53 protein-coding genes, 1 other RNA gene, 1 pseudogene and 2 riboswitches (1 of these 57 running past the window's edge) are annotated in these 57,671 nt (G+C 49.3%); of the genes and pseudogenes, 35 read left to right on the forward strand and 20 right to left on the reverse strand.

Annotated elements, in window-relative coordinates; translation table 11 throughout:
* The first annotated feature begins 272 nt into the window (after positions 1-272).
* Together C8R30_RS15920 and C8R30_RS11040 are read left to right on the forward strand one after the other, a co-directional pair.
* Positions 273-506, forward strand: a complete 234-nt coding sequence (locus C8R30_RS15920; RefSeq protein ID WP_181258734.1) for a hypothetical protein — start codon at positions 273-275, stop codon at positions 504-506.
* Positions 507-673: 167 nt separating this feature from the next.
* Positions 674-760: riboswitch (cyclic di-GMP riboswitch) on the reverse strand.
* 172 nt (positions 761-932) lie between these two features.
* Positions 933-2,750 (forward strand): adenosylcobalamin-dependent ribonucleoside-diphosphate reductase, encoded by a 1,818-nt coding sequence (locus tag C8R30_RS11040; protein WP_107790135.1) that lies wholly within the window; start codon positions 933-935, stop codon positions 2,748-2,750.
* A 47-nt stretch (positions 2,751-2,797) separates the two neighbouring features.
* On the opposite strand, the gene C8R30_RS11045 is transcribed toward C8R30_RS11040, so the two are convergent.
* Positions 2,798-3,703: a LysR family transcriptional regulator gene (locus C8R30_RS11045; RefSeq protein WP_107790136.1), complete on the reverse strand. Its 906-nt coding sequence runs from the start codon at positions 3,701-3,703 to the stop codon at positions 2,798-2,800.
* On the opposite strand from C8R30_RS11045, the gene C8R30_RS15925 reads away from it, so the two are divergent.
* The 9 genes from C8R30_RS15925 (at position 3,702) to C8R30_RS11085 (ending at position 13,741) form a co-directional block, all read left to right on the forward strand.
* Complete coding sequence (locus C8R30_RS15925) at positions 3,702-3,878, forward strand: hypothetical protein (protein ID WP_177182295.1); 177 nt, start codon at positions 3,702-3,704, stop codon at positions 3,876-3,878. The genes C8R30_RS11045 and C8R30_RS15925 overlap by 2 nt on opposite strands.
* A gap of 114 nt (positions 3,879-3,992) precedes the next feature.
* Positions 3,993-4,901: a phosphogluconate dehydrogenase (NAD(+)-dependent, decarboxylating) gene (gene gnd / locus C8R30_RS11050; RefSeq protein WP_090667368.1), complete on the forward strand. Its 909-nt coding sequence runs from the start codon at positions 3,993-3,995 to the stop codon at positions 4,899-4,901.
* 9 nt (positions 4,902-4,910) lie between these two features.
* Positions 4,911-6,401 carry a glucose-6-phosphate dehydrogenase gene (gene zwf / locus C8R30_RS11055; RefSeq protein WP_107790137.1) on the forward strand — a complete coding sequence of 497 codons (1,491 nt, stop codon included), beginning with the start codon at positions 4,911-4,913 and terminating at the stop codon, positions 6,399-6,401.
* A gap of 176 nt (positions 6,402-6,577) precedes the next feature.
* Positions 6,578-8,443, forward strand: coding sequence for an amidohydrolase (locus C8R30_RS11060; RefSeq protein ID WP_219908361.1), 1,866 nt, complete (start codon positions 6,578-6,580; stop codon positions 8,441-8,443).
* Between the two features lie 479 nt (positions 8,444-8,922).
* Positions 8,923-9,789, forward strand: a complete 867-nt coding sequence (locus C8R30_RS11065; protein WP_107783421.1) for a pirin family protein — start codon at positions 8,923-8,925, stop codon at positions 9,787-9,789.
* Positions 9,790-9,858: 69 nt separating this feature from the next.
* Positions 9,859-10,485, forward strand: coding sequence for an isochorismate family cysteine hydrolase YcaC (ycaC, locus tag C8R30_RS11070; RefSeq protein ID WP_090667377.1), 627 nt, complete (start codon positions 9,859-9,861; stop codon positions 10,483-10,485).
* Positions 10,486-10,748: 263 nt separating this feature from the next.
* A complete protein-coding gene (locus C8R30_RS11075) occupies positions 10,749-11,687 on the forward strand; it encodes a diacylglycerol/lipid kinase family protein (protein ID WP_107790138.1) in 939 nt (312 codons plus the stop codon).
* Positions 11,684-12,496, forward strand: coding sequence for a metallophosphoesterase family protein (locus tag C8R30_RS11080; RefSeq protein WP_090667380.1), 813 nt, complete (start codon positions 11,684-11,686; stop codon positions 12,494-12,496). The genes C8R30_RS11075 and C8R30_RS11080 overlap by 4 nt, the downstream gene beginning before the upstream one ends.
* A gap of 138 nt (positions 12,497-12,634) precedes the next feature.
* Positions 12,635-13,741, forward strand: coding sequence for a lytic transglycosylase domain-containing protein (locus tag C8R30_RS11085; protein ID WP_107790139.1), 1,107 nt, complete (start codon positions 12,635-12,637; stop codon positions 13,739-13,741).
* Between the two features lie 187 nt (positions 13,742-13,928).
* Here C8R30_RS11085 and C8R30_RS11090 read toward each other — a convergent pair whose 3' ends face one another.
* Both C8R30_RS11090 and C8R30_RS11095 read right to left on the reverse strand, forming a co-directional pair.
* Positions 13,929-14,807, reverse strand: a complete 879-nt coding sequence (locus C8R30_RS11090; protein ID WP_090667386.1) for a carbon-nitrogen hydrolase family protein — start codon at positions 14,805-14,807, stop codon at positions 13,929-13,931.
* Positions 14,808-14,818: 11 nt separating this feature from the next.
* On the reverse strand, positions 14,819-15,463 hold the full coding sequence (locus tag C8R30_RS11095) for a GNAT family N-acetyltransferase (RefSeq protein ID WP_090667389.1): 645 nt from the start codon (positions 15,461-15,463) through the stop codon (positions 14,819-14,821).
* Positions 15,464-15,500: 37 nt separating this feature from the next.
* On the opposite strand from C8R30_RS11095, the gene C8R30_RS15930 reads away from it, so the two are divergent.
* A complete protein-coding gene (locus C8R30_RS15930; protein WP_181258735.1) occupies positions 15,501-15,671 on the forward strand; it encodes a hypothetical protein in 171 nt (56 codons plus the stop codon).
* A 266-nt stretch (positions 15,672-15,937) separates the two neighbouring features.
* Here the strand turns inward: C8R30_RS15930 and C8R30_RS11100 are convergent, their stop codons facing one another.
* The 3 genes from C8R30_RS11100 to C8R30_RS11110 all read right to left on the reverse strand — a co-directional run bounded on the left by C8R30_RS11100 (position 15,938) and on the right by C8R30_RS11110 (position 20,473).
* The gene (locus tag C8R30_RS11100) at positions 15,938-16,744 is read right to left on the reverse strand and encodes a hypothetical protein (RefSeq protein WP_090667394.1); all 807 of its coding nucleotides are present in this window, start codon (positions 16,742-16,744) and stop codon (positions 15,938-15,940) included.
* An 88-nt stretch (positions 16,745-16,832) separates the two neighbouring features.
* Entirely contained in the window at positions 16,833-18,167 is a 1,335-nt protein-coding gene (locus C8R30_RS11105) for a dockerin type I domain-containing protein (protein WP_107790140.1), read from the reverse strand.
* A gap of 2 nt (positions 18,168-18,169) precedes the next feature.
* A complete protein-coding gene (locus C8R30_RS11110; RefSeq protein WP_107790141.1) occupies positions 18,170-20,473 on the reverse strand; it encodes a TonB-dependent receptor in 2,304 nt (767 codons plus the stop codon).
* Positions 20,474-20,653: 180 nt separating this feature from the next.
* Between C8R30_RS11110 and dksA the strand changes: the two genes are divergently transcribed.
* The 3 genes from dksA (at position 20,654) to C8R30_RS11125 (ending at position 22,972) form a co-directional block, all read left to right on the forward strand.
* Positions 20,654-21,088 carry an RNA polymerase-binding protein DksA gene (gene dksA, locus C8R30_RS11115; protein WP_107783426.1) on the forward strand — a complete coding sequence of 145 codons (435 nt, stop codon included), beginning with the start codon at positions 20,654-20,656 and terminating at the stop codon, positions 21,086-21,088.
* Entirely contained in the window at positions 21,078-22,232 is a 1,155-nt protein-coding gene (locus C8R30_RS11120) for a CobW family GTP-binding protein (RefSeq protein WP_107790142.1), read from the forward strand. Before dksA ends, C8R30_RS11120 begins: the two co-directional genes overlap by 11 nt.
* Positions 22,233-22,396: 164 nt before the next feature.
* On the forward strand, positions 22,397-22,972 hold the full coding sequence (locus C8R30_RS11125; RefSeq protein ID WP_181258736.1) for a DUF2796 domain-containing protein: 576 nt from the start codon (positions 22,397-22,399) through the stop codon (positions 22,970-22,972).
* A gap of 62 nt (positions 22,973-23,034) precedes the next feature.
* Here C8R30_RS11125 and C8R30_RS11130 read toward each other — a convergent pair whose 3' ends face one another.
* Positions 23,035-23,682: a DUF3299 domain-containing protein gene (locus C8R30_RS11130; protein WP_090667412.1), complete on the reverse strand. Its 648-nt coding sequence runs from the start codon at positions 23,680-23,682 to the stop codon at positions 23,035-23,037.
* Positions 23,683-23,773: 91 nt separating this feature from the next.
* Here C8R30_RS11130 and C8R30_RS11135 point away from each other — a divergent pair, with 91 nt between their 5' ends.
* On the forward strand, positions 23,774-24,514 hold the full coding sequence (locus C8R30_RS11135) for an ABC transporter ATP-binding protein (RefSeq protein ID WP_258192017.1): 741 nt from the start codon (positions 23,774-23,776) through the stop codon (positions 24,512-24,514).
* Positions 24,501-25,760 carry an ABC transporter permease gene (locus tag C8R30_RS11140; RefSeq protein WP_219908855.1) on the forward strand — a complete coding sequence of 420 codons (1,260 nt, stop codon included), beginning with the start codon at positions 24,501-24,503 and terminating at the stop codon, positions 25,758-25,760. Before C8R30_RS11135 ends, C8R30_RS11140 begins: the two co-directional genes overlap by 14 nt.
* 111 nt (positions 25,761-25,871) lie before the next feature.
* On the opposite strand, the gene aroG is transcribed toward C8R30_RS11140, so the two are convergent.
* The 4 genes from aroG to C8R30_RS11160 all read right to left on the reverse strand — a co-directional run bounded on the left by aroG (position 25,872) and on the right by C8R30_RS11160 (position 30,932).
* Positions 25,872-26,939, reverse strand: coding sequence for a 3-deoxy-7-phosphoheptulonate synthase AroG (gene aroG, locus C8R30_RS11145; protein ID WP_107790144.1), 1,068 nt, complete (start codon positions 26,937-26,939; stop codon positions 25,872-25,874).
* A gap of 257 nt (positions 26,940-27,196) precedes the next feature.
* Positions 27,197-28,237 carry an NADPH-dependent aldehyde reductase Ahr gene (ahr, locus tag C8R30_RS11150; protein WP_107790145.1) on the reverse strand — a complete coding sequence of 347 codons (1,041 nt, stop codon included), beginning with the start codon at positions 28,235-28,237 and terminating at the stop codon, positions 27,197-27,199.
* A gap of 285 nt (positions 28,238-28,522) precedes the next feature.
* Positions 28,523-30,118, reverse strand: a complete 1,596-nt coding sequence (locus tag C8R30_RS11155) for a hypothetical protein (RefSeq protein WP_107790146.1) — start codon at positions 30,116-30,118, stop codon at positions 28,523-28,525.
* Between the two features lie 130 nt (positions 30,119-30,248).
* Positions 30,249-30,932, reverse strand: coding sequence for a zinc metallopeptidase (locus tag C8R30_RS11160; RefSeq protein WP_107790147.1), 684 nt, complete (start codon positions 30,930-30,932; stop codon positions 30,249-30,251).
* 143 nt (positions 30,933-31,075) lie between these two features.
* Here C8R30_RS11160 and C8R30_RS11165 point away from each other — a divergent pair, with 143 nt between their 5' ends.
* Complete coding sequence (locus tag C8R30_RS11165; protein ID WP_090667430.1) at positions 31,076-31,528, forward strand: rhodanese-like domain-containing protein; 453 nt, start codon at positions 31,076-31,078, stop codon at positions 31,526-31,528.
* Between the two features lie 133 nt (positions 31,529-31,661).
* Here C8R30_RS11165 and C8R30_RS11170 read toward each other — a convergent pair whose 3' ends face one another.
* Together C8R30_RS11170 and thiC are read right to left on the reverse strand one after the other, a co-directional pair.
* Positions 31,662-32,483 carry an undecaprenyl-diphosphate phosphatase gene (locus C8R30_RS11170; protein WP_090667433.1) on the reverse strand — a complete coding sequence of 274 codons (822 nt, stop codon included), beginning with the start codon at positions 32,481-32,483 and terminating at the stop codon, positions 31,662-31,664.
* Positions 32,484-32,541: 58 nt separating this feature from the next.
* A complete protein-coding gene (gene thiC / locus C8R30_RS11175) occupies positions 32,542-34,434 on the reverse strand; it encodes a phosphomethylpyrimidine synthase ThiC (protein WP_107790148.1) in 1,893 nt (630 codons plus the stop codon).
* Positions 34,435-34,466: 32 nt separating this feature from the next.
* Positions 34,467-34,575, reverse strand: a riboswitch (TPP riboswitch).
* A 65-nt stretch (positions 34,576-34,640) separates the two neighbouring features.
* Here thiC and C8R30_RS11180 point away from each other — a divergent pair.
* From C8R30_RS11180 to panC, 12 genes and pseudogenes are all read left to right on the forward strand, one after another.
* On the forward strand, positions 34,641-35,309 hold the full coding sequence (locus C8R30_RS11180; RefSeq protein WP_107790149.1) for a protein-L-isoaspartate O-methyltransferase family protein: 669 nt from the start codon (positions 34,641-34,643) through the stop codon (positions 35,307-35,309).
* 85 nt (positions 35,310-35,394) lie between these two features.
* Positions 35,395-36,687, forward strand: a complete 1,293-nt coding sequence (locus C8R30_RS11185; RefSeq protein WP_090667512.1) for a TolC family outer membrane protein — start codon at positions 35,395-35,397, stop codon at positions 36,685-36,687.
* 247 nt (positions 36,688-36,934) lie between these two features.
* A pseudogene (locus C8R30_RS16180) lies at positions 36,935-37,108 on the forward strand (DUF4172 domain-containing protein); the annotation flags it as partial.
* Between the two features lie 186 nt (positions 37,109-37,294).
* Positions 37,295-37,573 (forward strand): HU family DNA-binding protein, encoded by a 279-nt coding sequence (locus tag C8R30_RS11195; RefSeq protein ID WP_090667441.1) that lies wholly within the window; start codon positions 37,295-37,297, stop codon positions 37,571-37,573.
* A 242-nt stretch (positions 37,574-37,815) separates the two neighbouring features.
* An RNA gene (gene rnpB, locus C8R30_RS11200) (RNase P RNA component class A) lies at positions 37,816-38,106 on the forward strand.
* Between the two features lie 41 nt (positions 38,107-38,147).
* Positions 38,148-39,122 carry a FecCD family ABC transporter permease gene (locus tag C8R30_RS11205; RefSeq protein ID WP_239654254.1) on the forward strand — a complete coding sequence of 325 codons (975 nt, stop codon included), beginning with the start codon at positions 38,148-38,150 and terminating at the stop codon, positions 39,120-39,122.
* Positions 39,122-39,868 carry an ABC transporter ATP-binding protein gene (locus tag C8R30_RS11210; RefSeq protein ID WP_090667444.1) on the forward strand — a complete coding sequence of 249 codons (747 nt, stop codon included), beginning with the start codon at positions 39,122-39,124 and terminating at the stop codon, positions 39,866-39,868. The genes C8R30_RS11205 and C8R30_RS11210 overlap by 1 nt, the downstream gene beginning before the upstream one ends.
* A gap of 55 nt (positions 39,869-39,923) precedes the next feature.
* Complete coding sequence (gene pcnB / locus C8R30_RS11215) at positions 39,924-41,339, forward strand: polynucleotide adenylyltransferase PcnB (RefSeq protein ID WP_107790150.1); 1,416 nt, start codon at positions 39,924-39,926, stop codon at positions 41,337-41,339.
* Between the two features lie 4 nt (positions 41,340-41,343).
* On the forward strand, positions 41,344-41,883 hold the full coding sequence (gene folK, locus C8R30_RS11220; protein WP_107783436.1) for a 2-amino-4-hydroxy-6-hydroxymethyldihydropteridine diphosphokinase: 540 nt from the start codon (positions 41,344-41,346) through the stop codon (positions 41,881-41,883).
* Positions 41,849-42,502 carry a deoxynucleoside kinase gene (locus C8R30_RS11225; RefSeq protein ID WP_090667452.1) on the forward strand — a complete coding sequence of 218 codons (654 nt, stop codon included), beginning with the start codon at positions 41,849-41,851 and terminating at the stop codon, positions 42,500-42,502. The genes folK and C8R30_RS11225 overlap by 35 nt, the downstream gene beginning before the upstream one ends.
* 21 nt (positions 42,503-42,523) lie before the next feature.
* Positions 42,524-43,315 carry a 3-methyl-2-oxobutanoate hydroxymethyltransferase gene (gene panB, locus C8R30_RS11230; RefSeq protein ID WP_090667455.1) on the forward strand — a complete coding sequence of 264 codons (792 nt, stop codon included), beginning with the start codon at positions 42,524-42,526 and terminating at the stop codon, positions 43,313-43,315.
* A gap of 32 nt (positions 43,316-43,347) precedes the next feature.
* The gene (panC, locus tag C8R30_RS11235; RefSeq protein WP_090667458.1) at positions 43,348-44,202 is read left to right on the forward strand and encodes a pantoate--beta-alanine ligase; all 855 of its coding nucleotides are present in this window, start codon (positions 43,348-43,350) and stop codon (positions 44,200-44,202) included.
* Between the two features lie 50 nt (positions 44,203-44,252).
* Here the strand turns inward: panC and glgP are convergent, their stop codons facing one another.
* A complete protein-coding gene (gene glgP / locus C8R30_RS11240) occupies positions 44,253-46,808 on the reverse strand; it encodes an alpha-glucan family phosphorylase (RefSeq protein WP_090667461.1) in 2,556 nt (851 codons plus the stop codon).
* Between the two features lie 37 nt (positions 46,809-46,845).
* A complete protein-coding gene (gene orn, locus C8R30_RS11245; RefSeq protein WP_090667463.1) occupies positions 46,846-47,391 on the reverse strand; it encodes an oligoribonuclease in 546 nt (181 codons plus the stop codon).
* A gap of 111 nt (positions 47,392-47,502) precedes the next feature.
* Between orn and C8R30_RS11250 the strand changes: the two genes are divergently transcribed.
* The 4 genes from C8R30_RS11250 to C8R30_RS11265 all read left to right on the forward strand — a co-directional run bounded on the left by C8R30_RS11250 (position 47,503) and on the right by C8R30_RS11265 (position 50,671).
* The gene (locus C8R30_RS11250) at positions 47,503-48,759 is read left to right on the forward strand and encodes a M48 family metallopeptidase (protein WP_181258737.1); all 1,257 of its coding nucleotides are present in this window, start codon (positions 47,503-47,505) and stop codon (positions 48,757-48,759) included.
* A gap of 8 nt (positions 48,760-48,767) precedes the next feature.
* On the forward strand, positions 48,768-49,106 hold the full coding sequence (locus C8R30_RS11255) for a 4a-hydroxytetrahydrobiopterin dehydratase (protein ID WP_090667469.1): 339 nt from the start codon (positions 48,768-48,770) through the stop codon (positions 49,104-49,106).
* The gene (gene rsgA, locus C8R30_RS11260) at positions 49,103-50,020 is read left to right on the forward strand and encodes a ribosome small subunit-dependent GTPase A (RefSeq protein WP_239654255.1); all 918 of its coding nucleotides are present in this window, start codon (positions 49,103-49,105) and stop codon (positions 50,018-50,020) included. The genes C8R30_RS11255 and rsgA overlap by 4 nt, the downstream gene beginning before the upstream one ends.
* 246 nt (positions 50,021-50,266) lie before the next feature.
* The gene (locus C8R30_RS11265; protein WP_090667471.1) at positions 50,267-50,671 is read left to right on the forward strand and encodes a hypothetical protein; all 405 of its coding nucleotides are present in this window, start codon (positions 50,267-50,269) and stop codon (positions 50,669-50,671) included.
* A 42-nt stretch (positions 50,672-50,713) separates the two neighbouring features.
* Here the strand turns inward: C8R30_RS11265 and glgA are convergent, their stop codons facing one another.
* The 5 genes from glgA to hslV form a co-directional block, all read right to left on the reverse strand.
* Positions 50,714-52,219 carry a glycogen synthase GlgA gene (glgA, locus tag C8R30_RS11270; protein ID WP_090667475.1) on the reverse strand — a complete coding sequence of 502 codons (1,506 nt, stop codon included), beginning with the start codon at positions 52,217-52,219 and terminating at the stop codon, positions 50,714-50,716.
* Positions 52,220-52,256: 37 nt separating this feature from the next.
* On the reverse strand, positions 52,257-53,894 hold the full coding sequence (gene pgi / locus C8R30_RS11275) for a glucose-6-phosphate isomerase (RefSeq protein WP_090667478.1): 1,638 nt from the start codon (positions 53,892-53,894) through the stop codon (positions 52,257-52,259).
* A 68-nt stretch (positions 53,895-53,962) separates the two neighbouring features.
* Positions 53,963-55,147 (reverse strand): acetyl-CoA C-acyltransferase family protein, encoded by a 1,185-nt coding sequence (locus C8R30_RS11280; RefSeq protein WP_107783443.1) that lies wholly within the window; start codon positions 55,145-55,147, stop codon positions 53,963-53,965.
* A gap of 29 nt (positions 55,148-55,176) precedes the next feature.
* Complete coding sequence (gene hslU / locus C8R30_RS11285) at positions 55,177-56,505, reverse strand: ATP-dependent protease ATPase subunit HslU (protein WP_090667484.1); 1,329 nt, start codon at positions 56,503-56,505, stop codon at positions 55,177-55,179.
* A 28-nt stretch (positions 56,506-56,533) separates the two neighbouring features.
* Positions 56,534-57,055, reverse strand: a complete 522-nt coding sequence (gene hslV / locus C8R30_RS11290) for an ATP-dependent protease subunit HslV (RefSeq protein WP_090667486.1) — start codon at positions 57,053-57,055, stop codon at positions 56,534-56,536.
* A 427-nt stretch (positions 57,056-57,482) separates the two neighbouring features.
* On the opposite strand from hslV, the gene C8R30_RS11295 reads away from it, so the two are divergent.
* Positions 57,483-57,671 carry the 5' portion of a hypothetical protein gene (locus C8R30_RS11295; RefSeq protein ID WP_090667518.1) on the forward strand. The gene runs 69 nt beyond the window's last position, so 189 of the gene's 258 nt are visible here — the first part of the coding sequence; the start codon lies at positions 57,483-57,485; the stop codon falls past the right edge of the window.

The following is a 57,671-nucleotide window of genomic DNA, read 5'->3' on the forward strand; positions in this document are numbered from 1 at the left end:
GTGGCATCAGGAATCCCTCGCAAACAATTTCTGTGTAAAGCCCATCTCAAAAAGTCGTATCTTCGCAAAATCCAGACTGTTTGGCTGCTAATTTTTCCACTCCCTCTGCTAACTCATGTAATAGATTGATTTATATCTATTCTTTAGAATCCCTTAATAATAAGGATCGTTTCGGGATCAGGTTGTCTGTACTTTGGCCAATTTTTCTGGCTTTGCCATCATGTTCTTTTAGGATGCTAGCAAAAACCTGGGCAGGTAAACCAGCACGTGGCATGACTAGAATACGTCCTCTTGCCCATTCCTCATTCATCCTTCCTTTTGAGCGAGTATTTGCAGGCATCGAGTTGTTAGGAAATGGGTGCTGGGCTTGCTCACTCGCGTGTACGGGTGGATTTGCGGCAGAGAGAGGAGAAAAATCCGGCAAATCCAGCAAAGACGATCAGAATGATCGTTCCAAAAAGGGGTATTCTGCTAGTTTTATTCGAATCATGATGCGTTGTCGATGATTGAAATGGTACCAGCGCTTCAGCATTCCCTGAAACGTGTTGATTGAATTCCATGAATTTGTCCTCTTAAATTCAGGGGAAACTCTGGAATGTAGCTGCTTGGATAAATCATTTTGAAATGCATTGCACTATCACCCAGGAAGCCTGTTCCCTCGGTGAACGACTTATCTGGCAGTCAGGCTATCCTGGAGCATTTGCCCTGTAGATCAATGACTTTGCGTCCCCCACTTTCGCGAGGTTTGCCTTTTTCAGATAAAAATTGGAAGCTGGCAAAGAATGAGTGTCTCCTTGCGCACTACACTATTTTGTTATCGGTGTGGATAGAGGAAAACTTGAGATACAAAAACGCTACTGAAAGTTAGTAAATTATCGATTATGCTTCCAGTACCGTTCTGAATAGACCTCATCCTGCGATTATCCAAAAATATGGATCAACCCTATCTCCTCACACCCATTGCGCGGCATGTCTGGGATGCCAAATATCGCTATCGTAAGCATGACGTAGTCTATGACGTTCAGATAGCAGATACCTGGCAGCGTATCGCGGCCAGCTTGGCTGCACAGGAAAAAGACAGCCTGCACTGGCAGAGGCACTTTTACGATTGTTTGCAGAATTTCAAATTCTTGCCTGGGGGGCGTATTCAAGCGGGAGCAGGTACCTCGCATCAGGTGACGCTATTCAACTGTTTTGTCATGGGAACGATCGCCGATTCCATGGAAGGCATCTTCAATGCGCTCAAGGAAGGTGCGCTGACGATGCAACAGGGAGGCGGGGTGGGCTATGATTTTTCTACGTTGCGCCCGCGTGGCACGCAGGCCTACAGTGTCGGCTCGATCGCATCGGGCCCGGTCTCTTTTATGCGGCTGTGGGATAGCATGTGCGCCACCATATTGTCTACAGGCGCGCGGCGCGGTGCGATGATGGGTACATTGCGCTGCGATCACCCGGATATCGAGCAATTCATCGCTGCCAAACAGGATCGCAGCCAGTTGCGTCACTTCAATATTTCAGTGCTGGTCACGGATGATTTCATGGCAGCCGTACGCAACGATGAGGACTGGCCGCTGGTTTTTCCCGCTGGCGAGCATGCAGGCGAGGTTGCAGTTTTGTTGCGTGCATGGCCTGGTTATGCGCACCCTGTGCCTTGCAAGTGCTACAAACGTGTCCGTGCGCGTGCATTATGGGAAAGCATCATGCGCGCAACTTATGATTATGCCGAGCCAGGGGTGTTATTCATCGACCGGATCAATCAACGCAATAATCTTTACTATTGCGAGCGGATCAATTCGACCAATCCGTGTGGTGAAGTGCCATTGCCACCCTATGGCGCGTGCAATCTCGGTTCGATCAATCTGACCCAATTCGTTCAAGATCCTTTTACGGAACGGGCGCAACTCGATATGGCAGGCATGGCGGCCATTGCGAAGACGGCGGTGCGCTTAATGGATAATGTCATCGACGCGTCGCATTTTCCGTTGGCCAGCCAAGCTGAACAGGCGCATTTAGCGCGGCGCGTGGGTTTAGGGGTGACCGGGCTGGCCGATGCCCTGATGATGCTGAACATACGGTATGGCAGCAAGCAGTCGTTACAGATCGCCCAAGCGGTCATGCAAACTGTTTGCCATGCTGCCTATCAGGCGTCTATTGATATTGCGCAGGAGAAAGGGCCGTTTCCCTTGTTCGAACGGGATAAGTATCTTGCAGGCGCTTTTATCCGCAACTTACCGCAAACGATCCGTGAGGGTATCGTGCGCTACGGCATACGTAACAGTCATCTGACGGCGATCGCGCCGACAGGCACCATCAGTTTGCTCGCCAACAATGTTTCAAGTGGGCTGGAGCCCGTATTCGATAGCGTGTATACCCGGCGCGTACTGGGGCGGGATGGGGATTACTCGGAATACCAAGTAACCGATTATGCCGTGGCTGCTTGGCGCAAGCGGCAGGGCGACGAATCGTTGCCTCCTGCGTTTGTCAATGCGCATCATGTTTCTCCAACCGATCATCTGCAGATGCAAGCCGCGATTCAGCCTTTGGTCGATCAGGCCATTTCCAAAACAATCAACGTGCCGGAAGCGTATGCATTCGACGCATTCCGCGATCTTTATCAGCAAGCTTACGATCTCGGTCTGAAAGGGTGCACGACCTTCCGACCTAATCCCGTAACCGGCGCTGTCCTGAGCAAGGTAGAAGAGGCCCAATTGACGCCACATTGCTGCAACCTTGAACGAGAAGCGGATTAACGAATAGGTTGGAGTAATCTGATGATTTGATTCTGTTCATCGGCAATCTAATCATCATTCAGTGCAGCAAAGCGCTGTGCCAGATAATCGATCAAGACCCTGACGGACGGTAATACACCTCGTCGCGAGGGAAACACGACATGCACGATTTCTCGGCGGGGGGCCCATTCGGGCAGTATCCTGGCGAGTTGGCCTTGCGCCAGTTGTTCCCGCACCATCATGGTAGGTAATTGCACGATGCCGATGCCTGCAACGGCTGCACTGCGCAAGGCGATCATATCGCTGGTTACCAGCCGGGGAGTATGACGAATCGCTATCTGTTCTCCTTCGGGTCCAGATAGAGTCCAGCTATGCTCTTGCCTAGGTGGTCCCATTCCGAGGCTTGGCCAGTGAATCAAATCTCCGGGGTGTTTTGCAATTCCTTGCTGCTTCAGTAAAACCGGACTGCCCACGATGCATTGGCTGCGCTCGGCTAGTACCCGCATCACGAGTTCACTGTCTTCCAGAGGGGGTGGGCGTACCCGGATTGCCAGATCGATCGCTTCGTCGATGGGGTCGACGCGTCGATTGGTTGCTTCCAAGTGGACAACAACGCGTGGATAGCGCAACATGAAATCGGCCAGCATGGTGTCGACATGGGCATGCAGCAGCGCGACTGGGCAAGTCAGGCGGACGGTGCCGCGGGGCTCGGCGCGCGTGACCTCGATGGCATCCTCGGCAGCTTCAGCTTCGATGAGCATGGCTTTGCAATGCTCGTAATAAGTCTGTCCAATTTCAGTTACCGAGAAATGGCGGGTTGAACGATGAATCAGACGCACGCCGAGCCGCTCTTCCAGTAAGGCGATACGTCGGCTGAGCTTGGATTTCGGCAGATGAAGCGCTCGTCCTGCTGAAGTGAAGCCGCCATGGTCGACGACCTGGACATAATAATAAAGATCGTTGAGATCGTGCATGATGAGTAAGGCATACTTGAATCGTGGCTACGAGTATACGCCGATCTCAATGGGCTATAGCCTCGATTCGTCGTCGATGCAAGCTGCAGGCAGTAAAAAAGATGAACGGCGGGGTCGGCAGGCTCCATCCGATGGCCAAATGATGGCGAGTATATTTTGCAGTTTTGTGCCATGATGTTTGGACGCAGTCCTGCCGCCCGATCGTTTGGCTTTCCTGCTGACGAAGAAGTTAAGCACGCGGTGTGGGTGAGGGGACCCAGTCATATTGCACACACGAGAGGAGGTGAATATGGAATTTGCTATCGTGGGTTTGGGGCGAATGGGGGGTAACATGGCGCGCCGTCTGGCCAGAAAAGGCATGAGAATCGCCGTGATGAACCGTACCTTTGACGTCACCGAGGCGTTAGTCAAGGAAACCGGTCATGTCGCCTGCGTGGATTATGCCGCGCTGATAGCCACACTGGATACACCCCGCATGATATGGCTCATGCTGCCGGCCGGAGACGTTACTGAAGCAGCGCTCACGGCATTACTGCCATTGCTGTCGCCCGGTGATTTAATCGTTGATGGGGCGAATTCGCATTATAAGGAGGATGCGCCGCGTGCTAGCCGCTGTGCGCACTTTGGCGTTGAATTCGTCGATGCCGGTGTGTCAGGCGGTGTGTGGGGGTTGGAAAACGGTTATTGCATTATGTTTGGTGGCTCGAAAGCGGCCGCTGCACGCTTGCAGCCTTATATGGAGGCGCTGGCGCCGACACCCGCCACGGGATGGTTGCATACCGGTCCCGTCGGTTCGGGGCACTACGTCAAGATGGTCCACAATGGGATCGAATATGGCATGATGCAGGCATTTGCCGAAGGTTTTGCGCTGATGAAGGACAAATCGGAGTATGCGCTCGATCTGGCCGCTATCTCAGAATTATGGCGGCATGGCAGTGTGGTGCGCTCGTGGTTGCTCGATTTGTCCGCAGCGTTTTTGGCTGAGGATCAGACGCTCGAGGCTATTGAGCCGTTTGTCGCCGACTCGGGCGAAGGTCGCTGGACGGCGCTGGCTTCGATCGAACAGGGCATTCCGGCACCGGTCATGACGCTCGCACTGGCGATGCGATTCGCAACCCAAGGCAAGCATGATTATGCAGCCAAGCTGCTGGCCAAAATGCGGCAGGGTTTTGGCGGTCATGCGATCAAGCACTCATGAGGAGGGACGATGGAGCATGCAAAGAAAGCACCATTCGGCAATCAGCCCTGTTCGTTCGTGATATTTGGCGCAACCGGCAATCTTGCATCGAATAAGTTGTTGCCCGCGTTGTTTCATCTGGAGGCAGCCGGACGGCTGGCGGAGAATCTTACCCTCATCGCTTTTTCCCGGCGCGATTGGACAGTTGACAGTTGGCGAGAACATATACGCAGCGTGCTGGGAGACAAGATCGGGAAAAAATTGGATAGCCCGGTGTTCGAGCGTTTCCTGGCACGGTTTCGTTACCAAAAAGGTGATCTCAACGAGGTGGAATCCTACCATGCGCTGGCAACGCAGCTATCACCTGAATCGGCTTGCACGCGCACCGTGTTTTACCTTGCCATCAAACCGGCCGATTTTGCCGCAGTGGTTCAGCATCTCGAAGCAGCCGGACTCAACAAGCCGCGTGGCATGAGCCGTGTGGTGATCGAAAAACCATTCGGCGAGGATATCGAATCTGCCCAAACGCTCAATCGCCTGTTGCATCAGCATTTCGACGAAGAACAGATTTATCGCATCGATCATTTCCTCGGTAAGGAAACCGTCCAAAACTTGCTGGTATTCCGTTTTGCCAATACGCTGATCGAGCCTTTATGGAACCGTAATTTCATCGATCACGTGCAGATTACCGTCGCTGAATCGATTGGTATCGAAGGGCGCGCCGACTATTACGATCGCGCAGGTGCGCTGCGTGATATGTTGCAAAACCACCTTATGCAGCTATTGGCCGTCATTGCGATGGATCCGCCGCCCGCGCTGGAAGCCGATGCGCTACGTGATGAGAAAGTCAAGGTATTGCGCTCGATCCGCCCTATTAACAAGCGTGCCGTTCATGCGCATGCCGTGCGTGCGCAGTATGTGGGGGGGCATGTCGATGGGCATGCGGTGGCAGGTTATCAACAAGAGAAAGAGGTAGAAAAGAACTCCATTACCGAGACTTTCGTCGCGGCCAAATTTTATATCGATAACTGGCGTTGGGGCGGCGTCCCGTTTTATTTGCGTACCGGCAAAAGATTGGCGCAGCAATCCTCGCTAATCGCCATTCGTTTCAAGCATCCGCCGCAGCAACTGTTCCGTGAGACACCGCTGGAGCGGGTCGCGCCCAACTGGGTGTTATTGTCGATCCAACCTGAGAAATCGATGCGTATGGAAATACATGTCAAACAGCCCGGGCTCGATATGGATACGCGCGTGATGCAAATGAACGCGAGTTATCTCAAGACCGACGAGCAAGCGCTCGATGCGTACGAAACGCTGTTGCTGGACGTGATCGAAGGCGACCGCTCTTTGTTCATACGTTTCGACGAAGTGGAATGGGCTTGGCAGGTTATCGACCCTATTCTCAAGCATTGGGCGGTCGAACGCGAGTTTATCCCGACCTATCCGGCCGGCAGTTGGGGGCCGGCAGAAGCCAACCGTCTGTTCGACAATGACGATCAGACCTGGCGCAACGAGGTGTGAGGTTTTTTCTTGGTTTTTAGGAGACATGATCCATGAAAAGAAATCCTTTTATCGACAAGCTGAAACGACGGGCTTTCCTGCAACGGAGCATGTTGTTGGGCACAGGTTTGCTGGCGGAGCGTTATTTCAATCTGTTTGCAAACGAGACCCATGCCACAGCGCATCGTGGGCCTGACATGATTTTGTACAACGGCAAGATTAGCACCCTGGATGAGCGCCATCCCGAAGTGACCGCGATTGCGCTGACAGGAGGATGGGTAGCCGCGACGGGTTCGGATAAGGAAATACATGCGCTGGCCAGACCAGACACAAAAAGGATCGACCTGAAGGGTAGGCGCGTTATACCGGGCCTCAACGATTCCCATCTGCACCTCATTCGTGGCGGGCTCAATTACAATATGGAATTACGTTGGGATGGCGTGCGCAGCTTGGCCGATGCACTGGCAATGCTAAAAATGCAAGCCGAACGCACGCCTCCCCCGCAATGGGTGCGTGTGGTCGGCGGCTGGAGCGAATTCCAGTTCAAAGAACGCCGTATGCCGACTCTGGCAGAAATCAATGCAGCTGCGCCGGAGACACCCGTCTTTATTTTGCATTTATACGATCGCGCCTTGCTGAACGCTGCAGCGCTGCGGGTAGTTGGCATCACGAAGGATACGCCTGACTATCCTGGCGGGCGGATCGAGCGCGACGCGCACGGCCATCCGACCGGGATGCTGATAGCCGAACCGAATGCCCTGATTCTGTACGCGACCTTGGCGAGAGGACCCAAGCTGCCGATGTCTGATCAGCTCAATTCCACACGTCATTTCATGCGGGAACTGAACCGCCTGGGAGTGACGAGCTGTATCGATGCCGGGGGTGGCTACCAGAATTACCCCGAGGATTATGAAATCATTGAGAGATTGCATGAAGAGGGGCAGATGACGGTGCGCATTGCCTACAATTTATTCACGCAAAACAAGGGTGGTGAACTGGCCGACTTCAAAAAATGGGCCAACATGGTCAAGCCATACAGCGGTGACGGCTATCTGCGCCATAACGGGGCAGGTGAAATGCTGGTGTTCTCGGCCGCCGACTTTGAAGATTTTCTGCAGCCACGTCCTGACATGCCAGCCCATATGGAAAAAGAATTGAATGAGGTCGTGCGCTTTTTGGTGGAGAATCGCTGGCCGTTCCGCTTGCATGCGACCTACGACGAAACCATTGGGCGCGCTCTGGATGTTTTCGAAACGATCAATCGGGATACGCCGTTCGGCGACGTGCGCTGGTTCTTCGACCATGCCGAAACCGTCAGCGAAAAAAATCTGGAGCGGATTCAACGCTTGAGCGGTGGGGTCGCCATCCAGCACCGCATGGCCTATCAAGGTGAATATTTTGTCGACCGTTACGGCAAACAGGCTGCGGAAAACAGCCCGCCGCTGCGCAAAATGCTCGCGATGGGCGTGCCGGCGGGGGGTGGCACCGACGGCACCCGGGTGGCGAGCTATAATCCTTGGGTATCGCTCTACTGGTTGGTGAGCGGCAGAACGGTCGGTGGTTTACCGCTGTACGGCGATGCCAACCGGCTGGAGCGCCAAGAAGCCTTGCGTCTGTGGACATTGGGCAGTGCCTATAAATCCAATGAGGAAGGGGTAAAGGGCGCTTTGTTGCCAGGCCGGTATGCCGATCTCGCTGTGCTGTCGCATGACTTTATGACGGTACCGGAAGAAGCCATCAAGACGATTACTGCCGTCATGACGGTGGTGGGAGGCAGGATCGTTTATGCCGATGCGGAATTCAAATCGCACGACATGCCCTTGCCACCGATCAGCCCTGACTGGTCGCCAGTGCGCCATTTTGGCGGCTATCAGCAGGCTAATGCCGATTTTGCGCCCGCCATTGCCAGTGCTTGCATAGCGGCGGGTTGCGATCATGATCACACGCATGCACATGACGGCAAGTTGTCTGTTTGGCTAGGTCTTGATGGCCAGTATGGGCGGCAGGGGAAGCCCAGCTTTAACCATCCCTGGGCGATCGGTTGCGGTTGCTTTGCCTATTGACCCTACCAGGCGGGTGGATGGCACAGCGTTTTCGTTATTCAAATATCGCGTTTTTGCAGTTTTGTAGGCGGCAAGTCTGATTCCGAAATCGGAATTCCGATATTCAATGTCACTTTCTGTTTGTTGGACGCTGGCTGATCATTTTGATGGTCGTAAGCTATCGCTATGGATGCAGTTTCTTCTGGCTGTGACGCCGACACATGCTGTCATGCTTTGAACAAGAGTTGGCCGAAACCGTTTGCCAGGTGTCATCATGATTTATGGGTAACTCTTATAGAAAACAATATAAACAAATACTTATATTTTTTCTTGAAAGGCGCCCCTTATGAAAGCGCAAGACGTTATCTGATGGTACTTCGATCACTCATTGTTCTCTATATAGAACGATGAAGACTGATTGTGGCGGCTATTCAGATGATTGTCCTTTTTGTATAGTGATTGCATCCAAATATTGGATAAATACTATAAAGGAGATAACAATGAAAGCGATTCAAGGTGTTTACGATGCACCCCCTCTCCATTGGGTAGGTGATGGTTTTCCGGTACGTTCTCTATTTTCTTATCGCAATCATGGAAAACAACTGAGTCCGTTTTTGCTGCTGGATTATGCCGGCCCGGCCGATTTCGTGCCAGCCGAGCGGCCGCGCGGTGTGGGGCAGCATCCGCATCGTGGCTTTGAAACGGTCACCATTGTTTATCATGGCGAAGTGGCGCATCGGGATTCAACCGGGCAGGGCGGCGTGATCGGCCCGGGCGATGTGCAGTGGATGACGGCAGGATCAGGCATACTGCACGAAGAATTTCATTCCGAATCATTTACTCGTTCGGGTGGCCGGTTGGAAATGGTGCAGTTATGGGTCAACCTGCCCGCCAAGGACAAAATGACCGTGCCGCATTACCAGGCTATCCTCAAAACAGGCATTCCTGTGGTCACGCTGCCCGACGAAGCGGGTAGCGTGCGCGTGATTGCTGGCAATTACCAAGGCCATGCTGGCCCTGCGAGAACCTTCACTCCACTGAATGTTTGGGATTTGCGTCTGCAGCAAGGAAAGTCAGCCGAATTTTCGTTACCCGCCGGTTGGAGTGCCGCACTCATCGTTTTGCAGGGTACGGTAAAGGTCAATCAAGCATCACAAGTGAAAGCGGCACAGATGGCATTGTTCGAGCGTAGCGGTGAAATCCTCTCGTTTTCAGCGCAGGAGGATGCGATGGCGCTTGTGCTCAGTGGCGAGCCGATCGATGAACCGGTCGTTGGACAAGGTCCTTTCGTCATGAATAATCAAGCTGAGATCGATCAGGCAATTGCCGATTTTAACAGTGGGCATTTCGGACAGCTCTCTCATTAGGCTTCCCCAGGTAATAATGGATTTTCTACGTTGATGTCGTCTTTTTTACATAACCCACAGGAGTCATAAATGAGCAAAACTTACCCTCGTCTCGATAAAAACAACGCACTCGTCGCATTGGTCGATCATCAAGCAGGTTTGCTGTCGCTGGTGCGCGATTTCGAGCCAGACAGATTCAAGAATAACGTCCTGGCTTTGGCCGATCTTGCCCAGTATTTCAAGTTACCGACCATCCTTACCACCAGTTTTGAAGATGGTCCGAATGGCCCGTTGGTGCCTGAATTAAAGCAAATATTCCCGGATTCCCCCTACATCGCGCGTCCAGGGCAAATCAACGCATGGGACAACGAGGATTTCGTCAAAGCGGTCAAGCAAACAGGGAGAAAGCAGTTGATTATCGCCGGTGTCGTGACTGAGGTGTGCGTCGCTTTTCCCGTGCTATCTGCCTTGGAGGAAGGGTTCGAAGTATTTGTAGTGACCGATGCTTCAGGCACTTTCAATGAGGTGACGCGTGAGGCGGCCTGGAGTCGTATGGCAGAGGCCGGTGCGCAGCTGATGAGTTGGTTTGCGGTCGCCTGTGAGCTGCACCGTGACTGGCGAAATGACATAGAGGGTCTGGGTACGCTGTTTTCCAATCATATCCCCGACTACCGTAATCTTTTCACTGCCTATACTGCGATTAAAGCGAGTAAGTGAAGCGTGCTGGGTTAGTTTGGGTAATGTGGCCAAGTGTAGGCTTGGCCATGGAAGCGCACTGGCACAATTCAAATTTAACTTTATCCATCAAGATGCTTTCCAGCGAAATTCTCGAGTGCTATTGATTTTCTTTAAACTTGCGGGTGTAATCGAAACGAGGGAGTAACAGGGCTCCTATTTTTATTACAAAATTGAATTAACTGCGTGGGGCGGGGCTGAATGGGATAGCCACGTTTCCTGCAGCGACACAAAAAAATTTCGCCATGTCCAATCAACAACCTTTCTTTTTTGTCATGAATCCTGGTTCAGGGAACCAGAATGCCCAGCAGACTCAGGATACGATATCAGCCATCCTGAGTGCTGCCGGTTGCCGTTATCAATTTATGGTTGTGGAAGAAGGCTCACAACTGATTACCGCAGCGCAACAAGCGGTGAAGTTAGCTCAGGAACAGGCCGGAGCCGTGGTTGCCGTCGGTGGCGATGGTACACTCAACACTGTGAGCCAAGCCGTACTGGGGACGGGCGTGCCCTTTGGTGTGTTGCCCCAAGGTACGTTCAACTATTTTGCTCGCTGTTATGGGATCCCTCAGGATACGGATGCGGCCACTCAGTGTTTGATAGATGCGGTGATAAAGCCTGTCAATGTGGGTAAGTTGAATGGCAAGATTTTTCTGGTCAATGCCAGTTTGGGGCTTTATCCGCAACTGCTGGAAGACCGCGAAGCTTTCAAACAACGCTTCGGGCGCAACCGGCTCGTAGCTTTAGGAGCTGCTCTCATGACATTGCTCAAGGCACATCGGCAACTTGCCGTGCAAATCGAGTATGCAGGTGAGATACGCACATTGCGCACACCTACCATCGTAGTCAATAACAACGCCTTGCAGCTTGAGCACATTGGTATCGATAAAGGCGATGAGCTCGCGCGCAATCACCTTGTGGCCATCACATCGACGCCAGTGAGTACGCCAGCCCTTTATGGCATGTTGCTTCGCGGTTTGCTGAGCCGGCTGGGCGAAGACGAGAACCTGATCAGTTTTAGCTTTGAGAAAATGACGGTGCGTTTGGGTAGGGGGCGGCGGCGCATCAAGGTGGCAATGGATGGAGAGGTTTCATATATGCGTTCTCCGCTTGAATTCAGTGTTGCTGAGCACCGGCTGCCATTATTGGTGCCCCGTGATCCAGCCCTGCGAAGCCAATCATGATCCGTTTACTGCAGATTTCTGACCCTCACTTTGGTACCGAAAAACCAAAGGTACTCGAGGCGGCCATAGAACTGGCACGAACACAGTCGCCCGATCTCATCATTCTCAGCGGCGATATTACCCAGCGTGCACGCCGTAGTCAGTTTGACCAGGCACATCGTTTTACTCGCCAACTGCAAAAACCGGTGTTGGCGGTTCCCGGCAACCATGATATTCCCCTATTTAATCTGTATGCGCGTTTATTCAATCCTTATGGAAATTATCAAAGCGTGTTCGGACAGACACTGGAACCCGAGTTTGAGAATAGCCAATTACTGGTCATCGGCGTCAATACCACCCGCCCCAGCCTGCACAAGAATGGCAAAGTGTCCACAGAGCAAATCAGTCGGGTTGCTATGCGCCTCAGTGAGGCAAAGCCTGAGCAGTTTCGCGTGGTGGTCGAACATCATCCTGTGCGCGCTATCGAAGCATCGGATACCGTCAATTTATTGATTGGGCGTGAACAGGCTATTCCCACCTGGGTCGATGCGGGAATGGATATTATTTTGGGGGGACACATCCACCTCCCTTATGTTTTACCTCTTTATGGCCGGAGAGGAATCGCAGGACGGAAGGCATGGACGGTGCAGGCGGGTACGGCAGTATCCAAGCGGGTACGTGGCAAGGTGCCTAACTCGATTAATCTGATCCACTATCGGCCTGTCAAAGGAAAGCCGCAATGCGTAGTGGAACAATGGGATTATGCGGGGGAATCGCAAGCATTTTTATCGGTGAAGAGCACAGCGTTGACGCTTAGCCGGGAACATTGACACTTTTCTGCAAAATGATCGTCATTCGATGACATCGCTGCCTGGAAGCGAGTATCCGCCAATCCTTAGCTCGGGCAGTGGAAGTACACGCTAATCTGCTAACATTTTGTCGATTGATATCGTACTAAAGAACCTTCGATGGATAAAACGGTTGATCCAAGCGATCCCAAACTTGACCCTAATAGACCTAAACCGGTTCGCAAACGCCGGCCGGTAGCCTATTCTAATAAAAGCGAGCTCCGCAAACGGCTAAAGAAACCTCGGTCTGGCGAAATCAAGCGAAAATTCCTGCTGATCAGCATTGAGATCCTTGGCCTCGGTATTACCGCAGTTTTAGCCATTATGGCGCTGTTAGGCTATTCTGCCAGCCAGTTTTCAGGTACTCATTTTTTCAGCAGTTTGCTACCGTTTGCTGTTGGCGTGCTGGTATTGATGCTCGTTGCTTTCATTTTTCTGATTGGCTGGTGGAAACTGAGAAAATGGTTGCAAGGTCGTTCTGAATTGTTGACGCCAACGTTGTCTCTGCTCTTCGCTTTATTGACGGGATGGCTGGTTACGCATGGGCAGCTGACATTGGCTTACGGGAATTTCCGTACACTGGTAGGTGGCAAAGAAGAAGTTGGCCGGGTGACCATCGCACATCAGGTTTATGCGACTTATCGCAGGTATGGCCCAACCCAGTTGCAAAGAATGATTGATCGCGCTCAGGAATTTCAGCCTGCCATCAAAGATGCAGCCGATGCATTTGGCGTCGACGTCAATTTGCTGTACGGCATTGCCGCGACAGAATCGTCTTTCATACCACGCAATAGCCACGACGGTGGACGCGGGTTATTTCAGATTACCCGGGTTCCCAAAGCGGCGGTCGATCAGGCACTCATGCAGTTGAACGCTAAAACAATCGAATTGGAAAATCCCAGGCATAATGCTTTTCTTGCTGCGGCCACCTTTAAACACTATCTGGCTGAGATGAAAGGCGACCTTTTTCTGGCGCTGCTTGCCTACAATATCGGTCCTGCTAACGGTGGTTTGCGTTTTATCATGCAGCAGTATGGTGCTTCCGATTTCATAACCATTCAGCCGTATTTGCAAACCTTGCCGCGTGATTACCCAATACGGGTGCTGTCTTATGCCTTGGCATTCCGGCTTTGGCAAAAAGAGGGCAGATTACTCGCCTACGAGGAAGGCGGCAATGCGCTCCATATCCAACGCATTGGTATACCCGGCTTGCATACAGGGATTTAGGCCGAATACTTATAAAATATGGTAATTTCTCGTAAACCCTGATGCACTAAAGGGCTGTGTGGCCCCACGCTGTTGCGTGAACTGATAATCACATTGACCAAGTAGAGCGAGATCTAAAAGTGTCAGGAATAAAAGAATAGGTCTCGGGTTGTTTTAAAGTTGGTGAATAATTTTTTCGTACTAGCGATTAGCAATGCGCACTTACGATATCCACTGGATTTTGATAAATTTCACGACGTTTGTCGTAAAGCGGGATGGTCGTACCATTGATACGATTCTGTGCAAGAATATTAAGATCGACATCAGCAATAACGATCTGCTCCATGTTTATTTCTCCTTCTGCTGCTATGCCGTCGCGTGAGAAGGGAAAATCAGAGGGCGTCAAGATGCTCGCGCAACCATAATGCATGCCAAGCCCTTCTACTGGAAGATTGCCAACGGTACTTGTCATGGCAACGTATACCTGATTTTCAATCGCACGGGCATGAGAGCAGTAGCGCACACGCAAAAATCCTTGCCGATCATCTGTAGAAGAGGGAACGAATATGATATCGGCGCCCGCTTCGCAAACCTGGCGTGACAGTTCAGGAAATTCAATGTCATAGCATATAAGTATGCTAACAGCGCCATAATCGGTTTGAAACAAATGTAATTTATCGCCTGCAGAAGTATCCCATTTGTCTTTTTCCCATCGGGTGCGATGAATTTTGTCTTGCGAAAACAGATCACCTTTGGGTGAGAACATGAATGAAGTGTTGTAAAGCAATGAGTTGCGTAAGTTCGGGTGACTTCCACCAATAAGATAAATATTATATTTTTTGGCGAGCTCAGCCATTAAATCAAGATAGCGCGGCGTGTAGTCATGCATGCTGCGTATAGCGGCCCTGATATTGTTTTCAGTATCGAGAAAAGAGAGGAGCTGGCTAGTAAAAATTTCAGGAAGCATGACAAAATTAGGTTTATACTCGGCAGCGGCCTTGAGCATAAAGCGAACTTGGTTTTCAAAATCTTCCCAGTTGCTGATTGATCTAAGCAGGTACTGTACTGCAGCAATACGAACTTTCAATGATTATTCCTTCAAGTTATGAGCGTAGGTTTCTTTTCATTATAATGAGGATTAAGCCATACGATGAGTGACGCATAACCGAGGCTCTCACGGTCTTCAGGGATATAATCACGCACTATACCACAATAATTGAAGCCTTCATGCAATTGAAAACTCAATACAGGATCACGGATATCGCCCCAAACGACCTTTTGTGCATATAATTCGATGGGCATTTCTTTGGCATAACGATGATAGCCAGGTAAGCGTCCACACGCGATGATTCTCTTAAGGTTGAATTTGCGACATAAGCGCCGTCTTCCTTGATAAAGCGCGTGACCAATGCCTGATCCCCGCATGGTTGGATTGACGAAAACTTCCGCGCCGTACAGCGTCAAGCCCTGGGGGTTATGTGTATCAAAACTACCATGCGCGGTGATGTCTTTCCAAGTATGCTGCACTGCCCATTGGTTCCATGATATGACCAAAGAACTGGCGGCGCCGACCAGATGACCGTCTATTTCTGCTACGAGCTGCCCTTGAGGGAATATTTCAAGTTGGTGACGCAGCATTTCCTCGCGCCAGCAAGGTATTGAGGGATAGACCTTTTTTTGTAGCAAAATAATGGAACTGATATCGCTGAGTTGTGTATTCCGTATGATGGTTTTTCTGCTCATTGGTTTGCTTATCCATAAACGCTAGCGAAGATATTAAATGATATTTTGCCACGTCAGCTTGAGTAGTTTTATTTTTCTATCGCAACAAGCTGTAATGATCGGATTGTTCAAGCGTCTCGAGCAGAGTGGATTGAGTATAGCGATCATGGCGGTTGCCGCCATGATCGCCAGGCTATCTTTTATACGCAAGCTATTACTGCCCAGCTAAAACAACAGTGCTAGCAAGGTCGGGCAGATTTTTTTGGCAACCGGTTGATCAGTGGTGTAACAATATGCTCGGACATGGCCGTCATGGCCAGGTTTATGCGCAGCGTCTGTCAAATGGGCTTCTTCCCAGAGTTGGCACGCTACATCAGGGGGTCCTCGGTTAAGAATAACCCCAGATTCAACAATTTTTCTGCTTCAATCGGGCGCAACATCACTTGCCCCGCAGGTTCTGGCAGGGTTTATTGCATCCGATTGCTGCTTGCTCCATTATTCCGTGCCAGAAATTTCTTCTGCTTCAATCAATTGGAATTGGTTATTGCCGATATGCTGTAACTTCACTTTATAGAATGTTCCTAGCGCTTTGACTCGTTGGATATTCAATATTCCGGTATCTGCTACAAAAACTGAATTTTCATTCAGATCAGCCGCTGCAGAAACGGCTTGTTCAAAGTGTTCCTGTTGCAGTCCACGATTCAAAACGATCGCGATCGGGGATGGCGCAATAGAAACAGAGATATCGCTATTGGGCTTTGATTCAAACAACTTGAGCTGGATGCGGTATGCCCCAGAACTGCCGCCTAATGCATTGGAAACATCAAGAATAGAAAAATCCAGATGCGCATGCAAACCCCCTTCACTGTCAATTTGACCAATGACGCCGGCGTGTTCGCTTACGCCATCAATGCGAAATGAAATGGCATTCTCCTGCGCATCCTTGATCTCAACTTTTTCTCCGTTTGGCACAACTGGCCGCCAATCGCTGCCATTCCAGAACAGGAGTTGACCTACTGGTTGAAAACGCAGCCAGTTGCCAGGGGTGAACGCGCCTTTCTCTACATTGACATCAACGCCCGGTTTATCGGTAGCATAGAGTCCACCGCTGATATCGCCAAAATCTGTTTCGAACAGATGGCTGTTAACAAATATCTCCGCACCGATCCGCCACGGTTGGATATCGCTTTCATGCAGATGGGAGTCTTCCTCTTCATGGCTTTGATTTTCATTCGCCATAGCGGTCGACAAAAACGGGTTGATAGCTAAACTAATGAGCAGCATAACAATTTTTATTAACATGACATCCTCCTAAATGAATTTAAGTTTTTGTTTATGATTGATTCTTCGATGGAACGAGTATTTCCCTAACACTTAAAAAAAACGGCTGTTATTCAAAAGCCACGGTTGTTTCTTCCAACTGTTCCAGCCGGAATTTGAAATCTCCTATGTTGCGCAAAACCGCTTTGTAGAATTTTCCATTCGTGAAAACTGCAGGAATCTCCAATAAGGCGCTTTCTACGTCATAGCGTGCTGGCGAAACGTAGCGGGATTTGTCCAGTTGTACCGTAGCCAGTACGAAGAGAGCTTCATCTTGAAGTTGCAGTTGCGCGCGGTAGTGTTGGTCGTTCACTTGAATATCGTTCAGACTCAACATGCCGGTTTTTTCATCATAGACCGTCGCTACATTCAATGCCGTCGCGGGGGCATCAGTCGGGATATTGCATAGTCTCAGTGTGCATAATGCTTTAGCCAGGGAAGCATCTGCGCGGTCAATGATGCCATCGCCATTAACGTCGAATCTGGCGTTTTCCGGTTGTAGAGGTTCATTGTTTTGCGCAGCCAGCAAAATGAGCGCTACATCGATTCGGTCGACATCCCCATCCAAGTCCACATCTCCCGGGATCGATACCGGTATGACCGGCTGCGGAATGGGGTCTCTATTCGAAGGCTCGCCGATAAGCGCCAATAAAGCCGTAGCGAACGCATTCTCGTCTAACCCAGCATTGAACAGAATCAGAAACGGTTCGGAAGGAAAATAACGGGCGTTAGAAATCAGCTGCATTGTGACCAGATAGGCGCCGACCGGCCCGCCTATCTCACCTTGCCAGTTTTCCAGGAAAAAGCTGAGGTGGGTATGGAGAATGCCATTGTTGTTTGTTACATCGACGACCAATTCAGGGCTGCCAAGGATGCCATCGGCAGAGAAGACGGTGCTGCCATCGACGCCCAAACCGCCTTCACTGAAACAAAATAGCTGCCCGGCACACTGTGAGTAGTCGCTGATAACTTGGCGACTGGCTTCCAGCCCGCCAAACAGCCTGACCTGAATGCCATAAGGTGGGTTTCCCCAGGCAGATAATACTGGGTCCCAGTATTTAAGCGTGCCAAGCGCGCGATAGCTTAGCAGTTCGTTAGGTAGCAGCGCATTTTGCGCGGATTGAAATCCTGGATTTTTGGTTTTGAAATCGCCACCTGAAAAATCGCGAAAATCAGCCAAAAAAATGAGTCTGCCCGTAGCGTTTTCTAAAGGTAACGTTCCCGCAGGCAATTGCAATGTTTGCGTAAGGCCATTCAAGTCGCAGCCGACAACACCGGGGGTACGGCAATAGCCGGCAAACAATGCATTGCCTTGTCCCCAGACTTCAACGTCCAAGTGCTGGGCAAAGACAGAATGATTAAACATCAACGCCGCAACCAGTGAGTATAAAACGGGACGGCTCATGCTTAAAACGTTGCCCTTAATCCCAACACAAAACTTCGGCCCGGTTCAGGTGCGAAATTTCTTAAGAATGAAACCGAGCTGCGTATTTCTTCATTCAGCAGGTTGGTGCCTTTGGCGAACAACCAGACATCGGCCCATTTACCCATTTTCATCTGATAATCCGCGCTTACGGTTAACAGGTGGTAGCCTTTCGTGATAGTTTCATTTTCGCCTGGATGATTTTGTGCTTCTGCCCGGGTATAGCGTAATGCGCTATTCCATCGACTGTTGTCCAGCCCCAGTTCAATTCCGTAGCGCAGTGGGGGCATGCGTGGTACATCGCCGTGCATACCACGCACAAAGCGTCCGCGCACATAATCGGAAAACAGGGTCAATAAGAGATCACCTTGCGGTAACTTGTAGAGGGTTGCTCCAAATTCGGATTCATAACCGATAAATTCAGCATCCTGCTGATCGTAAGCGAAAATCGATACACATTCAGCTTTACTCACGCATTGCTGCCGAATCACTTCGTTGTCGATCTCATAAACCAAACCGGTGTTGCGCTGAAAAATGAAGTCATCAGTACGGTTGTAGTAACCATTGACCCGTAAGCTGAAACGCTCTTTTTTCCAGTCAAAGCCCAGATCAACCATATTCATGGTTTCGTTCTTCAGTTGCACATTACCGATATCGAAGCTCCGTATGGATAAATGTGGACCGAGTGACAACAATTCCTGAATATCCGGGGAACGCTTGCCTTGGTTGAATGAAATCGTCATGGTTAAATCATCCACCAGATTTCTTTGTAGCGAGGATGAAAAGGAGGTTGTCTGATATTTCAGCTCATCTGGCAGTGGGATGGGCGGCAAGGCGCTGCCACGTAATCTCAGTTCACTTGCTTTGGGGTTGACACGGGATTGCTCGATACGGACCCCCCCGCTCACAATCCAGCGATTCCAGGTGTATTGCTGGGTCGTATAGAAACCCAATGAATGCTGTTTGGTTTCTGGCACAAAGGTCTCGACGCCCAGTGCGGAAAAATTTCGGCCAATCCACTGCACGCCGAACGTACCGGTTAACCGTGGAAAAAAATGATGATCGATTTCGAACCGGCCTTCGCCCGCCTCATTTTTAAACTTGGTAAAAGGAAGGCCTCCTTGGATTTCGGTATGCTGATAATCCACCAACCCATAGCGAAAACCGATACGTTCAATGCCTCGGATCGGTTCATACCATTCACTTTTAAAATCATAGCGTGTTTGCCGCATAGCCAGGCGGATATTGGGGAAAAGGGCTTGCGGACCAAAAATATCTTCAAAACCGGTCAGATCGTTCAGTTTAGGCAGAATTAATTCCAAACCCCCTAAATGATTGGGATCCAACCCATGACTGCCTCTCGGCACACCATAACGGTTATCCACATGACTGATCGACATTCCCGCCATGGCAGTGTCACCTAGCCACGAGATTCCGGCAAAGCCACCGTTGCTTTCGCTATCAGTGTTGGGAATTTTGCCTGAAATGTTCTGTATGTCCGTTAGGCCGTACTGTTGCGCTATGAAGTGCTCATCGATTGCCTTGCCAGGAATTCGGATATCGCCCCGGCTGCGATAAAAACCACCCAGATTGAATGCCAGCCAATCTTTGCCCAGATTCAATTTAACGGCTGAATTCGTGCCATTTCCGTTGGTATCGTAACGGCTTTCCACGGAGCCGCTGACGAGGTTCTTAGGTGCACGTTCGGGAATACGGTGATCTTTGACATCGACAACTCCCCCGATGGCGTTGCCACCATAACGGACCGTTTCGGGACCACGTATGATGGTGATTTCTTCAGCAAACAGGGGGTCGATCGCTACAGCGTGATCTGGGCTGAGGCTGGCGGCGTCATGACTGCCGATACCACTTTGCAGCATGCGAATGCGCGAACCTGTGAGGCCACGTATCACGGGAATACCCACGCCCGGTCCAAAAGAAGCGTTGCTGACACCTAATTCTTTTTCGAGCGTTCTGCCGAGAGTATCGCTTCTCTGTAAATGCAGCAGCCTACCTTTTAGAATGCTGGTGTTTGATTGGGTTGGTTGATTGGAGTCAATCCCGATGATTGTTATGGGTTTTAAATGGACGGCAGCCTCATTGCCGGCAGAATCCGCTAATTCCGTTTTTAGGATGAAATCGTTTGATTTGTTATCTGCTGCAAGAGCTGGATAGGGTATGCTCATAATCAATAAGATACTGATAATATTTCGCCACTGCCGTAAGCGTGCAATCGGTGGCTGACTAAGCAAAAATACATAAAAGAGTTTCTTGAAACGTTTGTACATATCATTTGTGCTGTTCTTTTTTATGATATGTTATAACATTTCTTATTTCAAATAATATAAATGTGACATGCGTGATGAGAAACTTGAAATTTGAAATATTTGATGAGTGGCAGCAACGCGTCGAGCGGGAATACCGTTTCGAGCCGGCCGATAACGATGTGGTAACGAAGGTGAGAAACGATGCGAGTCAATAAAAGAATATTGGCTTCTTCAGAAGAAGAAAAAACCATGCCTGATGTACTTTCGGGCGACTATATGTGTGCGGCACAATGGGCTTTTTTTCGTGCCAAACTGGAAAATGAGAAACGCGCATTACTCGAGAATGTGCAAAAAACACTTGACTGCATGCAAGAGACTGAGCCGGAACCTGATCCCAACGACCGAGCGAGCACGGAAGAAAAATACCTGCTGGCGTTGAGAGTGAGGGATCGTGAACGCAAATTGCTTAGAAAAATTGATGATGCGCTGTTGCGCATCGAGCAGGGGACCTATGGCTGGTGTGCAGAGACGGGTGAGCCCATCGGCATTCCTCGATTGCTGGCAAGACCCACAGCCTCACTCTGTCTTGAAGCGCAGGAACGCCGCGAACTGATTGAGCGACTTTATGACCAATGAATTTACTTCCTCCCAGCCACTTATTCCTATAGCCATCCTGACGGGGTTCCTAGGCAGCGGCAAGACTACCTTGCTCAATTGCGTGGTCCGCCAACCCGCTTTCAGCGATACCTTGGTCATCATTAACGAGTTTGGCGAGATCAGCCTTGACCATTTACTGGTTACTCAAAGCAATGAAATAGTCGTGACGGAGATGGACAGCGGTTGTATCTGCTGTTCGATACGCGGCGACCTCGCGCGCACACTCCGAGAAATTGGCTGGCGTTTTTCGCGAGAAGGAAAGCGAAAATTCAAGCGCGTCATGATAGAAACGACGGGTCTGGCCGATCCGGCTCCCATCATACATACGCTCATGACCGACGATTTCATCGCGTCTCGTTATCGTCTGGATGCTGTGATTACCACAGTCGATAGTGTCAATGGGATGCAGACACTCCATCGCCATCCTGAAGCCATCAAACAAGTGGCGGTGGCAGACCGGCTTATCCTCACCAAAAATGATTTAATTGACGAAACACAGCTAACGGATTTGCAACATCGGCTTGCTCGACTCAATCCAACTGCCCAGCAGCTACGCGTCTTGAACGGTGAAACAGATGGACAAGCGTTGTTCGGCGCTCACCTGTTTTTCCTTGATCAGAAAGCACCTGATGTATTGGGTTGGCTCAATGAGTCAGCATATGCAGGAACCATCAAACAGGCGGGAAATGCGTCGGATACTTTCCGTTACCAACCGATCACTGGGAAGTTAAGTAAACAGCGATTTCAGAAGAAACAGAAGGTTGCTCAACAAGATATTCATGGTCATGACGATCATATCCGGGCGTTTAGCTTCACTTTTGATACGCCAATCGAGCCAGAATTATTTGATCAGTGGCTGGGGCTATTGATGGCATTCAAAGGTCCGGATATCTTACGTGTGAAAGGTATGCTCAACCTGAAGCACCGTTCAGGGCCTATCATCATTCATGGCGTGCAACATATTTTTCATCCGCCTGTCGAGTTAGCTGAGTGGCCATCAGAAGATCACCGCACACGCATCGTTTTTATTACACGTGATATCGATCGTTCGGTAATCGAACGCACCTTCGATCGTTTCGTTAGCACCGGTACTGAAGCATTTTCTACCGGAACAGGGGTGTGATATGTCATTAATTGACCTTTGCGTAAGATGAGATGAGACGCTTGTGCGGATGCCCTTTTTTTGGGCAGATCGAGCAAATATTCGAAATTTTCTCTACAACGTTCAATTAGAATAATGATATATACAGGCTTCGATACTAGACAATTTTTCTCGGAATGAAAATTATGCTGAACAAGCCCTTATTGATGGGTTGGGTATGGATTCTGACGGCAAGCAGCGCTCCTGTTTTATCATCAGGGAACCCTGTTTTACAGGGTGCGCATGTTCACGGGGAAGCCGTGCTCAACGTTGTGCAGGAGGGCACGACTGTGTACATCGAGTTTGAATCGCCAGCAATCAACCTGGTCGGATTTGAGCATGCACCCATTAATCCAGAGCAAAAGGCAGCTTTATCGAATGCTCGACAAATACTGGCTGCCACCGATCGCTTGTTTCAATTTGGCGCTACCCAATGTCTGCTGGAAAGCAAAGAAATAAACGTGCCTTATCCTGGTCAGCCTGCACATAATCATCCTCACCGTCACGAACATGAAAGCGCCCAGGAAGCGCACCATGAACATGCTGACTTCCAAGCAAACTATACCTTCCAATGCGAACAAGCCAGCGATTTACGGGCCATTTCGACGACGCTCTTTTCACTTTTTCCAGGGATCCAGACAATCAAGGCACAATGGATTTCCCAAGGCAGGCAGGGTTCGACTTCACTGACGCCGAGTGACGCTACGCTAAGGTTAAATTAAGAACGCAAGGCAGTTGCTATACTCCGCGTTTTTTTGTCAACACGGGAACGGAATGTTTGGAGCTATTCCGTATATATTTCTATCTCTGCGACTTCTATCGTATAAGCAGATGTCGCAACCGCATTTTCCGTCAGCGATGTTTTCAAAGTGCCCGTTACCCAAACCGGTTCGTGTAGTGCTTGAAGTTTTAGTCCTTTCTCGAAAATGCCATAAATAATCTGATTGGGGGGAGGAGGTGGAACATGGATACATGCGCCGAAAAAAGGGACTAGAAAAAAGCGTTTCACGACAAGCTGCTCACCAAATTCGAGCGGTACGATAAAGCCGGGTATCCTGATATTCTGATTGTCGAATTCAGGCTTGATGCGAGTGGATGTCAGCGCTTGCATATAACGATCGTCGCTCGCTTGCGCCATCGCCAGCATGAATTGGCTGCTTAGCATATCTTCCTCGGAACCATCTTCGATCTCGTCGAGATATTCTGGTGGATTCATCAAAGCGTCCAGATCTTCCTGTGGCAGTAAATCGATCCACTGAATGGTTGTATAAGCAATGGTCTGCGCGCCTTGCTGTTGTGCACCTGTTTGAGCGCTGGTGACAGCACTCGCATCAGTGTTTGGATCGTTTTGGGAGCACGCGGCCAGAAGTCCGGCAAGAAAACAGACAATTGCCGCAGACTTTGATTTTGTAGCGAAAAAATTGGAATTCATAACCCGTCGTTTAACTCTCCTCAAGTCTATGCAAGTTGGTGTTACAGTATAGTACATTGGAGCCAGAACAATATCGACCAGGAGGTTTTTCTTGCAACCGAGTTTTCCGGAAAATGCAAAATCAGCCGTTTTAGACGAGGCAACTGCGGCTATCATGCTCGAAAATTTGTACTTTGCCTATCCTGGGAAAAGGCAGGAGCCTGTCCTGGATATCCCTGAATGGCATATCGCCCAGGGCGATCATGTCTTTCTCAGAGGGCCTTCCGGGTCCGGAAAATCAACTTTGTTGAATTTACTGGCGGGTATCTTGGTAGCCACACGAGGTACCGTCGAAGTACTGGGTCAGGAGCTGGGCGCGCTGTCTGCCCGCGAGCGGGATCGCTTCCGAGCCGCGCATATTGGCATCGTATTTCAGCAATTCAATCTCATTCCTTATTTAAGTGTACTCGATAATATCCAACTTGCTGCCTATTTTGGCAGGAAGAAACAGATCGACTTTGATTCAACGATAAAGCAGCTGTTCGCTGCGTTGGCGCTGGATGACTCGCTGATTACAAAAAAGGCGAACCATCTTAGCGTTGGCCAGCAGCAGCGTGTAGCGATAGTCAGGGCATTGGTGAATGCGCCAGAGATACTGATCGTGGATGAACCCACCTCCGCTTTGGATAGCGATTTACGGGATGCATTTATGGATGTGTTGTTGGCAATCAGCCAGAGCCGAGGCAGCACATTGATATTTGTGAGCCATGATACCGCGCTGTCCCACTATTTTCACCATGTCGTTAACTTATCGGAAATCAATCGGCTTGGAGCTGGAAATGATGTTTCTTAATGTGATCTGGCATAGCCTGCTCAATCGGAAAGGCACCGTATTGCTTGCCTTGATCTCGGTCGCCATCAGTATTTTTGTATTGCTTGGGGTAGAGCATATTCGTCACCAAGCAAAAGAAAGTTTCAATAAAACGGTATCAGGTGTCGATCTTGTCGTCGGCGCCCGCACAGGTCAGCTAAACCTGTTGCTGTACGCTGTTTTTCGCATGGGTAACGCCACGAACAATATCGCTTGGGAAAGCTACCGCGAACTTGCGGCCGATCCCAAAGTGGCCTGGACGATACCGATATCATTGGGGGATTCCCATCGCGGTTTTCGGGTGGTGGGTACGACTCAAGACTATTTTACTCATTTCCGTTTTGGTCAAAATACACCGCTATCTTTTTCGCAGGGACAACCTTTTTCACAGCTCTTCGATGTCGTGATTGGTGCTGATTTGGCTAAAAAACTCGGTTATCGCTTGAATGACGAAATCATCCTGGCGCACGGCCTTGGGCAAGCCAGCTTTAGCCTCCATGACGATCATCCATTCAAAGTGGTTGGAATATTGCGGCCCACTGGCACGCCTGTGGATCAGGCCCTTTATGTAAGCTTGCAGGGCATGGAGGCAATCCACCTCAATTGGAGGAACGGCGTAAAAATACCGGCTAGGAAAACATCGTTAGACGCGCTGGCAGAGCGAGATTTGACACCCAAAAGTATTACCGCTTTTCTGGTGGGGCTCAAATCGAAAATGACCACGTTTCATGTGCAACGACAAATCAACACCTATTCCAAAGAACCTTTGCTCGCCATTTTACCGGGTATTGCGTTGACCGAACTCTGGCAAATGATGGGTGTGATGGAAAACACGCTTAGATTGATCTCACTTCTGGTGCTGTTCTCATCATTGCTGGGATTGAGCGTCATGCTGCTCTCGTCTTTACGTGAAAGACGGCGTGAAATCGCACTCTTTCGCGCAATCGGCGCAAGTCCGTTTTTCGTGTTTATGATCATTCAAACCGAAGCGCTTTTGATCACCTTGACTGGTGTTCTGGTCGCCATGCTTGCATTGACGATGAGTATTCAGTTTGCCCAATCGTTTCTTGTTGAAAATTATGGTGTTTTCATTGACTCATTTGCATTTAACAGCGAGACACTCGGTATTTTGAGCCTCATCCTGGCCGGCACGCTATTGCTCGGCCTTATTCCTGCCCTCAGCGCTTACCGCATGTCTTTACATTATGGTCTGGCGACAAGAAGCTAGCCCCAATATTTCGGGCTAGCTAAGTAACCGATATGGACAGCTCCAAAAATAATGCATGAGCTTATGTAAAACTTCAGATTGAAAATATTTTCGTGCTTTTCAGCGCATTCGTTAATGCTTTACTTTTCTGCGTTTTTCCACAGCATCTGCTAGCTGCTGTAGTACTTGCTCGGTCGTCTCGAAACTGATACAGCCATCGGTAATACTCTGTCCATAAACCAGTTCTTCGCGTTTTTTACCGTCCGCCTTTTGATTGCCCTCGACCAAGTGGCTTTCGATCATCACGCCGCAGATGGCTTTATTGCCGCTGGCAATTTGTTCGGCTACATTGGCAGCGACTTCGGGTTGGCGGCGGTAGTCTTTATGGCTATTTGCATGGCTGAAATCGATCATGAGATAGGAGGGTAACTTGGCTTTGGCCAGCTCTTCGATGGCTGCGGCGACACTGGCCGTATCATAATTGGGTTTGCGCCCACCGCGTAAAATGATATGGCAGTCTTCATTGCCTTTGGTCGCAAAAATTGCGGTATGTCCTTCTTTGGTGACCGAGAGAAAATGGTGTGGGCGGGATGCTGCCGCAATTGCATCGATGGCAATATTCAAGTTGCCATAAGTGCCGTTCTTGAAACCAATTGGGCAAGATACGCCGGAGGCCAGTTCACGGTGAGCTTGGCTTTCAGTGGTGCGTGCGCCGATAGCGGCCCAGCTAATCAGGTCTGAGTGGTATTGTGGACTGATCAGATCGAGATATTCTGTTGCCGCAGGCATGCCCAGATTGTTCAAATCTAGCAGTAACTTACGTGCCATGCGTAAACCTTTGTTGATGTGGAAGCTATTGTCCAAGTCAGGGTCGTTGATCAATCCTTTCCATCCGACGGTGGTGCGTGGTTTCTCGAAATACACCCGCATGACGATGTGCAATTGATTCTTGAAAATTTCACGCTGATGTTTCAGGCGGGCCGCATATTCCAGCGCTGCATCGACATCGTGGATTGAACAAGGGCCCGTCACGACCAATAAGCGATCATCTTCGCCATGCAAAATATTGTGAGCTGCTTGTCGTGCGGCATATACCGTTTCGGTCGCAACTTCCGTAACAGGGTATTCACGGTGTAATTCGACTGGTGGAGTCAGTTCATGCAAGCCGATAATACGCAAATCATCGGTCTGAAATTTCATATTGGATCCTTTTGTTTATTTACTTATCAGCCTTGAGGCCATAGATTCAATTTTCTACTGGTATGCATTGGTATTCAGCGCAATGAGCAGAAAAGTACACCCGATATTTTAACCTAGTTACATTATGAAAGACTGTTCCACGTTTGCCGCATAACTACAGGACACGGTTGCAACGCAAGCTAGCAGCCAGAAAATCAAATGTAGGAAAAGAATGGAAGAATCTCCGATTCTACGAGAATGAAATGGACAGAGGCGGATTAAATCGACCTTACCCCAAAGTCGGTACGGTCGACATGATCCAGCACCACACGATAGCGCGCTTTACCAGCCGCCAAGTGTGCGATCGCATCGTTTATCTTGTTGAGTGGAAAATGTTGAACCTGCGGTGCGATATGGTGTCGTGCCGCGAAATCGAGCATGGTCGCCATGACTGCCGGCCCACCGGTCGGTGATCCTGAAACAGTTTTTTGCCCCATGATCAGCTCGAACGCAGGAATGGCCAAGGGTTCTAGCACGGCACCGACGACATGCATGCGGCCGTTAGGCCGTAAAGTCTTGAGTAATGACGTCCAGTCAAGCGGGGTATTGACGGTTACCAGTAGAAAATCGAGTGAGTTGGCTACTTTGAGGATCTCCGCACTGTTACGGCTCGAAACAATGCGGTGTGCCCCGAACCCGCGGGCTTCTTCTGCTTTTGCTAAATTCGAGCTGAATGCCGTCACTTCGCATCCCCAGGCGTGCGCAAACTGCAGCGCAAGATGACCCAAACCGCCAATGCCGACTACGCCGACTCGATCGGTGGGCTTAACGCCAAACGTAATCAGCGGTGCAAAGACTGTGATTCCACCACAAAGCAATGGTCCGGCAGAGGATATTTCAAGCGTGGCCGGCAGCGGAATTGCCCAGATCCAATGCGCACGCACGCGCTCTGCAAATCCGCCATGATGCCCGATAATCGTGGGCTCTGCCTTTGAACAGAGATTGTGTGCGCCTGTCAGACATTCATGGCAATGCATGCAACTGTTGACATTCCAGCCTATACCAACGCGTTGACCGATTTTCAAACTTTTGACCCGGTCACCCATTGCAACGATGCGGCCTACTGCTTCATGTCCCGGAATGACGGGGTATTGTGTTAAGCCCCATTCATTATTGAGAATCGATAGATCGGAGTGGCACAAGCCGCAGTATTCTACCGCAACTTCAACTTCTTCCAGCCCGAGTGGACCGGCATCATACGAGTAAGGCTCGAGTTTTTGCCTTGCACCCCGTGCCGCCCATCCGCTGATATAAGTCATCGATACCTACTCCTTTCAGATCTGTTCGTTAAAAATATAGGTTATTCATCCAGCCACTTAATAAATCCACGTCAATATTACTATTATTTGGCGTGCTTGTAAAATGCTTCGTTTGATGGTGCGCCGAGTAGAGGCAATTGCAGAAGACTATAAATGCAAAAGCCCTGCTTGCTACTGGAGCAAGCAGGGCTTTTTTATGTGCGACCGAGTGTGGCCAGCATGTCGGGTGGTGTGTGAGGGGCTCGGTCAGGTATACTGATCGCCCCTATCCCGATCACAGATCAATTAGAAAGGAAAAGTCCACTCCTGTGTCCAGTCATCATCTGCATCACGGAAGGCGCCAACATAATCGACTGGTGTAAAGAAAGCATCACTAACCGCAGTACCAGCAAGCGTTAATGGGGAACCAAATGTCGGTAAATAACCATTCAAAAGTGGATCCGCTGTACTGTTACCAGCTTGTGAGTTAAACCAATCGGCAGTTGAGATTGTTGCATTGTTCGATTCAGAGAAATTGTTCTCACAGCCATGCACAAAAGAATGGTTGATGGTCAATTCTCCTGGCGCACTTGCAAGCGCCGAAGTAGCTTCGCCATCAATCGTCAAACAATTTCTGAATTGGGTAAACACCGAATTCCAAATATTGACGCCGGTACCCCTGCGCAACAGCGCGCCCGAAGACTGGGATACCGGTGTACCGATAAACGTCATGTTTGACAGAATTGGCTTGGAGCGGGGTTGAAGGTTGTTGTTGGTCGGATTGTTGTCTGCTTCGATACCATGATCGCCATCATTAGCTGACTGCTTAACCAGAACGAATTGCGCTTTACCGCGCCAACCCAGGCCCCAATCGAGACTATCATCCTCGATATTGGTCAAGACGAGATGCTTCATGTTGACCGTTCCACCAAACATTTCTATCCCATCGTCCAGACCTGCATGCACATGCACATAATCTACCAGTGTTCCTGAGCCAACGCTGTTCATCGTTAATCCATTCAACTCTTCGTCAGGTCGCACGGCAAATCCGGCAAACAGTATTTGCACATATTTTAGAATACCGCTGCTGTCGGCATCGTTATTGCCACCTGAGAATTCAGAAGTGATCGCTTCATTGGCGACTTCACAGACAGCGACATCTTCATTACACCCATTGATTCGCGCTTGGCCGGAAAGGACCAGGCCTCCCCATTCACCCGCTACTTGCTGGGATGGGCCACTGAACACGATTGGATTATCGGGTGTGCCTTCTGCCATGATTTTCGAACCACGCCTAATCCACAGGAAATCGGCGCCTTGCTGACCAAAAATTTTGGTTCCGGGATTAATGGTAAGGATGGCGCTATCTACTTTGTCCCCGCCGATGAAAACACCACCGGACAGAATCCACTGAATGTTTTTGGTCAGCGTGATGTCTCTTTTGATTTCGCCACTCAAGACACAGCTGCCTGCCGATGGTCCTGGAGTGGAAAAATCAGGGCAACCTTGAAATTCATTATTGACTAATTGCTCCAATGTGAATTGCATAGGGTTGGAACCCGGTACCAATCTCAGCTTGGCGTAATACTGATCCGAACCTGCTACTACAGCAGCGACATGCACTGCCGAGGTGGCAGAGTCAAACACGTTGCGCTGTACACCTTTGCTGGCCGGTATGGGTTGCGCTTCAATCAGGATGAGTTCATTGTCGCTTACCAGTTGCAATCTTGCGCTATAAAACGATGATGAATTGCCATCGAGCACTTCGACGATGGGCAAGTCGACGGTGCCGTCAGCCGGATTATAGGTTGCGGTAGCGGCTTGAGCATTGAATGAAATTGTACTGAGTACGGCGGCAGACAGCGCTGTTAGCTGGCCATGCCAATTGCCAAATCTGGACATAAATTAGTTCCCTCACATTAAAAATCTTGAAGGAAGCAGACTAGCAAGCCATCATGACGATATTGTTACGATTAAATTAACGATTTGTTACAAGAGGGGTTATGCAAGCGGGCATGCCGCGCTTTGCTCACTACCGCCGAATGATTGCCCACCAGCGCGCAATATTGAGTAATGTCATGAGCGAAGCAGAAACATAGGTCCAAGCAGCAGCTTTGAGTAATTTGCGCGCATGCGGCGCATCGCCTGGTTTGAGATGATTTCCTTGCTCCAATAGTGGCAATGCGCGAGCAAAACTGGCGTTCATTTCCATAGGCAGAGTCAGCAAGTGCACCAAGATCGACGTTCCCAGGGTCAATAGTCCACCTGCCAGGAATAATGCGCCTGCGATCGGTGCGCGCGTCGCAACCACCACAATGGGTGCTAGCATGAGGATGCCTGCGCCCAGTTTTTCTACCGGAGCGGCAAGCTGGACGAGGCGGGTACGCATTATCAATGGTAAGTACCCCTCCCGATCTTGAATGGCATGACCGACTTCGTGCGCGGCGACGGTAATAGCTGTCAGTGAATGGCCGTGGTACTTGTCAGGGGTTAGGCGCACCACTTTTTCTAAGGGATCATAGTGATCGCCGAGGTCTGTGACTTCGATCTTCACATGCGGTAAATTGGCCTGATCGAGCAAGGTACGCGCTAATTCGGCTCCTGTACCCGCATAGCGATCTTCTGGCTCACTGTATCTTTCCATGATGTGCTTGACCCAGTATGAAGGGCCCACAACCAAAGCAATCAGCAAAACAATTGAAATCAGATAAAGCATGGTAGCGATTCAAATGATGAATAATGTTGACGTATGCTACATGAGATTCATCTTGGGTGAATCAGTTCAGAACAGCTCCGATTCCTTTGCTTCGGTGCTCCACATTGTTTACACTTCAGGTTTTAACGATTAAATACAGACTTATGGAAAAAGCAACGACGATACTCGAAAAAGCGCATGAGCGCGCCGAAGACATGGCTCTCCCTTACAAGGGGGCTTTGTTACCCGCGGAGGCATTTGCATTGTTACAGTCAGTGCCCAATGCCAAGCTGATCGATGTGCGTTGCAAGGCCGAGCTGGATTGGGTTGGCCGTGTTCCTGGCGCAATCGAAGTCGAGTTGAAAACCTATCCAGGTATGCAGCCTAATCCTAATTTCATCGACCAGGTTGCCGAGAGGGTAGACCAAGACGACATCATCATGTTTCTTTGCCGCAGCGGTGGTCGTTCAGACTACGCGGCAACGATTGCCACTCAATCCGATTTTCCAAATTGTTACAATATCCTGGAAGGATTCGAGGGCGATAAAGATGAAACGGGCCACCGTGGCCGGAAGGGCGGATGGAAAGCAGCTGACTTACCGTGGGTACAAAGTTAGTTACTAAATTACGTGTTCATCGTAAACCTGTCAAAGGTGCGGGATGCAATAACCCACTACAGTGTGGGTTGCGTATTGCTCTCCCGCCAATATCAGGCTGGGCCGAGCCTGTTCTGTCTCTACACCGCTGTTTCTACACCGTTGACCACGAGATTACCCCCGAATAAGCAGTAACCAGAATGACGAGACCAAATCCGATGCGGTACCAGGCGAAGATGGTGAAATCATGATTGCTGATATAACGCAGCAATCCACGAATCGCTAACCAGGCACTCACGAATGCGGCAATGAATCCGATTGCAAACATACTCAGATCTTCAATCTGCAATAGGTCACGACTCCGATAAACATCATAAAAAGTTGCCGCAAACATAATCGGGATCGCCAGAAAAAATGAAAACTCAGCTGCTGCCTTGCGGGATAAACCAAACAACAATCCACCAATAATGGTTGCACCTGAGCGTGATGTTCCCGGAATCAGTGCCAGGCATTGCGCACAACCTATTTTTAGCGCATGTTTCCAATCCATATCTTCCACCCGCTCGACATCGACGATGTGCTTGCGCCGCTCCGCCCACAAGATCAGCACTCCCCCAATGATCAATGCCATCGCCACTGGCAAAGGATGGAACAAATAATACTTAATGGTTGTGACGAATAGGAGTCCCAGGATAGCCGCTGGCAAAAATGCAATCAATAAATTGAATACGAAACGATTCGATTCGTTTGAACCGATATTCTTAATGACCGCACTCAGGCGTGCGCGATACTCCCAGCATACTGCCAGAATGGCGCCCAACTGAATGGCTACGGTGAAAACTTTGGCTTTTTCGTCGTTAAAATCAAGCAAATCTCCTACCAGGATCAAATGACCGGTGGAAGAAATCGGCAGAAATTCGGTCAGCCCTTCGACGATCCCGAGGATCAATGCTTTGATTAGTATTGGCCAATCCATGCGAGCCTGCTATTGAAGAGTGGGAAACGCATAAAATAAGAAAAAAATGTCGATAAAATCATAATTTGCTGTAAATCTCCGCACCTTTTTCCACGAATTCGGCCGATTTCTGTTGCATGCCAATTTTCAGCGCTTCATCTTCAGAAACCCCTTGATGCGCCGCATAATCACGCACATCTTGCGTAATTTTCATCGAACAGAAATTAGGGCCACACATGGAACAAAAATGGGCCAGCTTAGCACCTTCTTGCGGTAAGGTTTCATCGTGAAATTGTTTGGCTTTGTCCGGATCCAAACTCAGATTGAATTGATCATTCCAGCGAAATTCGAAGCGAGCCTTGGAAAGTGCATTGTCACGAATTTGTGCTCCCGGATGGCCTTTAGCCAAATCAGCCGCATGAGCTGCGATCTTGTAGGCGATTATGCCATCCTTGACATCATCTTTGTCAGGAAGACCCAAGTGTTCCTTGGGCGTGACATAACACAGCATGGCTGTGCCATACCAGCCGATCATGGCGGCACCTATCGCCGATGTTATGTGATCATATCCCGGCGCAATATCGGTCGTGAGGGGGCCGAGGGTATAAAAGGGAGCTTCTTGACAATATTTGAGCTGGAGATCCATGTTTTCCTTGATCAGGTGCATGGGTACATGACCAGGTCCTTCAATCATCACTTGCACGTCGTGCTTCCAGGCAATCTGTGTCAACTCGCCTAATGTCTTCAGTTCAGCGAACTGTGCCTCGTCATTGGCATCGTAAATCGAGCCGGGGCGCAGGCCATCACCCAGTGAGAAACTGACATCATAGGCTTTCATGATGTCGCAGATTTCTTCGAAGTGCGTGTACAAAAAACTCTCCTGATGATGCGCCAGACACCATTTCGCCATGATCGACCCACCGCGCGAGACGATACCCGTCATGCGCTTAGCTGTCATGGGAATAAACGGAAGGCGCACGCCAGCGTGAATGGTAAAGTAGTCTACACCTTGTTCTGCTTGTTCGATCAAGGTGTCGCGGAAAATCTCCCAAGTCAGCTCTTCCGCTTTGCCATCGACTTTCTCCAGCGCCTGGTAAATAGGCACAGTACCGATAGGGACTGGACTGTTACGGATAATCCATTCGCGTGTTTCATGGATATTTTTACCGGTAGAGAGGTCCATCACCGTGTCGCCACCCCAGCGAATGGCCCAGGTCATTTTTTCGACTTCTTCTTGTATGCTGGAACCCAATGCAGAATTGCCAATATTGGCGTTGATCTTGACTAAAAAATTACGTCCAATGATCATTGGCTCAGATTCTGGATGGTTGATGTTGGCAGGAATGATGGCGCGCCCGCGAGCTACTTCGTCGCGTACGAATTCAGCGGTAATCCAACGTGGGATAGCCGCACCGAAATCATGACCAGGATGCTGGCGTGTGAGCAGCTCTTGATATTCTGCTGCAGCTTCACGGCGCTGATTCTCCCTGATTGCGATGAATTCCATCTCTGGTGTAATGATGCCGCGACGCGCATAGTGCATCTGGGTGACATTGACTCCAGCTTTGGCGCGTCGAGAAGGTCGCTTGAGATTGAAACGCAATTCGGCTAGCTTTGGATTATTCAACCGTTCTCGGCTATAAGTCGAGCTCAAGCCGGTAAGCAGCTCGGTGTCGTACCGTTCTTCGATCCATTTTTCGCGTAAAGGCGGGAGGCCGGCGCGAATATCGATCTTGGTTGCTGGATCGGTATAAGGCCCTGAAGTGTCGTATACATAGACTGGGGGGTTTTTTTCGGCACCTTCGCGGGTGGTTGTATCCGACTGGCTGATTTCCCGCATGGGAACCTGGATATCGGGTCGTGTTCCCTGAATATAGATTTTACGTGAATTCGGTAATGGCTTAACCGCGGCCTGATCGACGTGCGCAGTATCACTCGTGAATTTTTCTAGCTTTGAAACGATGGTATTCATGTTATGCTCCTCAAAATACCGTAAGGAGCGAGCGGAAATATCCCGAGCTTCCCTACGGCGGCGTTATCCGCATCAGGTATTAAGGGACTCTCTCACCAGCATTCTGGAAATCGTTCCAGATGCGGACCCCTAGCTGAAGCTGTGAAACTAATAGAAATATGAAATAATTGCAAGCTCGTTTATTTCTTCCATAAATAACAACAATTATGAAACAACTCGCGACTAATCTCGAACAAAACCGCTTTAATATGGTAGAGCAGCAAATTCGGACGTGGAATGTTTTGGATACCAAAATATTGGATTTACTTTATAAAGTCCGGCGTGAAGAATATGTGCCGGCAGCGTACCGCTCGCTTGCCTTCACCGATATGGAAATTCCGTTGGAACATGGTGCCGTCATGTTGGCGCCTAAAATGGAAGCACGTATTCTACAGGAACTGCATATCAAAAAAACCGATAAAATCTTGGAGGTGGGGAGCGGCAGCGGATACATGACTGCGTTATTGGCAGAGCTCGGTTCCCACGTCTACAGCGTCGAGATCGTGCCCACGCTTTGCAATATGGCCAAAATCAACCTTCAAGTGCATGATATTTCCAATGTGACTTTGGAAGAAGGTGATGCTGCCCAGGGTTGGCCACAACATGGGCCCTACGATGCGATCGTGCTGACGGGATCAACACCGGTATTGCCGGAATCATTTCAAAAAAGCCTCAATCCTGGCGGGCGTTTGTTCGCGATCGTCGGCGAAGACCCCCTTATGGAAGCAATGCTGATTACGTGCGTCGCGCCCGGTGTTTATCATAGCAAGATGTTATTTGAAACCTGTACCGCTCCGTTGAGAAATGCGTTGCAGCCACAGCGATTTACCTTCTAAATATCGAAATTAGGAGCCAATAGGGCTCCTTACCCAAAGAAACGTGCAATCAGTATTCACGAGAAAGCTGCGCTCCCTGTTGGTCATGCTGGTGATCGGCAGTCTATGGTATGTACCCTTGCAGGCAGCAAGTCTGATAGATATTTATCGCGAAGCGCTCGAGCATGATGCGCAGTATGGTGCTGAACGGGCAGCTTATATCGCTGCCCAGGAAAAACTGCCGCAAGGTAGAGCAGGATTGCTGCCAAGTATTAATGCTACTGGGACTGGTCAGAATCAATATATCGATACTAACCTTGGTCCGGAAGTGCTGATCAAAAATCGTGGGGTTGTTATTTCTGCCACACAGCCGCTCATTCGTATCGAAAATTTCATCATCTATGAGCAATCTAAAAAAGAAGTCGCTCAAGCCGATGCGCGGTTCGTTTTGGCCGCCCAGGATTTAATTCTGCGTGTCGCGCAAGCCTATTTCGATACGCTCGTGGCTCAGGTCAATGTCGAAGTGATGGAGACTCAGAAAAAAGCGATTAGCGAACAGCTTGAGCAAGCCAAGCGTAACTTTGAGGTGGGTGTGGCCACGATTGTGGATACTCATGAAGCACAAGCACGTTACGATTTGACCGTTTCTCAGGAGATTGCGGCCCGTAATGCGTTGGAGATCAGTAAACGTACCTTGCAGGGTATCATCAACCGCTTTCCTGATTATCTGGCGAGCACCAGTATCGATAAAATTGTTTCCGATTCGCTTACACTGCCCTATGACAGTATGGAAGAATGGGTTACGCTGGCCGAGCAGAAAAATTTCTCGCTAAGAATTCAACAAATTGCCTATGAGATGGCAGAGCAGGAAATAAAGAAAGCCAAAGCGGGTCATTATCCTACCCTGGATTTGGTCGCGCAATATAGCAATCAGCAAGGTGTAGGGGGCGCCATTACCGGGCGAGGCATCGATCTGGAATCCAAATCGGTTGGGCTTCAACTCAATGTCCCTATTTTTCAGGGATTCTCGACCCAGTCCCGTGTGCGAGAAACATTAGCCAACCGGGATAAAATTCGTCAGGAGCTGGAAAATACCCGACGCACGGTTGGTTTACAAGTTCGCCAGCACTATTTGAACGTGACCAATGGCATCGCCCAGGTCAAGGCGCTCAAACAGGCATTGACTTCAAGTCGCAGCCAACTGGATTCGACCATCTTAGGGCAGGAAGTCGGTGTCAGAACGGAGATCGATGTTTTGAATGCACAGCAACAATATTTCTCCGCACGTCGAGATTTAGCGCAGGCCTATTATAACTATTTGCTGTCGCGCTTACGCCTGAAGGCGGAAGTGGGTGAACTCGATGAGGAAGAATTGAAGGAAATCAATGCTCTTCTCTAGGAAGCTGTCCTTGAATGGCGATCGTAGCGAGGGCGAAGCTGACTGAGCTGGATTTTTCGATCATTTAAGGCGAATAGTTGTTCTTCTAATTAATGAAAAGGATCGGAAATCCCACTTGGCAGCTTTGTCTGCAGTAGATCCGTCTATATACGGGTAACCTTCTAGGTTCTGGATATTCATAGAGCTCGTCACAGAAATTCACACCATGAATAGCGGATATAACTAGCTCCGGCATCAGTCCGGGTGGCTCCGCTGGCGCTATGACACGCAATACTTGATTGTTTTGTCAGTCCAAGTACACCACACCCAAGGCCATTTGCTGGGGCGAGTGCATGATCCGGGGTTCGGGTTACGTAAGCAAGCAAATTTACAAGTAATGACTGAAGATGTGCTCAAAGTCAGTGAGATAGAAGGCGAGTAACTGGACGCGGGCACGGTGCTTTCCTCCATTGCTCATCATCTTGGTGTCGAGATTGTTGCATTATCGCCTGCTGATCGGCATGGCGGTGCCGGAAATAGAGGTTTATGGTTGATGACATTATGATATGCCAACGATGTCTGAATGGTTATACTACCGGTTTCTCAACCAAAGGGAGTATTTGAAGCGATGAACAAGACAGAATTGATTGAACAGATTGCCATCCGTACCAACTTAACCAAGGCTGATGCGGGGCGTGCTCTGAACGCCGTGCTGGATACCATCGTTGAAACCGTAAGTGGCGGTGGTGATGTGACGCTACCTGGTTTCGGTTCGTTCAAAACCACTCAGCGCGCTGCCCGTGAAGGCAAAAATCCCAGGACAGGTGAGAAACTTTCAATTGCGGCGACAACCGTGCCCAAATTCTCTGCTGGCGCAACTTTCAAGAGTGCGGTTGCTAACAAATAATCGGTTTGAAACGGGAGCCCATTGAGAGCGGCATTTGCCGCTCCTTGCATTCATAACTCCCAACTTACTTGATGTGATATGCACCCCCACACTACCTGTTTCTTTACTGGATGTAATTTAAGGCCTCAATATTTTCTTCAGTGCTCTAGGTAATGCTGTCCGAGAATAGGTTGATCTACTACGGACAGTCTTCCAGTAAGATTCATCAGATTACTGATCAAGATATTGATAGAATACTCAATGAAGCTGACCAGACAGTCGCTGCTTGTGTAAACAAGGAGAGGAAAGTCCGGGCTCCACAGAGCAGGATGCCGGTTAATGGCCGGCCGCCGTGAGGTGAGGAACAGGGCCACAGAGACGAGCGTATTAAGTTACGGTGAAACGCGGTAACCTCCATCCGGAGCAAGACCAAATAGGCAGACGATGACGCTGCTCGCCGAGTCTGCGGGTAGGTTGCTTGAGTGCAGGGGTAACCCTGCACCTAGAGGAATGACTGTCCAAGACAGAACCCGGCTTACCGGTCAGCTTCGCTTTAATTGTATAATTAGTCTCCGTTTCGGCTTAAAGCCAGTAAGTGACCACCACTCAGCCTCCTATACGTCTTTTCTGCTTTTTTTTGCTACTCGCTGCCGGCAGTTTGCTGGTGGGCATAGGTTTTGGCAGCGTCTCCATTCCTTTAAATGGCATCATGCAAGCTTTGGTCACCCCTGCTCATGATCCTGTTTCTCAAATTATCTGGCAACTGCGTATACCGCGTGTATTGAGCGCTTTCGCTTGTGGTGGGTTGCTTGCCATCGCGGGTGCTTTGTTGCAAGTATTATTACGCAACCCCCTTGCCGATCCTTATATTTTGGGGGTGTCAGGTGGTGCTGCAGTGGGTGCCTTGACAGCCATGATGCTCGGATGGGGGCCAATATTGGTCAATTTGACTTCATTAGTAGGGGCGCTGACCATCATAACCATTGTGTTTGGGCTCAGCTTCTGGGTAGGCAATTGGAATCTTTATCGATTATTGCTGATTGGTGTGGTGTTGTCTGTAGGATGTACCGCTATTACGACCTTAATCCTAACGTTGTCGCCTGCAAGTGACGTGAAAGGTATGCTATTTTGGCTGATGGGCGACATTTCCCGTGCCGAGACACTATTACCGGTCTGGCTACCGTTAATAATTGTCACTACCGTAAGCTTGTTGCTTTCTGGTCAATTAAATGTATTGAATATCGGGCAGACGAAAGCTCAGACACTGGGCATCGCTGTTCTGCCATTGCAGATAGGCGTCTATTTCATGGCTTCGTTGGCGACAGCTGCGGCGCTTATGCAAGTGGGTGCGATCGGCTTTATTGGTTTGCTTACACCCCATGCGGTCCGTTTACTTGGTGTGAGCGACCATCGTTGGTTGTTACCCTTGGTGATATTGCTGGGTGGCAGCTTTCTTACGCTGGCAGATACGCTGGCGCGCACTGCATGGGCGCCACAACAATTACCCGTTGGTATATTGATTGCCCTATTGGGTGTGCCGGCACTGTTATTTTTGCTCACGAGGAAGTAATGCTCGCAGCACGCCAGCTAAGCTTGCAATATCCTGGGAAGCGGCTCTGCCGTTCTTTGAGTTTTGAGGTGAACCCAGGTGAGTGTTGGGCGATTCTGGGTCAGAATGGCTGCGGCAAGACAACGCTACTGCATACATTGGGTGGCCTACGCGCTCCTGACAGTGGAACGGTCACAATACAAGGGAGCGCTATTAGCGCCTTGCCTCGCCGTGAACGGGCCTGCAAGCTCGGCGTGATGTTGCAAGAAGAACCCGGTGAATTCTGGGGAACGGTGCGAGACTATATCCTGTTAGGAAGATATCCGCATGTAAAATCGTTGTTTGGATGGGATGATCCAGATTATACGATGGTAGAAAAAGTCATTGCGCAACTGGAATTGAGCCAATTGGCCGATCGCTCTTTAAGTACGCTATCAGGCGGTGAGCGCCAGCGTGCGCGCATGGCTTTGTTACTGGCGCAATCACCAGAATACTACTTGTTGGATGAACCCTTGCAGCATCTGGATTTACGCCATCAGTATCTGACTATGGCATTGTTGCATGATATTGCGCAGCAGGGTCAAGCGGTCATAATGGTTTTACACGATATCCATTGGCTTATTCCTTTTTGCGATCATGTGCTGATGTTGTTCAACGATGGTCATGCGCTGGTTGGCAAGACAACCGAATTAGTTACGCAAGCCAATCTTGAAGCGCTTTACCAATGCCGCATAGCGTATTCCAGCATGAATGAAAGAACCATTTAGTATTGAATACATGACCGAGTGTATAATCGGCTGCTAATCCTTTCAGCGTTTTGCAATGATTCGTAAATTTTTTCGACGTATCTTTACACGCAACTCATCCGATTCCCAGACTGCATCGGTGGTGCGCACAATTTCACGCAAAGAGCATGGTATTGCTCGCCAACAAATCAGCGCAGGCGCGCTCAAAGTAACGACGACCTTACAGCAAGCAGGTTATTCCGCTTTCGTGGTCGGTGGAGCGATACGCGATCTCCTGCTGGGGCTGGAACCCAAAGATTTCGACGTCGCGACGAATGCCACCCCTGAGGAAGTGCGTGTGCTGTTTCGCCGTGCGCGTATTATTGGCAAGCGTTTCCGCATAGTGCATGTGCCGTATGGGAGCGAGATCGTAGAAGTATCGACTTTCCGTGCCAACTGTGCTGTTGATCACCAACCAGGTATCGCCGCTCAGCACCATGCCGACCAACACGGACGGCTGCTGCATGACAATATTTTCGGCAGTCAGGAAGAAGACGTCATGCGGCGAGATTTTACTATCAATGCGCTGTTTTATAACCCCACAACCGAAGAAATTCTCGATTATCTAGAGGGTTATGAGGATATCAAAGCCAAACGTTTACGCATCATTGGTGAGCCGGTCCAGCGTTACCGGGAAGATCCAGTGCGTATGTTGCGGGCAGTGCGCCTTGCGGCGAAACTCGATGTCCAACTCGATGATTCGACCGCAACACCTATCGGTGATTTGGCGCCATTGCTGCAAAATGTACCCTCTGCACGGCTATTCGATGAAATGCTCAAGTTGTTGATGTCAGGTCATGCGCTTGCCTGCGTAGTCGATTTGCGTATGCGCGGACTCCATCATGGTTTGCTTCCCATGCTCGATGTCATCCTTGAGCAGCCACTCGGGGAACGTTTCATCATGCTTGCACTTAAAAATACCGATGAGCGCGTCCAGCAAGATAAACCTGTGTCACCCGGCTTTTTGTTTGCAGCATTGCTCTGGCACGAAGTACTGGCAGACTGGAATAAGCGACAGGCGGAAGGAGAGAAGCCGATTCCAGCACTCCATCTCGCTATGACCGGGATATTGACTTTACAGCGCCAGCGGCTTGCCATTCCACGACGGTTGGATTCGATCATTTACGATATCTGGTCGCTCCAGCCACGGTTTCTAGCGCGCGTGGGTCGTAAACCTTATCGGTTGCTGGAGCATCCCCGTTTTCGTGCAGCGTATGATTTTTTATTGCTACGTTGTGAAAGCGGTGAGGTCGATATGACGATCGGGCAGTGGTGGCGTACCTTCCAGTATGCCGATACGGCTACTCGTGACGCGATGTTACAACAGGATGCCACCCCGAAAAAACGAAAAAGAAGTCCGCGTCGTCGTAGCCGTAAATCAACGGAATCGACGGTATCGACCGATATCGGACAAACTCACGTTGATCATTCGATTATCGTTCCGGAAAAATGAGCTGATGCCTACTTCCGCCAACCACATAGCCAGCCCGGCTTTCATTGCATTGGGCAGCAATTTAGAAAATCCGCTATTTCAAATCAAACGTGGTATCCAATTGCTTAGTGAGCTCGATCATTCGCGTTTGATCAAGCAATCCTCTTTATATCGCAGCGCACCCGTAGGCAAGCTAGATCAACCTGATTTCATCAACGCAGTGGTTCAGATTGAAACAAAACTATCTCCATCAGAACTGCTCAAAGCGTTATTGGAAATCGAGCAGCAGTGCGGACGTATCCGTACGACACCCAACGCACCCCGTACACTCGATCTCGATTTGTTGCTATACGATGATCTGCAATGTAATAAAGAAGAATTGATCTTGCCTCATCCCCGCATGCATGAGCGTGCTTTTGTGTTGCAACCCCTCATGGAGATCAAGCAGGATTGTGTCATTCCTGACCGCGGCTCCGTCGCTGAATTGTTATCAGCGTGTGCCGATCAATCATTGGAGCGAATTTCGAAACATGATATTGAAAAAATACCCCTACATTGCCATTGAGGGGCCGATCGGTGCTGGAAAAACCAGCCTTGCCCAAAATATGGCTAATTATTTGGAGTGTGCGCTCCTGCTAGAACGACCCGAGGAAAACCCTTTTCTCGAAAAATTCTATAGCAATCGTGCGCGGTATGCTTTGCCTACGCAACTATTCTTTTTACTTCAGCGCATCGATCAATTTCAGCCTATCACGCATGCTAATATTCATGCTCGGCCCATGGTCAGTGATTTTTTGCTGGAGAAGGATCAACTTTTCGCTCGATTTACCCTCAGCGAACCCGAGTATGCGCTCTATCAAAAAATATACCAGCAAATGAAGCCGCAAGCACCTAGCCCGGATTTAGTCATCTACCTGCAAGCTTCTCCAGAAAAATTGTACGAGCGGATCAAGCGTCGCGGCAGTATTTATGAAAAAAATATCACTGAGGAATATCTCTATAGGCTGTCCAATTGCTACACGCAGTTTTTTCATCAATATGAAAAAGCGCCTGTCATTATCGTCAATAGTGAAAACCTTAATTTCGCTAATAATACGGCTGATTTCAATTTGTTGTTACAACGGATCAATCAAATGCGTAGTGCACGGGAATATTTCAACTGCGGCTTAAAAGAATACCTATAAGTTGTTATAAATTGGAACGATATGAGAATAACGCGAGATATCTTACACAAGATGCATGCCGAAGGTAGAAAAATTGCTGCGCTGACTTGCTATGACGCAACCTTCGCAGCGCTGCTGGAAAATATGGGCGTCGATATCCTGCTGGTCGGCGATTCGCTGGGTAATGTGCTACAAGGCCATCCCAGTACATTGCCTGTTACGCTGGATGACATGATTTATCATACCGAGTGTGTAGTACGCGGCTCAGACAAAGCTTTCATCATGACCGATATGCCGTTTGGCACGTATCAAATCTCACCTGAAGAAACTTTCATGAACGCGGCGAGGCTTATGGCGGCCGGCGCGCAGATGGTCAAGATCGAGGGTGGTCATATCATGACTGATACCATTGATTTTCTGACTCGGCGAGGTATTCCCGTATGCGCGCACATTGGTCTGCTGCCGCAATCAGTACACCAATTGGGTGGCTATAAAGTGCAGGGGAGAACAGCAAATGAGGCAGAGCAACTTTTCAATGACGCCTTGCTTTTACAAGAAGCGGGCGTAGGCATGCTACTGATGGAGACGATCCCGGCAGCACTTGCCAGTAAAATAAGTCGGGAGCTATCGATTCCTACCATCGGTATCGGCGCTGGTGCAGATTGTTCCGGTCAGGTGTTGGTGATGCACGATATGCTGGGTATTTCACCGGGTAAACAACCTCGGTTCGTCAAAGATTTTATGGCAGGTGCCAGGAGCATTCAGGAAGCGATTAGCCATTATGTCGATGAGGTCAAAGCAGGGAAATACCCGGCGGCCGAACATACTTTCTAAAACACCGTCTCCAGTTTGCCAATACGTCACGCGTGGAAATCATCACTGATATCGCATCACTGCGAACGCGCTTAGAACGCGAATCCAAAATTGGTTTTGTCCCTACCATGGGTAACTTGCACGAAGGTCATTTGTCACTAGTGCGAATAGCACAAAAAAATGCAGATTGTGTTGTGGTAAGCATATTTGTCAATCGATTGCAATTTGCTCCTCACGAAGATTTTGACCGTTATCCGAGAACCCAGGAAAGTGACTGCCAACTGCTAGAGAAGCTTGGCGTAGATATCGTATTTTTACCCAGCGAGCGAACGCTTTATCCCGTTCCTCAAACCTTCCAGTTATTGCTTCCCTCTGTGGCCGATAGCCTGGAAGGCGAATTCCGTATAGGCTTTTTTCGGGGTGTCGCAACTGTCGTACTGAAATTGTTCAATATCGTCCAGCCGCATGTGGCGGTATTTGGTAAAAAAGATTATCAACAATTGCATATCGTTCGGCAAATGGTGGCGCAATTGAATCTGCCAGTTACTATCCTGACTGGTGAAACCGTGCGTACGGAGCACGGCCTCGCGCTCAGTTCACGTAATAGCTATCTGAGTGAGGGAGAGCAGCGGGAAGCCAGTCATTTGTTTCGTACCTTGCTTCAGGTGAAACATGAAATAGTGCGAGGCGACCATAACTATCGATCGTTAGAAGTATCGGCAAAGCAAGTACTTTCCCAAAGAGGGTGGAAAGTCGACTATATTGCAGTACAGCAGCAGACATCGCTGCTGCCTGCCGAGGGAGGGGATACTGATCTTGTGATCTTGGGTGCGGCCTGGTTAAACCAAACCCGTTTGATCGACAATCTGGAATTGTCGGTTGACCAAGTTACCTCGGATCAGCGCTGACAAAACGAGTGATCATGAATGTTGCTCATACCAATTGATATGAGAACAAGTTATAGCCATACCATCCTGCCCATCTCCAGTGGGTGAATCAGAAGCGGATGATAAGGATAAATGCGCAGATAGTATTCCTGCTTACCACAGAGATCAGGCACATAGTTCAGCTCGAATAAATGCTCGCCGTTCGAATCGATACCGGCAAACTTGAAATGTACGTGCTTGAAACTGTTCAATCTCATCTTTTTGTATTGACGGCATAGCAGGAGCTCCACTATGACATCTTCCGGTTGCAATCCGTTTAATTTGGCGGCCACCTTGAAATCCATGGTTTCACCAAAATCGATTCGTTTGCCGGGTGTATCTAAGCGTCGGAGTGATACGCCTTTCCAGGCTGACTTTACTTTGGCTTTCCAAGCAGCAATGAGTTTTGCGTTTGCAAAAGCATCCTTCGCATAATGCATGCCTTGCTTATTCGCGGGGCCGTAAAATTTCTTGACATATTCGCTCACCATGCGCGCTGCATTGTAGCGCGGCAGGAGGGAAGCCATCGAGTATTTGGCCATTTTTACCCATTCTGAAGAATAGCCGAATTTGCCGCGACGATAAAACATCGGAATGACTTGATCTTGCAGGATTTCGTAAAAAGACTGGCTCTCGTCTTTATCACGCAGGACAGCTTCAGTGTCGTCCGAGGCGGGTTTAACGGCCCAGCCATTTTTGCCATCGTAACCTTCTTCCCACCAGCCATCGAGCACGCTAAGATTGAGTGTGCCGTTGATGCCAGCTTTCATGCCAGATGTGCCACTCGCCTCCAGCGGATAGATAGGATTGTTGAGCCACACATCCACGCCTGCAACGAGCCGCCGGGCCAGGCGCATATCATAGTTTTCCACCAGCAATATTCGCCCTTCGAACTCGGGCATGCGAGACACATAGCTGACTTTGCGAATCAAATCCTGGCCAGGGATATCCGCTGGATGCGCTTTACCTGCAAAAATGAGTAAGACTGGGTGTTCGGTGTCGAGCAGGATTTTTCTGAGCCAATCCAGATTTTCGAATAGCAAGGTCGCGCGTTTGTATGTTGCGAAGCGGCGCGCGAAACCCAGAACCAACACATTGGGGTTGATCGGGTCGACGAGTTTAAGGAGCCGGTCAAGGTGCGCCTCGGAGCCCCGATTGCGTGCATTCTGCTCGGCCAGGCGCGCTCGAATACCGTAAAACATTTGTGATTTTAAGGTCTGTCGGATGCTCCAGAACAAATGATCGGGAATGGTATCGATGCGTAGCCAAAAATCCTTGTCACACATTTTGTTGCGCCATTCATAGCCAAGATAGCGATCGAACAGATCAGACCATTCTTGTGCGAGAAAGGTCGGCACATGTACGCCATTCGTGATATAAGTCATTGGGTTTTCTTCTGGTTCGATCTGTGGCCAGAGGTCACGGCAAATGCGTGCCGACACATCGCCATGAATTTTGCTGACGCCGTTATGCGTGCGAGATAGATGGATGGCCAACGCTGTCATATTGAAATCATCGCTCCCGGGAATATGTCCCAATGCCATGAATTCCTCCCAGGAAATCTTCAGGTCCTGACAAAAACTGGCGAAATAATCGTGCATCATGGCTTTGGAAAAAGAATCATGCCCCGCGGGTACTGCCGTATGCGTGGTAAAGACTGTATTGACCGCTACCGCCTCGGCAGCACTGGCGAAATCCAATCCTTGCTGGACCAGTTTACGCGCCCGTTCTAGCATCATGAACGCGGCGTGCCCCTCATTGCTATGCCAGACAGTGGGCTGGATACCCATTTCTCCCAGCGCAGTCACGCCCCCGATACCGAGTATGATTTCTTGCTCGATACGCATGGTTCGATCGCCGCCATAGAGTTGGTGCGTGATCATGCGGTCTTTCAGAGGGTTTTCCGGTAAATCGGTGTCCAGCAAATACAAGCTTACATGTCCAATAGTAGCTCGCCAAACTTTTACCATGACTTTGCGACCCGGCAGGCTGACTTGCACATGGATTTCTGAGCCGTCATCATTTAAAGCAGGTTCTACCGGCAAATCTTCAAACTCCGAATCGGTATAACTGACTTGTTGATTACCTAAACTATCGATGGTCTGAAAGAAATAACCTTGACGATAAAGCAGACCGACTGCGACGAAAGGCAAGCATAAATCGCTGGCTGCTTTGCAATGGTCACCTGCCAGGATGCCCAGCCCACCCGAATAAACCGGCAGGCTCTCATGAAAACCGAATTCAAAGCAGAAATAGGCTACCTGGTCGCGTGGGCCAAACTCTTCAAAATGGGTGTATCGCAGAGGTTCGGAATGATAGGAGTCATAAGCGGATAGTACGCTGTTATAGCTAGCAAGAAACGTTTGATCTTCTGCTGCTTTCTGCAGTAATGACTCATCGACTCGTTTGAGAAAAGCTTTGGGGTTATGCCCGACCGCTCCCCACAGTCGTGGATCGATACGTGAAAATAAATTGCGCGTGCCACGATCCCAGCTATACCAAAGATTACTGGCCAACTCTTCCAGACGGCTAAGGCGTGCAGGTATTTTAGGGTTGACTGTGACGGTGAAAGCAGTTCGGGTAGTCATCGATCGCACTCCTTAAAAGAGATCAATACTGTCATCATCAAATATGGATAAAGTGCTCGCGATAGTATTTCAATTCGTTGATCGAATCATAAATATCCGCGAGCGCTTCATGCTTGCTTTCTTTATTCAGCCCCGCCATGATACCGGGCTTCCAGCGTTTAACCAGTTCTTTCAGGGTGCTGACGTCTAAGTTGCGGTAATGAAAATAGGCTTCCAATTGTGGCATGGTCCGTGCGAGGAAGCGGCGATCCTGGCATATGGAGTTACCGCACATTGGGGATACACCCGAAGGGACATAGGCTTGCAAGAAGGCCAGCATACTCGCTTCAGCTTCCGCCTCTGTTGTTTTGGAAGCTTTGACCTTATCGATCAAACCTGATTTGGTATGTGTCGACTGATTCCATTTATCCATGCCATCCAGAATCGAAACGGGCTGCGATATTACCAATACCGGCGCCTCTGCTACGATGTTCAGCTGTGAATCTGTGATAACGAGCGCGATTTCGATGATCCGGTCGGTATCGGGATTCAGCCCTGTCATTTCCATGTCTATCCAGATGAGATGATTGCTGTCTTGTGCCATAATGAGCTTTCTTGAATTTTTAATAGTTTGATTGTGTCATATTGCAAACTGCCCGTCACTTTATAAGCGGGGATTTCCATTCCATTTTCTTTTTTTCATGTTTTATCGATCATGCAAACATTTACCGTTGTTTTTATCACTGCGTTGACATTGACGACATTGATTCAGTTTTGGCTTGCTTCACGGCATATCCGCCATGTCCGTACCTATCGTGCCAAAGTGCCGCAAGATTTCGTCTCGCAAATCGATCTTGCCGCTCATCAAAAAGCTGCTGATTATACCTGTGCTAAGACCCGATTGGATTATCCCAATACCTTGGTTCATGTATTGCTGCTATTGCTGCTTACCTTAGGGGGTGGACTCAATGCGATAGCAAATTTCTGGGAAAATTGGCTGAGCGATCCGGTGGCGCATGGCATGGCACTCGTTATCAGCACTGTCTTGCTGTTGAGTGTAGCTGAGATTCCTTTTAGTTATTACCGGACCTTCGTCATTGAACAGCAATTTGGCTTCAATAAGATGACACGTACGATGTTTTTTACCGATCTCCTCAAGCAATATGTACTCGGTCTGCTGCTCGGTGCGCCACTTATTTTCTGCGTCCTATGGTTAATGGGAAAAATGGGTGATTATTGGTGGTTTTATGCATGGCTAGCATGGGTCGGTTTCAACATATTTCTACTTTCGATTTATCCGACCTGGATTGCCCCTATTTTCAACAAATTTTCACCGCTGGAGGATGTTTCGCTCAAAACACGCATCGAACAACTTCTGCATAAATGTGGTTTTAAATCGAGCGGATTATTCGTAATGGATGGTTCACGCCGCAGTAGCCACGGTAATGCCTATTTTACCGGTTTTGGCAAAAACAAGCGTATCGTGTTTTTTGATACGCTGCTGTCGCGTCTCAATGGGCCGGAAGTAGAAGCCGTACTCGCGCATGAGCTCGGCCATTTCAAGCGTCACCATGTTTTGAAGCGCATTGTATGGTCGTTTTTCGTCAGCTTGGCCTTTTTGTGGCTGCTGGGTTATCTGATGCAGCAGGCATGGTTTTATGAAGGGTTGGGTGTTTCCATTTCGACGCTTCCTTCTCCGGCCATGGCATTGTTATTGTTCTTCCTGATCATGCCGGTGTTTACCTTTTTGCTGCATCCGTTATCGAGTTTCTATTCGCGCAGACATGAATTCGAAGCGGATGAATATGCCGCTCAGAACGCTTCTGCAGCCGATTTGATCCGTGCGCTAGTCAAGCTTTATCAAGATAATGCCTCAACGCTTACACCCGATCCGTTACATTCAGCGTTTTACGATTCTCACCCGCCTGCGGCAATTCGTATTGCGCAGCTCAAAAAACTCATTTCTGTATAGGTGAACCGATGACCAATATCTGTGACTTAGCAAACAAGCAGTGCAAGCCCTGTGAAGGTGGTGTTCCGCCTCTTTCTATGGAAGAAGCGAACAAATTAATGCAACAACTCGAGGGTTGGTCACTTGCGAACAATAAAATCAGCAAAACATTTGAATTCAAAAATTACTACCAAACCATGGCGTTCGTGAACGCCGTGGCGTGGATTTCGCATCGCGAGGATCATCACCCGGACATGGCGGTAAGCTATAACAAGTGCCATGTCGAGTATATGACGCATGCGATCAATGGTCTGTCTGAGAACGACTTTATCTGTGCAGCCAAAATCGATTGGTTGTTCAAAATTTGAATTCAAAACGTCCTACAACAAAGAAACAAGCTATTCAGTCAGTCGTAGGTCAAGTAATTGCGACTTACGGCAGGCATTATGAGATTGAAACACTTGGCGGCTCCTTGCTTACTTGCGTCATGCGCGGCAAAAAAGGCGGTGTGGCATGTGGTGATCGCGTCGAGATAATGCCGACTACCTCGGGGCAGGGCGTTATCGAAACAATCCTGCCGCGTACGAGCCTACTTTACCGCAGCGATGCCTTTCGGCAGAAATTGATTGCCGCCAATGTTACTCAGCTCATCATTGTTGTTGCTGCCGAGCCAAGCTTCAGCGAAGAATTGATCGATCGTTGCTTGGTTGCCGCAGAAGATCAGCATATTCAGGCGCTGATTCTGCTGAACAAAGCAGATTTGCTAGAGCAGTCGCGCGCAGCAGCACATGTATTGTCATTTTATCAGTCGTTGGGTTACCCTTTGTTAACACTCAGCGCCGCCCAAAACATCGAACCACTCAAACCCTATCTGCGAGACCATCGTAGCGTGCTGACCGGTCAGTCTGGTATGGGCAAATCGACCATCATCAATGCATTGATTCCTGATGCGCGACGCGCCACTATGGAGATTTCCACCGCACTCGACAGTGGGCGGCATACTACTACCCATGCCCGGCTTTATCACCTTGACTCGACGAGCAGCATTATAGACTCACCTGGCTTACAGGAATTTGGCCTCCACCATGTCGATGAAAATGCATTGGCATGGGGATTCGTGGAATTTCGACCCTACCTGGGGAAGTGTCGTTTCAGTAATTGCCGGCATATCACCGAACCAGGCTGTGCACTGCTGATAGCCTTAAATGATGGGAAAATCATTGAACGGCGTCTGGCTGTCTACCACAAACTGAGAACATCGCGCGCTCCTGATTATAAATGAATGCTGGTCGCTTATCGGCAATCCAGTATTTCATATCATGATGCGATAAGGAAGACTCGTTACTTACAAATAGAAGGTCTTGTAACGAAATTGGTAATCAAGACTCTCTTAACGGCACACGCGCTACCGTGGTTCGAGCCCTAATATTGGAATTAGAGTGCTTTCTATCCAACGTAATGCACCGAGCTGGATGAAGACTCAAATCAGTTCTGCATCATTAAGCCGGCCGTTACTTCATAGTGATCCATGTTACTACGACCTTTACTGGATGGGAGTGTGCTCATCTTCAGCACAGGTTCTTTCATGCTCAATTTGGCGCTCAAGAAGGCAGCTTACTTCTGGCTACCGCCATTTCATGAGGGTAAAGGACAACCCTCAAAGGCCGAAACAGTCGCGAGGGTAATATGGGCTATTCAGTTTATCGTTTTGATAGGGGCTGCGATCGGATGCTTGTTTATCGCTCGACTGAGAAATCGTGAAACAACCTTGCTTTGGCTTGCTATCATGGGTTATACCGCTGTTCATATGTTGTTCTACGTGATTTTTCGCTACCGAGAACCAATCATGCCTTTGGTTTGTGTACTTGCGGCATTAACATTTGAGTCTTTAGTCCACTATTGGCAGTTGCAGCGCATAGGTGCAAATAAGTAACTTGCTACGATCAAAGCTATTTGAGTTTCCGAAATGTGCTCTTTAACTTTGCGATTTTGCCAACAACGATTGATAGATCGCTCGATAAGCCATAGCGCTGGTTCTCCAGCTAAAATCTTTGCGCATACCATTCTTCTGCAATTGCTGCCAAATGGCTTTATCGTGGTAAGCCGTTACCACGCGCTGTATTCCTTCAAGGAAAGCCTCCGCAGTCATGTCGTGAAATTGGAAACCGCTAGCGGTGCCGTCAGCCAAGGTTGATGCGGTACAATCCACCACCGTATCGATCAAACCCCCTGTGGCATGCACCAGCGGAGGTGTGCCATAGTGCTGACTGTACATCTGATTCAGGCCACAAGGTTCAAATCGTGACGGCATCAGAAAGCAATCAGCGCCTGCTTCGATTAAATGCGATAACCCTTCATCAAAACCGATGTGTACCGCCACCTGGCCAGGATAGTTTTTCGCCAATTGTGCCAGATCCTCTTCCAAGACGGCATCGCCGTTTCCCAACACCACCAGTTGAGAGGGGATTTGCGCGAGCTGCGGCGCAGCTTCGAGTATCAGGTCATAACCCTTTTGTTCACTGAATCGACTGATGGCCGCGAACAATAACCTGTCCTTATCGCTCGTGAGCCCCATTTTTTGCTGAAGTGCAAGTTTATTGCTTATTTTTGCGGAAAGGTTCTGAGTGGAATAATTCTTACTCAGATAAGGATCGGTGGCAGGATCCCATTCCACCGTATCGATGCCGTTGACAATACCACTGATATCTTGGCGACGGGTAGCCAGCAGTCCCTGCAAACCGAATCCCAGCGGTGCCTGCTGGATTTCTCTGGCATAGCTTGGGCTGACCGTGGTGATGTGGTTGGCGTAGAAGATACCCGCTTTTATGAATGATAAATTGCCATAGTATTCTACTCCATTCACATCGAAGCTTCGCGCGGGTAATCCAAGCTGGGCGACCATGCTGGGTGGAAAACAGCCTTGAAAGGCAAGATTATGAATGGTCATGAGGGACGCAGCTTTTTTTCCGGAATGAAAATGCAGATAAGCTGGTGCTATCCCACTTTGCCAGTCATTGCAATGCACGATAGCCGGTTGCCAAGTTAGCGGACTGGTATCGCATGCCAAAATAGCCGCGATCTTAGAGAGCAAGCCGAAACGTACGGCATTATCTGGCCAGTCGTTGCCGGCAGTATCCAGATAAGGACCGCCTTCCCGCTGGTACAGTGCGGGGCAATCGATGATATAAACAGGTAAACTAGTTGCCGAGCGGCCGTTGCCTGTCCGCAGTTTGGCTGACAAGAGTGTAGCTGAGGGAAAATGGGAAAGATCGTCAAATATCGCTACTTTTCGCTTGTACTTGAGTCCAGCGAGAACGGAAGGATAACCCGGTAATAATAACCGGATATCTACGCTCAGTTCTCGCAAAGCAACGGGAAGCGCAGCGCTGACATCGCCCAATCCGCCGGTTTTGCATAAGGGATAAACCTCTGGTGTGACGAACAATACTTTGATCGCGTTATGAGAAGTAGAGGAGGGCATCGTCTTGAAAAGCTAGGCTGTCATTTCGGTTATCAGGTTATTTTTGGTTCGACTTGAAATAAGCCATTAAGCCATTGGTCGAAGCATCATGGGAGGTGATCTTTTGTTCCTCCGCGAGTTCATTTAGGATGCGACCTGCAAGCTGCTTGCCGAGTTCCACGCCCCATTGATCGAAAGGGTTGATATTCCAGATGACACTTTGCACGAAAACCTTATGCTCATAAAGTGCGATCAATGTACCGAGTGTTGCGGGGTCAAGTTTCTTGAATAGAATGGATGTCGTGGCACGATTGCCCGGAAAAATTCGGTGTGGCAATAATTTTTCCAATTTTGCTGGCGATATGTCTTGTGTGGTGAGCTCTGCTCGAACCTCATCAGCGTTTTTGCCGCGCATGAGTGCTTCGGTTTGTGCAAAAAAATTGGCTAGCAATAAATGGTGGTGCTGACCGATGACATGATGACTCTGACAGGGCGCCAGGAAATCTGCTGTCACGATGGGCGTACCCTGATGAAGCAATTGATAAAAGGCATGCTGACCGTTTGTGCCGGGCTCTCCCCATACCACCGTACCGGTATCGTAATCGACTTCTTCTCCGTCACGCGTAATGCGCTTGCCATTGCTCTCCATTTCCAATTGTTGTAAATAGGCAGGAAAACGGTGCAGGTGTTGATCATAGGGCAATACGGCATGGCTGCCGGCCCGAAAAAAATTGATCTGCCAGATGCCAATCAAGCCGAGGATCACAGGTAGATTCTTTTCCAGCGGGGCTGATAGGAAATGCTGATCCATTGCTCTGGCACCAGCCAGCAACGCGTAAAAATTTTCCATGCCGATCGCCAATGCGATGGGTAGTCCGATAGCCGACCACAAAGAATAGCGTCCACCTACCCAGTCCCAGAACTCGAACATATTAGAGGGATCAATGCCGAATGTTTGCACCGCTTCGCGATTGGTAGACACTGCCACGAAATGACTGGCGATATCGTTCTCCGTACCTCCTTGTGCTAGAAACCATTCGCGTGCTGAATGCGCATTGGCGAGTGTCTCCTGGGTAGTGAACGTTTTAGAAGCGATGATGAAAAGTGTCGTTGCTGGGTTGAGCGGCTTCAGTGTTTCAGCCAGATGGGCGCCATCCACATTCGAAACAAAATGCGGCGTCAGATGCGCTACAGCATAGGGTTTGAGCGCTTCGGTTACCATCATCGGTCCGAGGTCGGAACCACCGATGCCGATATTGACAATATCCGTAAAGTGAAGCCCGGTATATCCTTTCTGTTCTCCGCGATGTACTGCAGTCGTGAAATGTTCCATTTGCTGGAGAACACGTTTCACCTCAGGTAAGACGTCTACGCCATCTAGCCAAACGGGTTGATCGGCGCGTAAGGCGATATGTAATGCAGCCCTTTGTTCGGTCGAATTGATTTTGTCTCCCTCGAATAAGCGCGTGATCCAGCTAGCCAAGCCTTGCTGCCGTGCAAGCGCCAGTAGCAGGCGCATGGTTTCTGTTGTCACGGGCTGTTTGCTGTAGTCCAGCAAGATATCGTTGAAGGTTACAGAAAATTTCTCGAATCGTTGTGGGTCGTTGGCGAACAACGTGCGCAGGTGTTGCTGTGCGATAAGTGGCTGATGCACCTGCAGCGCTTGCCAGGCAGGGGATTGTGTCAGTGTAGACATGCTGTACTGTAAGGGTTAATCCTGAAGAATTTATTTATAAGATGGATAGAAATGGGAGAAACAATGGATCAAAGTCGCTCAAAAATGGCGGCAATCCCTTGTCCGCCGCCAATGCACAATGTCACTAAAGCATAGCGTCCGTTGGTACGATGCAATTCATGGATTGCCTTGACTGCCAGAATGCAGCCAGTTGCGCCGATCGGGTGTCCGAAAGCCACTGCACCCCCATTAGGGTTTGTTTTGATGGGGTCAAAATCGAGTTCATGTGCAACTGCACAGGCTTGTACAGCAAAAGCTTCATTGGATTCGATCACATCCATGTCGGCAAGCGCCAGTCCTGCGCGATGCAATGCCTGTCGTACGGCCGCAACTGGGCCGATCCCCATGAATTGAGGATCGACGCCGGCATGACCATAGGCTACCAATCTTGCCAGTGGATTCTGATTCGTTTGCTCCGCTGTTTTTGCATCCATAAGTACCATGGCAGCAGCGCCATCGTTAATTCCCGATGCATTGCCTGCGGTCACAGACCCGTCTGTCTGGAATACAGCCGGCAATCTCGCTAATTGATCTAAACTTATCTCATCACGGGGATGCTCGTCGGTATCAAACAGTGTTATACCTTGACGCGTAGAGATTTCAATCGGCAGTATTTGCGATTTGAAATAACCTCTCCTGATCGCATGCACTGCCCGCCGATGACTTTCCATGGCATAACGATCCTGTTCTTCGCGGCTGATACGCCATTTTTTAGCGATATTCTCTGCTGTCACGCCCATGTGAATTTGATCGAACGGATCGGTCAATGCGCCAACCATCATATCGACTGCTTGACTATCTTTCATGCGTTGTCCCCAGCGTAGTGCTGGTAAAAGATAACCCGCCCGGCTCATGGACTCAGTGCCGCCTGCTACGGCAATACGCGTATCACCCAGCATAATGGATTGTGCTGCCGATAGAATTGCCTGTAAGCCGCTGCCGCAAACCCGATTCAGCGTCAAAGCAGCCCCTGATTGCGGTAAACCCGCTTCCAAACCCGCTACACGGGCAAGATACATGTCACGCGCTTCGGTGTGAATCACGTGGCCCACGACCACATGACCCACCTCAAGAGGCTCAACGTTTGCACGAATAACAGCTTCGCGCATGACCTTTGCTGCGAGTGTGGCAGGTGGGATATCCTTGAGTGAACCACCGAAATCACCGATTGCGGTACGGATACCGCTGAGTATGACTACGCCCGATGATGGCACGGAAGATACCTCAACAGACAAGGTGGCTATTAAAGTACATAGCGGGCCAAATCCTCGCTTTGCGAAAGATCCTTGAGGCGCGCGTCTACATACACAGCATCGATAACAATCGATTCACCACTACGCTTGGTCGCATTGAAAGAAATTTCCTCCAATAGCTTTTCCATAACGGTATGCAATCTTCTTGCGCCGATATTCTCCGTTTTTTCGTTGACTGAGTAGGCAATTTCCGCCAATCGCTTGATGGCATCCTCGGAGAAGCTCAATTCGATTCCCTCGGTTTTCAGGAGTGCTTGGTACTGGCGGGTCAGACAAGCGTCGGTATTGGTGAGGATTTGTTCAAAATCGCTTGCGGTCAGGCTACCCAATTCCACCCGAATCGGAAAACGTCCCTGTAACTCGGGAATCAAGTCGGAGGGTTTGGCCAGATGAAAAGCGCCGCTGGCAATGAATAAAATATGGTCAGTCTTGATCATGCCATACTTGGTTGAAATGGTCGTACCCTCGACCAGCGGTAACAAATCGCGCTGTACACCTTGTCGGGAAACATCCGCACCGGATGTTTCGGAACGGCTGGTGATTTTATCGATTTCATCGAGAAATACGATGCCGTTTTGCTCGACATTCTGCACGGCACGCAGCTTTAACTCCTCATCATTGATCAATCGACTGGCTTCTTCCTCAATCAGGAGTTTTTTCGCTTCTCGTATTGAGAGTTTGCGCGTTTTCTTTTTACCTGTACCCATCGATTGGAACATGCCTTGGATTTGTGAAGTGAGCTCTTCCATACCCGGTGGTGCAAAGATTTCCATATTGGCTTGGGGAGTAGCGATTTCAATTTCAATCTCTTTGTCATCCAGATCGCCCTCACGCAATTTTTTGCGGAATTTTTGCCGGGTGGCATTGCTTTCTTCGTTTTCTGCACGAAAATCCAGGTCGCGCGCAGGCGGCAGCAATACATCGAGAATCCGTTCTTCTGCACGATCTTCTGCAAGCGGGCGCATTTTCCGGATTTCCCGTTCACGTCCCTGCTTAATAGCGGATTCCACCAAATCGCGAATGATCGAATCGACATCGCGTCCTACATAGCCGACCTCAGTAAACTTGGTTGCTTCTATCTTGATAAAGGGTGCATCAGCAAGTTTGGCGAGTCGACGCGCAATTTCTGTTTTACCTACGCCAGTGGGACCGATCATTAGAATATTTTTGGGCGTAATTTCCTGCCTTAAGGGCTCGGCCACTTGCTGCCTGCGCCAACGATTTCTCAGCGCAATCGACACAGCGCGTTTAGCGCTGACTTGACCGATGATGTGTTTATCGAGTTCATGAACAATTTCCTGGGGAGTCATTTGTGACATGGTTATAATTTCTCGGAAGTGAGTCAAATTAATCAAGCGACTCTATGACATGAGCCTGATTGGTGTAAATGCAGATATCACCTGCAATAGTGAGTGCTTTGGAAACAATTTCTTTGGCGGACAAATCGGTATTCTCGAGCAGCGCCCGGGCAGCCGCCTGAGCATAAGCGCCGCCACTGCCTATCGCGGCCAAACTTTGCTCGGGTTCGATCACATCCCCCGCGCCTGTAATAATCAACGTTGCTTCAACATCAGCCACTACCAGCATCGCTTCGAGACGCCGCAAAATGCGGTCGGTACGCCAATCCTTAGCCAGCTCGACTGCTGAGCGCATCAGGTGACCCTGATGCTTTTCCAGTTTACCTTCAAAACGTTCAAACAATGTAAATGCATCGGCTGTTCCACCAGCAAAGCCTGCCAAAATCTTGCCATGGTAAAGTCTACGCACCTTACGCGCGCTTGCTTTGGCAACAACAGCGCCAAGTGTTACCTGCCCATCGCCACCCAATGCAACTTGTTTGCCACGCCGTACGGATACTATGGTGGTCATATCAGGAGATCATCTCTATCAAAAAAGGAACAATTATAACGCGGTGGTTCAAGAACGGTACGCAATTGAAACTGGAAAGTGTAGAAAACAATTAATCAACTGGAGGATTCTTGAATGCGACACTGGTTAGAAACTGATGGTTTTAGGCTACGGCGCATACCGCTGCTTCATCCATGACGCGATTGCGTGATACCCACTTTGTGGTTGTATGGCTTTTGCTAACCTGGCTAGGTTGTATTGATTTCTGTTAAAACAACCTGACAAATAAAAAACGCTGTTATATACTGATAATTATGAAATACTCTTCTGCCAGAAGCTGAAAAATGCAGTATTGGTATCGTTTTCGAATTTCATGATTTTGCTGGCCGACGAGATTCACAGAAATAGCTATAATCAAATTTTTACTAAAGAAAAAAGGAGTGGAAAAATGAACAAACTAATCATTTCATTGTTTGTTTCTATACTGGCAATAGGCTCGACATCAACATTTGCAAGTGGTAATGCATCATCCTCTTTGACGCCTATTAGAGCACAAGATATTTTGAATATGATGGCTTGCAAAGATAAAAAACCAGAAGAACAAATTAAAGACAGAACCGATGGAACTAAAGTCAAA

It is taken from the genome of Nitrosomonas nitrosa (assembly GCF_003051105.1).
Classification (GTDB): Bacteria; Pseudomonadota; Gammaproteobacteria; order Burkholderiales; family Nitrosomonadaceae; genus Nitrosomonas; species Nitrosomonas nitrosa.

Bases quoted from the DNA above. Each gene is read 5' to 3' on its own strand.
- C8R30_RS11105 (WP_107790140.1), bottom strand. From the start codon at position 18,167: ATGAGCCGTCCCGTTTTATACTCACTGGTTGCGGCGTTGATGTTTAAT.
- C8R30_RS11060 (WP_219908361.1), top strand. From the start codon at position 6,578: ATGATTTTGTACAACGGCAAGATTAGCACCCTGGATGAGCGCCATCCC.
- C8R30_RS11040 (WP_107790135.1), top strand. From the start codon at position 933: ATGGATCAACCCTATCTCCTCACACCCATTGCGCGGCATGTCTGGGAT.
- C8R30_RS11250 (WP_181258737.1), top strand. From the start codon at position 47,503: ATGCAAACATTTACCGTTGTTTTTATCACTGCGTTGACATTGACGACA.
- C8R30_RS11160 (WP_107790147.1), bottom strand. From the start codon at position 30,932: ATGCTTTATCTGATTTCAATTGTTTTGCTGATTGCTTTGGTTGTGGGC.
- C8R30_RS11170 (WP_090667433.1), bottom strand. From the start codon at position 32,483: ATGGATTGGCCAATACTAATCAAAGCATTGATCCTCGGGATCGTCGAA.
- panB (WP_090667455.1), top strand. From the start codon at position 42,524: ATGAGAATAACGCGAGATATCTTACACAAGATGCATGCCGAAGGTAGA.
- C8R30_RS15930 (WP_181258735.1), top strand. From the start codon at position 15,501: ATGATATTTTGCCACGTCAGCTTGAGTAGTTTTATTTTTCTATCGCAA.
- C8R30_RS11080 (WP_090667380.1), top strand. From the start codon at position 11,684: ATGATCCGTTTACTGCAGATTTCTGACCCTCACTTTGGTACCGAAAAA.
- C8R30_RS11120 (WP_107790142.1), top strand. From the start codon at position 21,078: ATGACCAATGAATTTACTTCCTCCCAGCCACTTATTCCTATAGCCATC.
- C8R30_RS11165 (WP_090667430.1), top strand. From the start codon at position 31,076: ATGGAAAAAGCAACGACGATACTCGAAAAAGCGCATGAGCGCGCCGAA.
- C8R30_RS11210 (WP_090667444.1), top strand. From the start codon at position 39,122: ATGCTCGCAGCACGCCAGCTAAGCTTGCAATATCCTGGGAAGCGGCTC.
- glgP (WP_090667461.1), bottom strand. From the start codon at position 46,808: ATGACTACCCGAACTGCTTTCACCGTCACAGTCAACCCTAAAATACCT.
- pgi (WP_090667478.1), bottom strand. From the start codon at position 53,894: ATGTCTACACTGACACAATCCCCTGCCTGGCAAGCGCTGCAGGTGCAT.
- C8R30_RS11045 (WP_107790136.1), bottom strand. From the start codon at position 3,703: ATGCACGATCTCAACGATCTTTATTATTATGTCCAGGTCGTCGACCAT.
- C8R30_RS11130 (WP_090667412.1), bottom strand. From the start codon at position 23,682: ATGAATTCCAATTTTTTCGCTACAAAATCAAAGTCTGCGGCAATTGTC.
- C8R30_RS11140 (WP_219908855.1), top strand. From the start codon at position 24,501: ATGATGTTTCTTAATGTGATCTGGCATAGCCTGCTCAATCGGAAAGGC.
- C8R30_RS11180 (WP_107790149.1), top strand. From the start codon at position 34,641: ATGAAACAACTCGCGACTAATCTCGAACAAAACCGCTTTAATATGGTA.
- ahr (WP_107790145.1), bottom strand. From the start codon at position 28,237: ATGACTTATATCAGCGGATGGGCGGCACGGGGTGCAAGGCAAAAACTC.
- folK (WP_107783436.1), top strand. From the start codon at position 41,344: ATGCCTACTTCCGCCAACCACATAGCCAGCCCGGCTTTCATTGCATTG.
- hslU (WP_090667484.1), bottom strand. From the start codon at position 56,505: ATGTCACAAATGACTCCCCAGGAAATTGTTCATGAACTCGATAAACAC.
- C8R30_RS11095 (WP_090667389.1), bottom strand. From the start codon at position 15,463: ATGAGCAGAAAAACCATCATACGGAATACACAACTCAGCGATATCAGT.
- C8R30_RS11100 (WP_090667394.1), bottom strand. From the start codon at position 16,744: ATGTTAATAAAAATTGTTATGCTGCTCATTAGTTTAGCTATCAACCCG.
- gnd (WP_090667368.1), top strand. From the start codon at position 3,993: ATGGAATTTGCTATCGTGGGTTTGGGGCGAATGGGGGGTAACATGGCG.
- C8R30_RS11185 (WP_090667512.1), top strand. From the start codon at position 35,395: ATGCTGGTGATCGGCAGTCTATGGTATGTACCCTTGCAGGCAGCAAGT.
- C8R30_RS11255 (WP_090667469.1), top strand. From the start codon at position 48,768: ATGACCAATATCTGTGACTTAGCAAACAAGCAGTGCAAGCCCTGTGAA.
- C8R30_RS11085 (WP_107790139.1), top strand. From the start codon at position 12,635: ATGGATAAAACGGTTGATCCAAGCGATCCCAAACTTGACCCTAATAGA.
- dksA (WP_107783426.1), top strand. From the start codon at position 20,654: ATGCGAGTCAATAAAAGAATATTGGCTTCTTCAGAAGAAGAAAAAACC.
- C8R30_RS11225 (WP_090667452.1), top strand. From the start codon at position 41,849: ATGATATTGAAAAAATACCCCTACATTGCCATTGAGGGGCCGATCGGT.
- hslV (WP_090667486.1), bottom strand. From the start codon at position 57,055: ATGACCACCATAGTATCCGTACGGCGTGGCAAACAAGTTGCATTGGGT.
- pcnB (WP_107790150.1), top strand. From the start codon at position 39,924: ATGATTCGTAAATTTTTTCGACGTATCTTTACACGCAACTCATCCGAT.
- C8R30_RS11110 (WP_107790141.1), bottom strand. From the start codon at position 20,473: ATGTACAAACGTTTCAAGAAACTCTTTTATGTATTTTTGCTTAGTCAG.
- aroG (WP_107790144.1), bottom strand. From the start codon at position 26,939: ATGAAATTTCAGACCGATGATTTGCGTATTATCGGCTTGCATGAACTG.
- glgA (WP_090667475.1), bottom strand. From the start codon at position 52,219: ATGCCCTCCTCTACTTCTCATAACGCGATCAAAGTATTGTTCGTCACA.
- zwf (WP_107790137.1), top strand. From the start codon at position 4,911: ATGGAGCATGCAAAGAAAGCACCATTCGGCAATCAGCCCTGTTCGTTC.
- C8R30_RS11075 (WP_107790138.1), top strand. From the start codon at position 10,749: ATGTCCAATCAACAACCTTTCTTTTTTGTCATGAATCCTGGTTCAGGG.
- C8R30_RS11125 (WP_181258736.1), top strand. From the start codon at position 22,397: ATGCTGAACAAGCCCTTATTGATGGGTTGGGTATGGATTCTGACGGCA.
- C8R30_RS11065 (WP_107783421.1), top strand. From the start codon at position 8,923: ATGAAAGCGATTCAAGGTGTTTACGATGCACCCCCTCTCCATTGGGTA.
- C8R30_RS11265 (WP_090667471.1), top strand. From the start codon at position 50,267: ATGTTACTACGACCTTTACTGGATGGGAGTGTGCTCATCTTCAGCACA.
- C8R30_RS15920 (WP_181258734.1), top strand. From the start codon at position 273: ATGACTAGAATACGTCCTCTTGCCCATTCCTCATTCATCCTTCCTTTT.
- orn (WP_090667463.1), bottom strand. From the start codon at position 47,391: ATGGCACAAGACAGCAATCATCTCATCTGGATAGACATGGAAATGACA.
- C8R30_RS11195 (WP_090667441.1), top strand. From the start codon at position 37,295: ATGAACAAGACAGAATTGATTGAACAGATTGCCATCCGTACCAACTTA.
- ycaC (WP_090667377.1), top strand. From the start codon at position 9,859: ATGAGCAAAACTTACCCTCGTCTCGATAAAAACAACGCACTCGTCGCA.
- C8R30_RS15925 (WP_177182295.1), top strand. From the start codon at position 3,702: ATGATGAGTAAGGCATACTTGAATCGTGGCTACGAGTATACGCCGATC.
- thiC (WP_107790148.1), bottom strand. From the start codon at position 34,434: ATGAATACCATCGTTTCAAAGCTAGAAAAATTCACGAGTGATACTGCG.
- C8R30_RS11155 (WP_107790146.1), bottom strand. From the start codon at position 30,118: ATGTCCAGATTTGGCAATTGGCATGGCCAGCTAACAGCGCTGTCTGCC.